At 53.6% G+C, this 41,029-nt stretch carries 37 protein-coding genes and 1 pseudogene; 20 read left to right on the forward strand and 18 right to left on the reverse strand.

The window, feature by feature from the left end; translation table 11 throughout:
• Positions 1–357: PadR family transcriptional regulator (locus tag WCE46_RS00715; protein WP_424731781.1), on the reverse strand; the 357-nt coding region annotated here is incomplete at its 3' end.
• Between the two features lie 169 nt (positions 358–526).
• On the opposite strand from WCE46_RS00715, the gene WCE46_RS00720 reads away from it, so the two are divergent.
• Both WCE46_RS00720 and WCE46_RS00725 read left to right on the forward strand, forming a co-directional pair.
• A complete protein-coding gene (locus tag WCE46_RS00720; protein ID WP_424731782.1) occupies positions 527–2,158 on the forward strand; it encodes a putative manganese-dependent inorganic diphosphatase in 1,632 nt (543 codons plus the stop codon).
• A gap of 118 nt (positions 2,159–2,276) precedes the next feature.
• Positions 2,277–3,770, forward strand: coding sequence for an MFS transporter (locus tag WCE46_RS00725; protein ID WP_424731783.1), 1,494 nt, complete (start codon positions 2,277–2,279; stop codon positions 3,768–3,770).
• A 768-nt stretch (positions 3,771–4,538) separates the two neighbouring features.
• Here WCE46_RS00725 and WCE46_RS00730 read toward each other — a convergent pair.
• Both WCE46_RS00730 and WCE46_RS00735 read right to left on the reverse strand, forming a co-directional pair.
• A complete protein-coding gene (locus WCE46_RS00730; RefSeq protein WP_424731784.1) occupies positions 4,539–5,021 on the reverse strand; it encodes a hypothetical protein in 483 nt (160 codons plus the stop codon).
• A gap of 76 nt (positions 5,022–5,097) precedes the next feature.
• Positions 5,098–5,397, reverse strand: a complete 300-nt coding sequence (locus WCE46_RS00735) for a hypothetical protein (protein WP_424731785.1) — start codon at positions 5,395–5,397, stop codon at positions 5,098–5,100.
• Positions 5,398–5,535: 138 nt separating this feature from the next.
• Between WCE46_RS00735 and WCE46_RS00740 the strand changes: the two genes are divergently transcribed.
• Positions 5,536–6,837 (forward strand): tetratricopeptide repeat protein, encoded by a 1,302-nt coding sequence (locus tag WCE46_RS00740; protein WP_424731786.1) that lies wholly within the window; start codon positions 5,536–5,538, stop codon positions 6,835–6,837.
• Between the two features lie 9 nt (positions 6,838–6,846).
• On the opposite strand, the gene WCE46_RS00745 is transcribed toward WCE46_RS00740, so the two are convergent.
• Complete coding sequence (locus tag WCE46_RS00745) at positions 6,847–7,692, reverse strand: hypothetical protein (protein ID WP_424731787.1); 846 nt, start codon at positions 7,690–7,692, stop codon at positions 6,847–6,849.
• A gap of 38 nt (positions 7,693–7,730) precedes the next feature.
• On the opposite strand from WCE46_RS00745, the gene WCE46_RS00750 reads away from it, so the two are divergent.
• Positions 7,731–8,600 carry a hypothetical protein gene (locus WCE46_RS00750; RefSeq protein WP_424731788.1) on the forward strand — a complete coding sequence of 290 codons (870 nt, stop codon included), beginning with the start codon at positions 7,731–7,733 and terminating at the stop codon, positions 8,598–8,600.
• Between the two features lie 8 nt (positions 8,601–8,608).
• On the opposite strand, the gene WCE46_RS00755 is transcribed toward WCE46_RS00750, so the two are convergent.
• Positions 8,609–8,761 carry a hypothetical protein gene (locus WCE46_RS00755; RefSeq protein WP_424731817.1) on the reverse strand — a complete coding sequence of 51 codons (153 nt, stop codon included), beginning with the start codon at positions 8,759–8,761 and terminating at the stop codon, positions 8,609–8,611.
• On the reverse strand, positions 8,746–9,354 hold the full coding sequence (locus WCE46_RS00760; RefSeq protein ID WP_424731789.1) for an ArsR/SmtB family transcription factor: 609 nt from the start codon (positions 9,352–9,354) through the stop codon (positions 8,746–8,748). The genes WCE46_RS00755 and WCE46_RS00760 overlap by 16 nt, the downstream gene beginning before the upstream one ends.
• A 751-nt stretch (positions 9,355–10,105) precedes the next feature.
• On the opposite strand from WCE46_RS00760, the gene WCE46_RS00765 reads away from it, so the two are divergent.
• On the forward strand, positions 10,106–10,756 hold the full coding sequence (locus WCE46_RS00765; RefSeq protein WP_424731790.1) for a PrsW family glutamic-type intramembrane protease: 651 nt from the start codon (positions 10,106–10,108) through the stop codon (positions 10,754–10,756).
• A gap of 48 nt (positions 10,757–10,804) precedes the next feature.
• Here the strand turns inward: WCE46_RS00765 and WCE46_RS00770 are convergent, their stop codons facing one another.
• Both WCE46_RS00770 and WCE46_RS00775 read right to left on the reverse strand, forming a co-directional pair.
• On the reverse strand, positions 10,805–11,629 hold the full coding sequence (locus WCE46_RS00770) for a hypothetical protein (RefSeq protein WP_424731791.1): 825 nt from the start codon (positions 11,627–11,629) through the stop codon (positions 10,805–10,807).
• Positions 11,630–11,710: 81 nt separating this feature from the next.
• Entirely contained in the window at positions 11,711–13,252 is a 1,542-nt protein-coding gene (locus WCE46_RS00775; RefSeq protein WP_424731792.1) for an amino acid permease, read from the reverse strand.
• 324 nt (positions 13,253–13,576) lie between these two features.
• Between WCE46_RS00775 and WCE46_RS00780 the strand changes: the two genes are divergently transcribed.
• Both WCE46_RS00780 and WCE46_RS00785 read left to right on the forward strand, forming a co-directional pair.
• Positions 13,577–14,989 (forward strand): sensor histidine kinase, encoded by a 1,413-nt coding sequence (locus WCE46_RS00780; RefSeq protein WP_424731793.1) that lies wholly within the window; start codon positions 13,577–13,579, stop codon positions 14,987–14,989.
• 5 nt (positions 14,990–14,994) lie between these two features.
• Positions 14,995–15,933: a response regulator gene (locus WCE46_RS00785; protein WP_424731794.1), complete on the forward strand. Its 939-nt coding sequence runs from the start codon at positions 14,995–14,997 to the stop codon at positions 15,931–15,933.
• A gap of 143 nt (positions 15,934–16,076) precedes the next feature.
• Here the strand turns inward: WCE46_RS00785 and WCE46_RS00790 are convergent, their stop codons facing one another.
• Positions 16,077–17,123, reverse strand: coding sequence for a 6-phosphofructokinase (locus WCE46_RS00790; RefSeq protein WP_424731795.1), 1,047 nt, complete (start codon positions 17,121–17,123; stop codon positions 16,077–16,079).
• Positions 17,124–17,343: 220 nt separating this feature from the next.
• Between WCE46_RS00790 and WCE46_RS00795 the strand changes: the two genes are divergently transcribed.
• A complete protein-coding gene (locus WCE46_RS00795) occupies positions 17,344–18,420 on the forward strand; it encodes a heparan-alpha-glucosaminide N-acetyltransferase domain-containing protein (RefSeq protein WP_424731796.1) in 1,077 nt (358 codons plus the stop codon).
• Positions 18,421–18,438: 18 nt separating this feature from the next.
• On the opposite strand, the gene WCE46_RS00800 is transcribed toward WCE46_RS00795, so the two are convergent.
• Positions 18,439–18,738, reverse strand: a complete 300-nt coding sequence (locus WCE46_RS00800) for a hypothetical protein (RefSeq protein WP_424731797.1) — start codon at positions 18,736–18,738, stop codon at positions 18,439–18,441.
• Positions 18,739–18,878: 140 nt separating this feature from the next.
• Complete coding sequence (locus WCE46_RS00805) at positions 18,879–19,889, reverse strand: hypothetical protein (protein ID WP_424731798.1); 1,011 nt, start codon at positions 19,887–19,889, stop codon at positions 18,879–18,881.
• Between the two features lie 289 nt (positions 19,890–20,178).
• Here WCE46_RS00805 and WCE46_RS00810 point away from each other — a divergent pair, with 289 nt between their 5' ends.
• Entirely contained in the window at positions 20,179–20,880 is a 702-nt protein-coding gene (locus WCE46_RS00810; RefSeq protein WP_424731799.1) for a hypothetical protein, read from the forward strand.
• 26 nt (positions 20,881–20,906) lie between these two features.
• Here WCE46_RS00810 and WCE46_RS00815 read toward each other — a convergent pair whose 3' ends face one another.
• The gene (locus tag WCE46_RS00815) at positions 20,907–21,164 is read right to left on the reverse strand and encodes a hypothetical protein (protein WP_424731800.1); all 258 of its coding nucleotides are present in this window, start codon (positions 21,162–21,164) and stop codon (positions 20,907–20,909) included.
• 59 nt (positions 21,165–21,223) lie between these two features.
• On the opposite strand from WCE46_RS00815, the gene WCE46_RS00820 reads away from it, so the two are divergent.
• On the forward strand, positions 21,224–22,171 hold the full coding sequence (locus WCE46_RS00820; protein WP_424731801.1) for a DNA adenine methylase: 948 nt from the start codon (positions 21,224–21,226) through the stop codon (positions 22,169–22,171).
• Positions 22,172–22,278: 107 nt separating this feature from the next.
• Here the strand turns inward: WCE46_RS00820 and WCE46_RS00825 are convergent, their stop codons facing one another.
• The 3 genes from WCE46_RS00825 to WCE46_RS00835 all read right to left on the reverse strand — a co-directional run bounded on the left by WCE46_RS00825 (position 22,279) and on the right by WCE46_RS00835 (position 27,697).
• The gene (locus WCE46_RS00825; RefSeq protein ID WP_424731802.1) at positions 22,279–24,483 is read right to left on the reverse strand and encodes a tetratricopeptide repeat protein; all 2,205 of its coding nucleotides are present in this window, start codon (positions 24,481–24,483) and stop codon (positions 22,279–22,281) included.
• A 353-nt stretch (positions 24,484–24,836) separates the two neighbouring features.
• Complete coding sequence (gene lon, locus WCE46_RS00830; protein ID WP_424731803.1) at positions 24,837–27,221, reverse strand: endopeptidase La; 2,385 nt, start codon at positions 27,219–27,221, stop codon at positions 24,837–24,839.
• Between the two features lie 56 nt (positions 27,222–27,277).
• Entirely contained in the window at positions 27,278–27,697 is a 420-nt protein-coding gene (locus tag WCE46_RS00835) for a MarR family winged helix-turn-helix transcriptional regulator (protein WP_424731804.1), read from the reverse strand.
• Between the two features lie 252 nt (positions 27,698–27,949).
• On the opposite strand from WCE46_RS00835, the gene WCE46_RS00840 reads away from it, so the two are divergent.
• The 6 genes from WCE46_RS00840 to WCE46_RS00865 all read left to right on the forward strand — a co-directional run bounded on the left by WCE46_RS00840 (position 27,950) and on the right by WCE46_RS00865 (position 35,397).
• A complete protein-coding gene (locus WCE46_RS00840; RefSeq protein ID WP_424731805.1) occupies positions 27,950–28,456 on the forward strand; it encodes a phosphate-starvation-inducible PsiE family protein in 507 nt (168 codons plus the stop codon).
• Positions 28,457–28,651: 195 nt separating this feature from the next.
• Positions 28,652–29,104 (forward strand): YkgJ family cysteine cluster protein, encoded by a 453-nt coding sequence (locus WCE46_RS00845; protein WP_424731806.1) that lies wholly within the window; start codon positions 28,652–28,654, stop codon positions 29,102–29,104.
• Positions 29,105–29,530: 426 nt separating this feature from the next.
• Positions 29,531–30,967, forward strand: coding sequence for a tetratricopeptide repeat protein (locus tag WCE46_RS00850; RefSeq protein ID WP_424731807.1), 1,437 nt, complete (start codon positions 29,531–29,533; stop codon positions 30,965–30,967).
• A 629-nt stretch (positions 30,968–31,596) separates the two neighbouring features.
• Positions 31,597–32,991 (forward strand): PAS domain-containing protein, encoded by a 1,395-nt coding sequence (locus WCE46_RS00855; protein ID WP_424731808.1) that lies wholly within the window; start codon positions 31,597–31,599, stop codon positions 32,989–32,991.
• Positions 32,992–33,001: 10 nt separating this feature from the next.
• Positions 33,002–34,336 (forward strand): MFS transporter, encoded by a 1,335-nt coding sequence (locus tag WCE46_RS00860; protein WP_424731809.1) that lies wholly within the window; start codon positions 33,002–33,004, stop codon positions 34,334–34,336.
• Between the two features lie 227 nt (positions 34,337–34,563).
• The gene (locus WCE46_RS00865; RefSeq protein ID WP_424731810.1) at positions 34,564–35,397 is read left to right on the forward strand and encodes a slipin family protein; all 834 of its coding nucleotides are present in this window, start codon (positions 34,564–34,566) and stop codon (positions 35,395–35,397) included.
• A 204-nt stretch (positions 35,398–35,601) separates the two neighbouring features.
• Here WCE46_RS00865 and WCE46_RS00870 read toward each other — a convergent pair whose 3' ends face one another.
• Genes WCE46_RS00870 through WCE46_RS00880 form a run of 3 tightly spaced genes read right to left on the reverse strand, consistent with a single transcriptional unit; the run spans position 35,602 to position 37,858 of the window.
• On the reverse strand, positions 35,602–36,177 hold the full coding sequence (locus WCE46_RS00870) for a hypothetical protein (RefSeq protein ID WP_424731811.1): 576 nt from the start codon (positions 36,175–36,177) through the stop codon (positions 35,602–35,604).
• A gap of 15 nt (positions 36,178–36,192) precedes the next feature.
• On the reverse strand, positions 36,193–37,563 hold the full coding sequence (locus WCE46_RS00875) for an NAD(P)H-dependent oxidoreductase (protein ID WP_424731812.1): 1,371 nt from the start codon (positions 37,561–37,563) through the stop codon (positions 36,193–36,195).
• 22 nt (positions 37,564–37,585) lie between these two features.
• Entirely contained in the window at positions 37,586–37,858 is a 273-nt protein-coding gene (locus WCE46_RS00880) for an AbrB/MazE/SpoVT family DNA-binding domain-containing protein (RefSeq protein WP_424731813.1), read from the reverse strand.
• A 137-nt stretch (positions 37,859–37,995) separates the two neighbouring features.
• Between WCE46_RS00880 and WCE46_RS00885 the strand changes: the two genes are divergently transcribed.
• The 4 genes and pseudogenes from WCE46_RS00885 to WCE46_RS00900 form a co-directional block, all read left to right on the forward strand.
• Positions 37,996–38,559 (forward strand): 5-formyltetrahydrofolate cyclo-ligase, encoded by a 564-nt coding sequence (locus WCE46_RS00885; RefSeq protein ID WP_424731814.1) that lies wholly within the window; start codon positions 37,996–37,998, stop codon positions 38,557–38,559.
• An 11-nt stretch (positions 38,560–38,570) separates the two neighbouring features.
• Positions 38,571–39,461 carry a formylmethanofuran--tetrahydromethanopterin N-formyltransferase gene (fhcD, locus tag WCE46_RS00890; protein ID WP_424731815.1) on the forward strand — a complete coding sequence of 297 codons (891 nt, stop codon included), beginning with the start codon at positions 38,571–38,573 and terminating at the stop codon, positions 39,459–39,461.
• 190 nt (positions 39,462–39,651) lie between these two features.
• The gene (locus WCE46_RS00895) at positions 39,652–40,452 is read left to right on the forward strand and encodes an EFR1 family ferrodoxin (protein ID WP_424731816.1); all 801 of its coding nucleotides are present in this window, start codon (positions 39,652–39,654) and stop codon (positions 40,450–40,452) included.
• 265 nt (positions 40,453–40,717) lie between these two features.
• Positions 40,718–41,029 (forward strand): annotated as a pseudogene (locus WCE46_RS00900) (hypothetical protein); the annotation flags it as partial.

The raw sequence follows: 41,029 nt of genomic DNA on the forward strand, positions 1-41,029 counted from the left end.
CCCGAAGATCGCGGTGATGAGATGCCGGTAATGATCCATTTTTTTGTGGTGCTCTTTGCTGTGGGCCCTGATCTTTTTGAGCGTGTCCCGCCCGGTACGGGTGAGCATAAACCCGGTACGGGCCCGGGAGCCCTCTTTTTCCGGGGCTGGGACAATGAGCCCTTCGGTTTCAAGCTGGCGGAGCAGGGGATAGAGCGTTCCTTTGCTCGGGACCCAGGCGCCGTTCGTGAGTTTTTCTATCTCCCTCATGATATCATACCCTGATTTCTCACCCTTATCAAGCGAGTGGAGCACAAAAAGTGCAAGCAGGCTGCGTGCCCTCCCGCTCTTCGTTGCAAACTGTAAGAGGCTGGTCATGGGTATAGTCCGGATCCGATATAGTTCGGTTTCGTACTATTCAGGTTGGGCAAAGCCAGATATAAATATTGGGGATCTGCCGGATGGGGTGCAGGGGCGTGCCTGTACCTTATGAACCTGTACAGGCAAATGATAAAGCAGAACCCGCCGCTCTTGTAAAGGCAGGAGGATGTTTTTGAACCAAATCTATTGCTTCGGCCACCGCCAGCCCGATACGGACAGCATCGCGAGCGCGATCGGGTACGCGGATTTCAAAAACCGGTCCGAGCCTGGACGGTACGTTCCGGCCCGGTGCGGGGATATCAATAATGAGTCCCGGTTCATGCTCGAACGGTTCGGCATCGCAGAGCCGGTCTTTGTACCGTCGGTCGAGCCCCGCCTCTCCGATATCGAGTACAAGCCGGTCTTTGCGCTGCCGCAGGATGTCCCGACCGTGGATGTCGCCGTCCTCATGGCACACGAAGGGATCAGGAACGTCGTCATCACGGACGCTGCCGGAAAACCCGTCGGGATGATCGGCGAGCATGCGCTTGCAAATGCGTATATCGGGACCCTGCACCTTGCCGAGCTCGCGGTGATACCGGTCCCGATCGGGACGCTTGCCCGTGTCCTGAGCGCGGAGATCATTGTCCCGGCTCATACTATCCTTGAAGGACGGGTCTACATTGCGATCGATGCGCTGCACGTCACGCTCGCGAAGATGACCGCAAAGGACATCGCGGTCGTTGGTGACAACGAGCCGGCCCAGCTTGCGCTCGTCTCGGCCGGGATTGCGGCCCTTATCATCGCGGAAGGGGCACCGGTCGGCGACCGGGTCATTGCCGCTGCAAAGCAGCGCGGGGTCTCCGTCCTCTCCACAAAACTGGATGCATTCGGGGTCGGGAAGATGATCAATCTCTCGCTTCCTGCGAGAGAGCTCATGGAGACCAATGTCCCGGTCCTTACGTTCTCTGACACCCTCGCCCATGCCCGGCAGGTCGTTGCCGGTTCGAAGTTCCGGGCCGCGTGCGTTGTCACGGGAGACGGGACACTCGCCGGCGTCCTTACAAGAACGACGCTGCTTGACGATGTCCGACGTTCTGTCGTCCTGCTCGATCACAACGAGGCCTCGCAGGCAGTCCCCGGGATCGAGGAAGCAGACGTGGTCGAGATCATCGACCATCACCGGCTCGGGGCGATTACGACCTTAAAGCCGATCCGGTTCTTCAACGATCCGGTGGGAGCGACCTCGACGATCATTGCCATGAAGTTCATGGAGTCCGGCCTCTCTCCCACAAAGGGGGTTGCCGGTGTCCTCCTCTGCGGCATTCTCTCTGATACGCTCTCCTTACGGATGTCGACGACAACGCACCTGGACAGGCAGGCAGTAAAGTACCTCGTCCCCATCGCCGGTGAAGACCCGGAGAAACTTGGCATCGCGCTTCTCGAACGGGGCATGGATCTCTCGGGGATATCGCTCGATGCACTCCTCGCCCGGGACACCAAGATGTTTGCCCTCTCGGAAAAAACGGTGCAGATTGCGCAGGTGATGGTGCCCTCCTTTGAATGGAACCGGGAGCGTGACGCTGCAATAAAGGCCGGGCTTGAAAAAAGCCGTGCCGGCTCCAGCGCCGATCTTTCGCTTGCGCTTTTCACCAATGTTCTTGAAAATGCAAGCGACCTCTACGGGGCCGGTGACGCAGCGCTCCTTTCTGATCTCTTTAGTGAGGATCTCCCGGCCCGGCTTTGTGGCGTGATGTCACGGAAAAAGGATTTCCTCCCGTGGCTGGGGGAGAAACTCCGCAAACAGGGCCGGGTGTAACGCACCCCCTCCCCATTCCTTTTTGCCTTTTATCGTCTCTCTCAAAAACAGTTTCGTGCACCCGCACAAAACCTGTCATTTTTATCTGTCATGGGAGGAGATGTGTAAAATATAAAAGGTGTCTTCAATCCCGATCTTTCACACGGCTCCTGACCCCGGCAGTCTGACCGGCCAGCGCATCATCGTAGCCACGGTGTCCCTCGCATCTCTGATGGGGGCACTTGACATGAGCATTGTCAATATCACCCTCCCATCGATTATCAGGGCGTGGCAGATCCCGATCGGTGAGGGGTCGCTCGTTATCATCGCCTACATGCTCACCATCACGGCCCTCATTCTTTTTATGGGAAAACTGGGCGACCGGTACGGTTTTCGTTCACTTTTCCTTATCGGCCTTGCGCTCTTTGGCCTTGGTTCGTTTTTGTGCGGTGTGGCCCCGGACATTACCAGCCTCATCGCGTTCCGGGTTCTCCAGGGAGCCGGTGCAGCGATGTTCTCTGCCATCGGGCCGGCGGTCATCACGACCTACCTCCCCTCATCGGTCCGGGGAAAGTCGCTTGGTTTTCTCATCGCCATGTCTGCCGTTGGTTATGCAGTCGGCCCCGGGCTGGGCGGTTTTATCTCTCAGTTTGCCGGCTGGCGCTGGGTATTTTTCATCAACCTGCCGATCGTCATCGCCGCGCTTTTTATGAGCTGGTACTGCCTCCCCTCTGCCACGGGGACGACCGAACAAAAACCCCTGAACTTTGTCAGCCCGGCACTCTTTGTCATCTCCCTCGTACTCCTTCTTGCCGCATTCTCGTTCTACCAGGTGGCGGGTACACCGGATATTGACCTGCTGCTGCTCCTCGTCTTCGGGCTCGTTGTCGGGGCGATCTTTGTCCTGCGGGAACACAACAACCCGGATCCCCTGATCAGCCCGGCCCTGATCCGGAACCGGGATTTCCAGTTCGGCATTATCACCTGCCTGATTATTACGACGCTCTTTTCCGGGGTCACCTACCTGATGCCCCTGTACCTGATCAATTCGCGTCACCTCGACCCGTTCCTGGCAGGGCTGATCATGACGGTGCCGGCGCTGCTTTCGATCATTGTCGCTCCCGCAGCCGGCAGCCTCGCCGACCGGCACGGAAGTCTTACCATCTCCATCATCGCCGTAGGTCTGGCGGCGGCCGGGTTTTTGATCTTCTTTACGTTCAATCCTATGACGCTCGTTGTCGTTATCGTTGCCGGGATGATTGTCACCCGGGTCTCCACGGCCGCCTTTTTCGGCCCGAACGCCCGGTTGATCATGGGCCATTGTCCGCAGGATGCTGTCGGTGACGGGTCGGGTGTCATGATGACGGTGCGGCACGTTGGGATGGTTATCGGGATTGCATTTTTCCAGAGCGTTTTTGCGATCAGGATGTACATGGCCGGCATCCCCCGGGACGGGACGCCGCTTGTGTCGAAGCTGACGCCGGCGCTCTCCGTGCTCGGGTACCAGGCGGTCTACCTGACCTCGTTTGTACTTTGCATCATTGTCATTATCCTCATCCGGAGGACCCATGACGTGCCGCGTCCTGAGGATGGTGCGGAGCCGGAAGAACTGCTGGTTGACACGCCGGGTTAGTCGCTGGAATGTGACTATACCCGATTTATTTTTTAATTCCACACGTCGCGAGCTGGAAATTCCAAAAAAGATCGATCACGCGGCTTGAGTATTTGTAAAAATGATCGGGTCACGTGCTTGAGGATTCCGGAAAAAACGACCCGGCAATTTTCAAAAAAGAGCGACCTCTCTGCCTCCCGCTTTATGTTCCGCAAAAAATAAAGCCGGACCCCTCCTGCAGGTTCTCCGTCGTAGGATATCCTCACCGAATATTTGTCCATTAGTAAATTCGGGCCAGAAATATCGTCCGATTCGCCTGCCCGAAATTTCGTGCCCTTATTTGTTTCCATTTGTCAAAATACGCCCAAATTTTGCCCCATATAATACCCATAATCGGCCATAGACGCCCCTAGAACAGCCACTGTTTTCGGGATCAACCAAAAACCCATCCGGACCCAAAAACGGCCCGTAAAATCGCAATACGTGAACTTTTTATTTCGTCCGATTGCCAAAATACGGCTGATTTGGGCTTGTTTTTAAACGGAGCCCGAAATGGGCTTCTTTTTGATCGGGAAACAGGTAATCGGAGGGCAGATTGGGCCCGGATTAGATACGGTCTTGGGGAAGGTTTCAAGGGGTTAAACCCGTACCCATGATGACTGGGATTGAGGCCACCATATCCGTAAAGTGAAAATTACTACTGTGCCCCGGGAGGATGGATCACTGCTTAGAACCGTAGTTTCATTGCAGATGGATCAGATGTGATGTTGTGAGAAAGCCGTGGAACATTCAGGACACCAGTATGGGCTCATGACCTGACCGGGCCTTTTTTCTGAGGTAGGTTCCGGGACGGCTCGCAACACAGGGCACAGTATCACCGGAAGCGTCATGCCGGAACTGGATCTTCTTTGTTCCCTGCCCGGACTGCTTGGGGGAGGACGCAGGTACACGTTTTGCCTGTGCATCGCACATCTTTGCGAATTCTGCAGGCCCAATCATTGATTCGATTAACGTGTTGTCGAAGTCCTCAAGGCGCTTCACGAGTGGAGAATCTTCATTGATGGAGTAGAGGGGCGTTCTCCCCTCTTTACGGATCTTCACCATGCCCCGGTCCGAGAACTTATTCATCGCTTTTGCTATCGACTGCCGGGTGAGCCCAATCTCTTCGACAAGTTCGGCCATCTCAAATTCGATCCCATACATCGGCAGCAGGAACTGGAGAAGCCGGGTTTCGCAGGTGTCCCCGAATAATCCCTCGAACGGTGGTTTCATCGGAATTTCCCTTGCGCAGATGTCTGCTTTCAATCTATAAATTTGTTGTTAAAAAAAATTAACAGAATTGGCACCATCAGTCCAGGTGGTGGACTCTCCCACCACCAAGGGGCGTAACGTTCAGGCCGTGATCTTTCAGGACGAAATATGTTTTGCCGAGGTTCAGGATGTAATATTTGGGATCGTCTTTTTTAATCGTCCCGATGTAGGCGTTATTTTTCAGGGACTGGATGGCTTCATCGAAATCCTGATCGTATTTCTTCAGGAGGATCTTCCTGAGTTTTTTGCTATGGTAGCCAGCGTCGGATTTGAAATTTTTGTTACGGTAGAGGATATAGAGGATCTGAACTTCCATGTCGGTCAGATCATCTGGCATGATCAATACTACGAATTGATCTATAATATAGAGGCATCATTGCACGACATGGGCGAACTGCTGCAATCACATTCACACTTCAGAGGATAGATTGATTATCCAGAATAATAATGAGTCTACATAAGTAGTGAAAATTTAATGGAAACTCCTTTCGAGAAAAAATTTAGAGCGAATGATCTCCGCAAATCCGGCAAATTTCAAGACGCGTTGGTTCTCTACAAGGAACTGCACGAGGAAAATTCGGATCAATATACTTACGCTGGATACCTGCATTGCCTCAGAAAACTGAAGCAATTTAAGGAGGCAATTCCTCTGGCTGACTCTTTAGTCGGAAAATTCCCCGGTTTTGATTGGGTAACTACGGAAATCGTTTGGACCTATATCGAGGGTATTCTGTATCCAATACCCGAAGAGGAATCTCTCTCAACGGTTATTAGTGCTGCAAATAAGATCCATCAACTTCAGCCAAATCAAATCGCAACGAATGTTGTCAATATGCGGGTATGTAAAGCCGCCAAGCATGAGAAAAACTGGAATATTCTGGATGAATGGGTTCAGAAAGTTGATCCCAATTCACTTGATTCAAAGCTAATGCAGTTGCCCAATGGAAGAGAGGGCTGGAGCCAGCAGGGACTTTGGTACTTGTACAGAGTTAATGCACTTGTTGAAACTGGCAAGAGCGATGAGGCATTTTCGTTTCTTGAATACGCTCTCGAACATTTCCCGAAACAAAAAAAATTCTTTCTCCGGTTGCGAGCTCTGGCATATTTTCAGGCTGGCAGAAAAGAGGACGCAGCAGCGGATTATAAGAATCTCTGCGCAGTTCCACATCCTGACTGGTGGATGCTGAAGGAATATGCAGATGTCCTTAACGATCTCGGGCGAAAAGATGAGGCTCTGGAAATAATGCTCTTTGCAGCGCAGGCTCGACAAGATCCGGGATTGATGGTCGTTCTCTTTGAAGCGATAGGAAATTTGTTTTATGAACGCGGTAACAAAGAGAACGCAGCCCTCCATTATCAATTAACGAAATTAATTCGTGAAGAGAAATCCTGGAAAGTCCCGGATTCATTAAATGATAAATTATCCGGATTATCAAAAGACGAAATTACAATATCTTCTCCGTTGGAAGAAGTATATCAGAAATGCCAAGCGATCTGGAGACACGGTACGGAAAACGCGATGGCTGGCCCTTCCATACAATCCCCTCAAAAAGAGGCGATAAGAAGAAAGGTCTACGGAAAAATTTCTCTCGGAAGACCAGATCGTCCATTCTGTTTTATCAATCTGGAGGATGGCGATTCAGTCTTTTGTTACAAAGACATTCTGCCTTCGGATATCAATGATGGAGATAAGGTTGTTGTTGATGCCCGACCATCATGGGATCAGAAGAAAAACAAGCAATCCTGGAAAGCAGAGAGTGTCCGATTGCAAAAATAGTGAGAAATCTCATTTTTTAGATGAACCATTTACGTTTTTAAAATGAAGTTTGGCGACAAATTGTAATATTGATCTGTCTATATCTTTCGGTTGCGCCGTTCGTAGATCGATACCGTATTTTTCATTCAGCTTATCGACTTCTGTCTCAAATTTATGTTTTGCGATGATACTTGCTGCTGCAACCGGGATTTCAGATTCTCCCTTGGATTTCTGGATGATTTCTACATTGGTCCGATCAACGTTCTCCAACCTGAATTCCGTTTTTTCGAAATCGAACTTGTCTATGACGACTTTGATTTTTTTTGCCTGTACATACTTTAACATTGCCTTGATCACTGCGGAATGAGCCCAAGCCAGCATATCGTTCAGAGACTTTCCTTCTTTTTCAAAATCCGCATACATCTGGTTGTACTTCTCTGGTGTAAGGGCAATAGTAAACCGGGCAAAATCCATTTTGAATAATTGTTCGGCGAGTTTTATGAGTTCTGCTTTCTTTATTGTTTTGCTATCTCGGACTCCAATTTTCCTTAGTTCAATGATCTGTTCTGGAGTGAGAGCTGTAGCGGTAATTACAAGAGGGCCAAACCATTCGCCTTTGCCGGTTTCATCTGAACCAAGGATATAATCAAATTGCTCGTCTCTTGTTAAAATTTCATGAAGAATTTTTAACGAGGCTTCGCTTCCATTATGAACTATTTTATTGGATTTGTAAACAATAATTGATACCTGGCCCTCTTTAATCCTCAATAATTCAAAATCATTTGAAGGCTTGACACGTTTGATATTTGTTCTTAAAATGTATGCCTTCAATTTTTCAAGTTCTTCGTTTGAAATTATTATGGATGCCGAACTCATGCAAAATTCCTATAATGTAATAATGTATATTGTATGTTATGGCGGCAATAAATATTACATGGAATATTTCTCAACGAGCAAATGATTTGATCCTCAAAGAGATTCTAACAAGTCATGGTTGTACTGAAACCCAGATTACAACACCTCACCAAAAATGGGTTTTTAAAAGGGATACGCTTACAATTCAAAATTTTGGAAAAAGTTTGTTTATTCAAGGACCTATAAGCGAACCTAACAAGCAGGTTGTTTCGGATATTGCCAAGTGCGAAGGGCTCATGCTTGAAGGTAATAATATCGAAAGATATGCTCAACTTTTCGATTTTGGACATAATGCAATTATCTGCAGGACATGTAATCACCCAGTGATGCTCATCGAGGGAAAAGAGGAGGGGCTCGATTTTGTATTTGTAAAAGAATGTGGTCATAAATCAGAATTAAAACCGCCCATTTTCATGATTACGAACCGAATATTACCGGATGTAAATGTCCTTGTGGGTGGACTCATCTCAAAAGGTCTTGGAATTGGATTTTTTTCTGGTTTTGAAATTGTCATTCCCAGTTTTGTTATTACTGTAATCGACACGCTAGGTAAACGAGAGAAAGAAATGGCAACAAGGGAATTAGATGAATTACGAAAATCAGCAGGTTCGGGAAAAATATCCATTTTTTTCTGCAAAGATGGCGAAAAGATACCTTCGACTCATGAAGAGTTTGATCTTAAAGAGGATCAAATTATACTTAATATTGCAAAACTGACGAATTCGATTCTTTTTACCACGGATAATGTTATGAAAGAACGCGCAATGCTCCAGAAAAGGCCTACAATTTACATGCACCCGCAATATAGCAAACATCTTAAAATGGTCACAGAATTGAGAAATCCATCCATAGCGGAAAAAGGAAAGTGACCTAAATTTCACTTAACTCCAATAACTCCTTTTAAATTGTTAATAACACCCTCTGCATCCTTCAGATCCTTCAACCCGGTAACGATGATTTTTCCCGTTGAAAAGATCAGAAAACTCGCACCCCGGTGTATTACGACGAAATCATCTACCGGTTTTTCCAGTACATGAGTATCTCAAAACCGGCGTACACGAGGATCGTGACGATCCCGGCAATGACAAGCGCCGGGATAAGGGTGGATGATTCCGTCCCCTGGACCGCTGTGCCCTGCTGGAGGGAGCCGGAGAGCGAACTCACCGGTACATACGATACCACAACAAACGGCTGGACCAGGATTGCGGCACAGGTTACGACAAAGAGGCCGCAGAGCGTTGCATATTTTAACAGGACTGCGCGGAGATCCGCGCCGGAGCTCATGTTCGGCGCGACAATAAACACCTGGTTTTTGAGCCGGTAGACTTTCATCTTCTTGCCTTTGACGCTGTACCGCGTATTTGAGATCTCGATGAGCCCGGCGTTCCGGAGATTTTCCACATGGTATTTTGCGGCATTGGTAGACAGGCCCATCTGGGATGCAATGTCCGAGAGTTTCATCGGGCCTGTTGTCGAGAGCAGTTGTATGAGCTCCCCGGCATTCTGGTGCGATATGGCCTTTACAATATTCTGTGCTTTTTCCTGGCCGGGTTCAAGGAGGATAACCTCTTCCTCGGCAGCGACCGGCCCCTGTGTGGTATCAGTTCCAGACTCCCCGTCCATTTTATCCCATTCCTGTTCCCGCAAAAGACCATTCGCGGGTCCGGTGCCGGTATGGATACCCACACCTGGCCCGGGGTTTAGTCTTATTATATCCCGGTAGTCGATTTCATGCTATAAACGCATGCATAACTGAAAAAATTATTTCACTAAAAATGAGGGGGCGATCATTCCCTTTCGTACGTTGTGGTGCAGGTAAAAACACCCGCCAGCCGATCTCCCGGTGCATGGGGCAGGCGATCATTGAGAGAAGAGAATGGAGCGCGTTTGTTCTTAAGCGATACGATGGTGTGCGACAGAAGTGGCCGTTTTTTTAAAGTCTGGGAGGAAATGCCGGTTATTGAAACCTGGGGAAGTATCAATCGTGATACGGGCATTTTTTCCGGGAGAGTGATCCGAACATGCATTGTCTGGACCGGCTACCTTGTTTTTTAGCGCTCCATTCTGATGGTTGGTGTGCAGAGGTTTTACTCTCAACGTGCCGGATTCTGGCACAGGGTTATAGTCTCACGCGCTTTTTATAGACCCCGTTAACTGAAATTATTTTTTAACTGTTCCCCCAACCCTTTTGAACCGTTCCCGGACCCACCTGATCGTTTTTGTTTTCTCTCCACTGGAATCGTGCGATCACTATCAAAGGAATAAACATCCCATACGCGTACGTGATCTGTAGGATTAACAGATACTCACTAATACCTGTACGTTCATGAGTACGCGAACAGGGCCAGGTACCTGATATCCGGTGGCGATACGAATGGACCTGTTCCTCTGTGCGGCATACCTTCTCCCGTTTCTCTTCCTCGTGATCTTTATCGGGAGGATCGATACGCGGTTCATCCTGTTTGTCGTGTGGGGTTTTATCGCGGCAGTCCCGGTTTATTTTCTTGAGCCTGTCATGTTCCAGGCCGCACAGCCCGAGATCCCGGCAGCGCTTGCCTTCATCACCATCTCCCCGATTGTCGAGGAATTTTTCAAGGCCCTGCCTCTTATCCTTCTTGCCATCTACGGGAGCCGGCAGCAGGACCGGGATATCTTCCTGTGCGCCCTTGCCTCGGGAATCGGGTTTTCCATCATTGAGACCGGCCTGCTGCCCACGCAGGATCTTGTTGTCATTCTCACCCACTCGTTCTCAACTGCCCTGATGCACGGGTGCACCTGCGGTATCATCGGGTACGGGATCGTCATTGCCGGACATTTCGACCGCCGGGCATTTCCCTCACTTATATTGGGTTTTTTCACGCTCGCCGTCACGATCCATGCGATCTACAATACGCTGGGCAGCTCATTCTTCGGACTTGCCGGGATCTGCATCGATCTTGTCTTCCCGGTCTTCCTCTTCTTTGTCCTGCTCCTGTGCTACCACATTGAGCTCCCGTCTCTCTTCCGCAGTCATGCAGGTGCGTGAGGGCAAAATAGCACCGGGTGTGAGCAAATCCGTTTTTCACCCGATATATCAGGCAGGCTGCGCGTTTGTTCCCTGTTGTACAAGGTAATCGAGCAGGCCAAGAGTGAGGAGTGCAATAGAGGCAATGACGATTGGGCCGACGATACTGGAAAGATCATAGAGAGAGAAGGTCTTTTCTGCGAGTGGCAGGGGGATGGTCCAGGACGGGTAGTACAGAAAGAGCGTCTCCCTAAGGCCGTAAAGCATCGAGAACACGCATTGCGCACAGATGCCGGCCCAGATCAGGGGATACCGGAAAAAACCGTGGCTGATCGTCACGACAATGAGCTGTTCAACGACAACAAACTGGACAAGCAGCATCACGGTCCGGGGCGTGATGCCATACGTATCGATCATCATCAGCGGGATTATTAAAAACAGCGCAAGCAGGAGCCACGTGTACACGGCAGGAATCGGTTCTTTTTTCCCCTCGATCTGGAACCCTGCGATAAAAAAGAGCATGAACCCCAGAAACGAGAGTTCAGCGACGGTGGTAAAGACAAACGGACGGCCAAGCAACGCCGTCAGCGGCAACAGGGAGTAGAGATACCAGAAGATCGTTGCAAGCCCGTATTCTCCGAATGCAAACGCCGCGAGCAGCAGGATCACGCGGCCGGACCAGTATCGGTACGCGTACAGGCAGATGCACATGCAGACAAAGGCGACCCCGGCTTCAAGACTGTTGCCGATGAGGCGGTACAGCGGCAGCGGGATCACCACGATAAGCGCGGCAAAAATCACGGAGAGCACGACGATTCCCAGAAGCAGGTAGCTCACCGGGCCGGGTATATGGATTTCCGGTTTGTACCGGACGGGACCGGAGTCATCGTGCATCGTTGTACCGGTTCTGTTTATGGAGTATATAGGCTGTGGTTACCTGAGTGCCGGTGTAACAACAGGGCAGGTGGCGAGGTGTTACGAGCCCTCCTGTTTTTTCAGGATTGCCGGGGGAGTATCGGTCAACAGGACGTCCGGGCCTGTTACCGGCAGGGGAAGGCCGGGTGTACCGGGCTGAACGCCGGCACCGCACGTGGCCGGTCCTTCGCGTCTGGAACCGTTGTGCATGCCGTAGAGTGCGTAGAACGCGATGCCGATGCACAGCCAGAGGACAAACATGAGATGGGCAAGAGGGTTGAGGTGGAAGATCAGAAACGCGCAGGAGCCGACGCAGAGCAGGGGCACGATCGGGACAAACGGGCATGAGAACGGCCTGACGAGATCCGGCCGCTGGACCCGGAGGAGGAGAATACCAATCGCAACGATGGCAAAGGCAACAAGCGTACCCATATTGACCAGTTCTGCAACGATTGCAAGAGGGAAAAAGCCGGCGACGCATGCCGTGAACACACCGGTGACGACGATCACTTTTGCCGGAGTCTGCGTCTTTGTACTGACTTCAGAGAAGAATGCCGGCAACAGGCCGTCCCGGGACATGGCAAAGAAGATCCGGCTCTGCCCGAAGAGCATGACGAGGATCACCGAGGTCATGCCGCAGAGCGCACCGACAGAGACGATCGCCGCCCCCCAGGATATGCCAATCCGCCCGAGGGCAAAGGCAATCGGGGCGTTGATCGCGTCCGGCCCGGCAAGCTCCGCAAACGGTACGATGCCGGTCAGGATCACGCCAAGCACGATATAGAGGACGATGCAGATGGCAAGTGATCCGATAAGCCCGAGGGGAAGGCTCTTCTTGGGATCTTTTGTCTCCTCGGCGGCCGTAACCACGGCGTCAAACCCGGTAAAGGCAAAAAATATGATGGCCGCACCCGAGAAAACCCCGAGCCACCCGGTGGGTGGCATAAAGGGCGTCCAGTTCGCCGGGTTGATGGAGAAGAGGCCGAGCACGATAAAGAGGATGATAACGCCGATCTTGATAGCGACGATGGCCGCATTGGTCTGAGCACTTTTTTTTGTCCCCCGTATCAGGAGCAGCGAGAGGCACAGCACAATCCCCATGGCCGGCAGGTTGACCATCCCCCCGTCAGTGCCCGGAGGGGCGATGAGAGCAGGCGGGAGGATGATCCCGGTGGACCTGAGGAGGGCGTTGAGATACCCGGACCAGCCGATTGCCACCGCGGAGACCGCAAGACCGTATTCGAGGATAAGGTCCCATCCGATGATCCATGCCCAGATCTCGCCGAGCGTGATGTAGCAGTACGTATAGGCGCTTCCCGCGACCGGTATCATGGCGGAAAATTCTGCATAACAGAGTGCAGCAAAAAGGCAGGCGACACCTGCGATGAGAAACGAGAGCCATAGTGCGTTACCGGCATGCAGCCCTGCAACAATACCGGACAGGACAAAGATCCCCATACCGATGATCCCTCCGATCCCGAGCATGACAAGATCAAACGTGGAGAGGGTACGTTTGAGGAAGCGGTCGTCGTTTGTATCGGACGCCCCGGCAATCGGCTTTTTTTTGAAAATGGCGTGGTCGAGGAGTGATCCCTTATTCATGTTCTGCCCCTTTGAGCGTGATTTTTTTCCTGCATGCCGGCACAAGACTGCCTGATAACGGTACTTCCGTTCCGGCTTTGTATAAAGAAACTGATGAATGAAAAAATTATTTCACTTATACTTGCCCAAATTTGAAAAATAAGGCTGGAATTGGTGCAAATGGTATTTCACTTATCGCCGCGTTTATGCGGTACCCGCACTGAACGGATCTCCTATGCAGGAATACAACAGGTGGCAGGTGCCGGGTGCGAAGGCATGCCGGTGGCCGCATACGATACACCCTGAACGGGTGCCGGTACCGGGTGCCGGCAGGATGGACACCCTATGATCGGCGGATACCCTGTCGATGCGTCAGTCGCGGTCAACCTGATCCTGAGTATCGGCATCGTCCTCGTCAGTATCTGGGGCTATCATAAGATCAAAAAACTTACACCGCTGTATTTCGGGTTTGCCTACACCCTGTTTGCCATCTCTCACTACATCCTCCTCTCCGGGGGAAACGAGATCCCCGGGCCGGTATTTTTTATCCTGCGGACCGGCGGGTATGCGTTTGTCACGATTGGCCTCTTTGCGATCTTAAACGATATCATCCACCGTCAGGAGGCTGAAAGGGAACTGCGCGAGAGCAGGAAACGGCTGTCTGCGACTTTTGACCAGGCCGCAGTCGGGATCGCCGAGATCCTCCCGGGCGGGCGCATCGCACAGGTCAACCGGCGGTTCTGCGATATCCTGGGGTACTCAGATCCCGATCTCCGGAATGTCGCGCTCCAGATCCTGATCGCTGCGGATGACCGCCGGGATACCTGCTATGCCCTCTCAAGGGTCATGCGGGGGGACATCCCCGGGTATACCGGTGAAGTGAGATGCATACGAAAAGACGGCTCTTCGGTCTGGGGCGGGATTTTTATCTCGCTTGTACGGGGTACGGCAGACACGCCGTGCTACTGCATCCTTGTCCTTGAGGATATTTCTGCGCGCAAAACAGCGGAGGCGGAGCTCACCCGGCTCACCGGCCGGCTGGAGGAACGCGTCCTTGAACGGACTGCCGCACTTGCACAGGCAAACGAGGCGCTTATTGCCGAGGTCTGCCAGCGCACCATCGCGGAGGAACGGCTCCGGTTGTCCCTGCACGAAAAAGAGGTGCTCATAAAAGAGATCCACCACCGGGTGAAAAACAATCTCCAGATCATCGTCAGTCTCCTGTACCTCCAGTCCGGCAGGACACGCGATCCCGCCTGCGGTGCCGCCCTCATGGACAGCCAGACCCGGATCAAGTCCATGGCGCTCATCCACGAGAACCTGTACCAGTCCGGCGACCTGATGTCTATCGATTTTGACCGGTACCTCCGGAACCTGGCCGGCAACCTCATGGTGGCCTACGGTGTCGACCGCTCCGGCGTCCTTGTCGTCACCGATGCGCGTGACCTTGTCGTCAATGTCACGACTGCCATTCCCCTTGGCCTGATTGCAAACGAACTGATCTCAAACGCGCTCAAGTACGCGTTTACCGGAAGGGTCGGCGGGGAGATCTCCCTGACCGGGAAGCGGGAACCTTCGCGGATAACGCTTGTCATTCAGGATAACGGACGAGGGATCCCGGAAGAGTTCGACTGGGAACATGCGGATTCCCTCGGGTTTAACCTTGTCCAGATGCTGGTGCGGCAACTCAAAGGGACGATCACGCTGGTGCGCACCAGCGGTACAGAATTTGTCATCACCATCCCGTATTCAGAGTGACTCAGATGGACGAAACAACACAAAAGATCCTGATTGTCGAGGACGAACTGATCGTTGCAGAGAACCTGCGGCTCGTACTCGCCGGCATGGGGTATGAGGTTCCCGTACCGGCCGGAAGCAGCGGGGAAGCACTGGAACGGGCCGCCGAGATCCATCCGGATCTGATCCTGATGGATATCGTGCTTGAAGGCTCCCCGATGGACGGGATAGAGACCGCAAAAAAGATCGGGCAGTGCATGGATGTTCCGGTGATTTTCGTCACCGCGTACTCTGATAAGAAGACCCTCATGCGGGTGAAGGGCACGGGCCCGTATGCATACATCCTCAAACCCTTCAACGAACGGGAACTCTCGTTTGCCATCGAACTCGCGCTCCACCGGTACCGTCTCGACCAGGAGATAAAAAAGCGCGACACCCTCCTTATGGCCATCAGTTTTGCCATCGAGTGGTTCCTGCGCAGGCACGCGACCATCCCGCCCCATGATCCCGGGTACGAGAAGAACCTGAAGACCGGGATCATGGAGATCCTCGAACACATCGGGTTTGCCGTATGTGCCGCGAGCGTCTGTATATTTCGCATGAACCCGGGACGTGAGGGAAGGGACGGCGCGACCGTGCAGTACCTGTGGGTCGATCCCGGTACTGCGGGAAACGGGAGGGTGTCGCTTGCAGACACGGAGTCGCTCACGTTTACGACCCTCCTGTGGAGTTCGCTTCTCGGGAGCGGCAACAGCATCGCCGGCGACGTAAAGAAGTTACCCGATGGCGAGCGGTGGTTCTTTGAGGACCGGGGAATCAATTCGATCGCTGTACTCCCCCTCTTCAAGAACGATTCTCTCTGGGGTTTTGTGGGTTTTTCTGATACCGTACACCGGGATTGGGCGGACAGCGAGATGGAGGCACTCCAGATCGCCGGGAACCTGATCGGCGCTGTGCTTGAGTAAGGCCGGTATAAAAAAAATCTTTATTTGGAATTTATACGAGTGGCTGCATCACCATGGCGAGGACCAAACGATCCGGTTCCTCCCGTTGTTCCCGTATTTCATCACCCGTAATGCAGTTCCCCCGGGGAGGTGATCTGATCCGTTTATGCCGACCGGCGGCTGAGCATCTCCTGCATCAGCCTGATGAAATCCGCATCAACCGGTTTTTTGCCGGCCGATACTTCTGCCAGGGGAACGGTAACGATGGAATTTTTCTGCAGCGCCACCATCGACCCGGGCTCTCCGTCAAGTACCTGCCCGACCGCAGCCACGCCAAATCTCGTTCCCAGCACCCGGTCGAAAGCCGTGGGGGTCCCTCCCCGCTGGACATACCCGGGCACGGTCACCCGGGTCTCGATACCGGTACGGCGTTCAAGTTCCTTTCCGAGCAGGTTTCCGACCCCGACAAACTTTTCGTGCCCGCATTCGTCCAGGTCGCAGGAAGCAACCGGTGTTTGCACAATGTCCTCGTGGCGCACGCCTTCGGCGACAACGACAATGGAAAATCTTTTTCCGGCATCGTACCGGTTTTTGAGGTTCCGGCAGACGGTGTCCATCGTAAACGGCACTTCGGGGATCAGGATCTCATCTGCCCCTCCTGCAATCCCGGCAAACGCAGCGATCCATCCGGTATGGCGTCCCATCACTTCAACGACCATAATCCGGTGATGGGATTCGGCGGTCGTCCGCAGCCGGTCGATCCCTTCCGTGACCGTCGAGACCGCAGTATCGAACCCGATGGCATACTCTGTACCAAAAACATCGTTATCGATGGTCTTTGGTATACCGGTCAGAGGGATACCTTCATTGTATAATTCACTGGCCGCCCTGAGAGTCCCGTCGCCACCGATAACGACAAGGCCCATCATCCCATTTTTTTCAAGAGTATCCCGGATTTTATTGAGATGATCCGGCGGGTGCACCGGGTCTGTGCGCGATGTCCCGAGCATTGTTCCCCCGCGTTCGATCATGCCGGAAACCGTATCAGGAAAAAGCGGCAGGGTATCGTTTTCCATGAGGCCCTGCCAGCCGTTCCGTATCCCGAGAACCCGTACCCCCCTGCCGGTCCCTGCCCGGGCCACTGCCCGTATTGCCGCATTCAGCCCCGGACAGTCCCCTCCACCGGTGAGGACCCCGATGGTTATTTTCATAGCCGCCTCCTATACATGACCATCTCATCACGCTCCTGATTTTCGCATCCGGATATCGGGCCTGATACATAATGATGTTTGCACCGTGGCATGTCCGGATATTTTCATGTCCAAAAATGGGGGTGTACGGTTGTCTCCCGGTAGTTCTCTTCTCCGGAAAACCGCAAAAATATTTTCACTCAACACAAGCCCTTTCCTGTCCCGGCAGTAACCCGTCTGGATGCATACCGCATACGCGCTCCCGCCGGCATCCCGGACAAAATTCCGGGATATCCCGGTCGATCTCCTCCGGGGGATCGCTATTGCCCTGATGGTCGGTGCAAACACGGTCCCGTATCTCCTCCTCCCCCCGGTGCCGTTCCCGGTCCGGGTTCTTGCCTCCCTTGCCGCCCCGCTCTTTATCCTGCTCTCTGGCATGATGGTTGCGCTGTCGCGGACAAGAAAGCAGTATGATCTCCGGTATTTCCTGATCAGGGGCGGGTTTGTTCTCCTCATTGCCGCAGGGCTCGAAGCAGTTGTCTGGGGGATCTTCCCCTTCATCGATATGGATGTCCTGTTCCTGATCGGGATCTCGCTCCCGCTTGCGTACCTCTTCCTCGCGCTTGACCGGCGGGTCCGGTGGGGGATCATCCTCGTACTCTTCTGCGCTGCCCCGGTGCTTCAGCTTGCGTTCGGGTACCCGGCCCTTCCGGTCCAGATCCCTGTTGCCGGTGCTGCTGGCGGGATTGCCGGATTGTCCTTCACTGTGACGGCCGGGCACTGGCTCGTCGGTGGATGGTTTCCGGTCTTTCCCTGGCTGGGGTTCGCGTTTCTTGGTGCAGAGCTTGGTTCAATTCGCTGGGCCGGTGCCGGGATCAGATCGTTTGCGACAGGAAGGTTTGCCGCTGTGGGACTGGGAATGCTGGCGACCGGGATCGTGCTCTGGTCGCTTTTTCCCGGTCCGCAGCTGGTACGATACGGGTATGTCGAGCTTTTCTACCCGGCGGTCCCGGGGTTCTGTCTTGTGGCCTGCGGCGCGATCCTCTGCATGTTTGTGATCGCCGATATGCTCCCGCCGGCTTCTCTCCCTGATCCGCTCCGGGCAATGGGTGAATGCTCGCTTGCGATCTATATCCTCCATTCGGTCATCATCGCGTGGTGCATTCAGCCCCTCAATCTTCTCCTCCCTCTCCCTCAGTTCCTCCTGTGCGTCATTGCGTTCATCGGAGGGATGTGTGTGTTTGCCTACCTGCTCCGGCGTCTCCGCCTGGCTGTGGCGGGACAGTCACTGGTTGTCCGGTTCCTGATGGGCGGGTGACCGGCATCCGGTGGCCAATCACATTTTTTTGAGGCTGTCTTCTTTTGCTTCTATGGTTTTTAGTTTTTCATTGATCATGTCGAGTTTCTTTCGCATGATACTGTTAGAGTACCGGTTCGAGCCAAAGATAAAAAATACAAATCCAAACGCAAATGACGGGAGACCGATCTGAAAATTAGGGGGATTTGTACTTAAGAAGAGAAAACCCGCAAGGGTACACCCGATTCCAAGAACCCACCAGATGACCATAAGGGGGTCGCTTCTTACGATCTCCCAATCCTCATGTAATCCTTTATTGACCCCGTCTCTCACTGCCATAGTTGGATAATGGGATGACCTGATATTAAATAATTCATACCGTTGGTAAAATTTTGTTCCGTGGCCCTTGTTTTTACCGTATTCCGCTTCATCCGCATTAAGCAGGTGGCTCCAGGATGCATGTCCCCTTCCCCCCTTGATCATCCTATAGCGATCGAAAGGAAGAGGAGGAAGTACAGCGAGATCGAGAGCGCCGGAATGATCCGGAGCGACCAGCGGTTGACCTGTTCCACCCGGTTTGTATTTTTATCCTCGGTAAATTTCAGGATAAGGATGCCGGAGACAAGCACCATGACAAGCGTCGTATAGGTTATGATCATAAAGAAATCAAGGAATGTCGCATAGGCAACAAGCGGGATTGCATCGGCGATACGCCAGTGGATGAGCACCGCGGCAAGGAACATCGATCCGTTCAGTCCAAGCCGGGACGAGACTTTCATCAGGAGCGATGTGAGAGATACGATAATGATAAGGGATATTGGCAGGAAGAACTTCAGGATGGTTGACGCTGCATCCCTCGCGAGCCCGCAACTGAACACTGCCCGGGAATAGGGAACCTCACCAGCTACGTAGGTCTTGTTTGTGATAATGGCGTTTGTCCCGGTCAATTCCCACCCCGGGAGGTTTGCGTCCGTGTCAAGGCCGGAATTGTTCCCGTCAATGACAAAGATCATGTCCTTCTCGGTAAAGACCTTGGGTTCGATAATGATGGGAAGCGTGTGCTTGTCGAAGGGATAGAGGCGGAGATCGGGATCTGCCGTCATTGTTGCAAAGATCCGGTAATTTTTTTCATGGGATGTATCGGTGATGGTATCGATGGATGTTATATGCCCGTTCATGATCTCGAAGTCGTCGATCGAGACATTGGAATCCGACACGAGATTTAAGTAAAAATTAGTTGTATAGGTCCCCTCTTCGACGCTGAACGCTTTGAGATCCACAACATAGACACCGATGTGCACGACTGCCGGGGTAATCTCAGGTGACGGGGCGGACGTGTTCATCCCATTATCGGCGGATGCCGGGATTGCGAGGAGGGCGAGAATGAGGCAGGAGAGGATGATCCCCCGGAGTACTCCGGGTGACCGGAGGTCATATGACCGCTTTGCAGCCCGTTCCGGTGTACATTTCATGTTCTGTGGGCAGGTCATGATCGTTCCACGTTAACCACACGTGCGGTCTTTGAATATTAATGGGTTATGAAGCCGATCCCGGTTTTCTTTCTTTGAACGTTTCATTTCATGGCAGCCGGGCTGGTGACGGCAAACACGTACGTAACCAGAGAAGATTGTGCCACGGTTCCCCCGGTTTCTGAGGTGCCCGTTTTATTTCCATCATGGCTGGGAGGGGTCGGGCTGCCGGGGCAATAACCGCAAAAATAATTTCACCCAACGCCAGGATTATGCCTCGCGAGGAGGAGAGAGGATTACCGGCATTCCCATGAAGCAAATCAAAGGGTATGAGATTGTCATTGGGGCAGTGCTGATAATCGCCCTTATGGTAGGGGGATACGGTGTGATCTGGTATTCCCCGGAAAGTGTTCTCCCCCGCGAGAAAATCTGCATCGCCCCGAACATCTACGAAAATGGGCTGGCCGGGTACTGGGATGCAGTCCTCGACACAACCGGCATCGATGCCAATACAGCCCGTCTTACCCGATTAAAAACCGGGATCCATCCTGATGGCGCTATCGAAACAATTGACCTCGAATTCCTGGCAGACCGGGATGGGACGAGCCGGTTCTACACGCTCTGGTATCGCAGGGATACCGGTTCATGCGGCTGGTCGGACGGGCTTTCGTATCCGGAACAAGCCGTGGAGATGTCCATACCCCTGCCGGTAAACCCCGGGCCGGTGCTTTCGGGAATCGGGCAGATCCGGTTTTCCGACCTGAATTTTTCAGGCCGGTACTTGGTCATTGAGACGGTAAATACCCCGGCGCTTACGTCCGCTGCTGATGCCCTGTCACCCGATGCAGTCTTCGTTTTCCGGAACGGGACCCTCGTTTCCTCTCACCAGCCGGGGCCGGATACCCTCACGCCTCGCTCCGTTTCCCTGCTCGTCTCAGAGAGGGTCTGCATCCCCCAGAAGTCCGGGGAGCTGCAGTGCAATACCACTCCTGCTGCGCAAATATTTCTCTAAAATTATCTGCTGCATCCAGCGCTCTATCACCGGGCAATTTTTTTGATGCGTGCGCTAGGATACCTGATGTTCCCTGCGTCCGGTCGGGAAGTGCTGCCCGTTTCTGTTGCGGAGTGCGGGAAAACGAGGAGCTGTTTTTCTTTTCCCCATCGTTGTTTTCGTTTCAGAATATACCCTGCACCAAGTTCGATGGCCGCGATTACGATAATGACCATCGCAAGAGACTCAGAACTGATGGAAAACCTGATCGTCCGCGGGACGGCCCCTGATGTATCGACCCTCATGGTAGTATGATAACAGAGTAATGAGATACCAGTTAGATACGGGTGTTTACTTAATCCCTATGGCACAACATTCTCACCGTGTTTCCGGGGCACGGCCCTTCCTGAAATGGGCCGGAGGAAAATCGCAGTTACTCGGCGAGTTTGGCCGGTGTCTGCCGGTTGAGGATTTAAAAAACAAGACGATCACGCACTATGTCGAGCCTTTTGTCGGAGGCGGCGCCGTATTCTTTTATCTTAAAAAGAGATTTTCTTTTGACCGGTGCACGATTGCCGATGTCAATGAAGAACTGATCCTGACCTACCAGGTCATCCGGAGATCCACCAAGAACCTGATCGGCGAACTTGAAAAACTGGAATCTGCGTACCGCTCCAGGAACGAACGGCAGCGTGAATCGTATTATTACGAGATCCGGGATACGTTCAACCGGGATCTGCTGTCAGTTGATCTCCGTCACTATAACGCCCGGTGGATCGGGCGGGCTGCACAGATCATTTTCCTCAACCATACCTGTTACAACGGCCTGTTCCGGGTCAACCGGAAAGGGGGTTTTAATGTCCCGTTCGGGAAGTACAAAAACCCGGAGATCCTCAATATGGACAACCTCGTTGCAGGGGCAGCATGCTTAAAGAATACCCGGATCCTCCGGGGAGATTTTATCCGGTGCAGGAAGTATGTGGACGACCAGACCTTTGTGTACTTCGATCCCCCTTACCGCCCGCTGAATGCGACCTCCTCATTTACGTCCTATTCCCGGAACGGATTTTACGAAAAGGACCAGGAGCGGCTTGCAAAATTTTTCCGTGAACTGGACCGGAAAGGAGCGCGGATCATGCTGAGCAATTCTGATCCGGTAAACGAGAAGCCCGGGGACTCATTCTTTGACGATCTATATGCCGGGTACACCATCGAACGTGTCCCGGCAAAACGGATGATCAACTGCAACGGTGCCCGGCGCGGAGCGGTAAGCGAGCTGGTCATTACGAATTACGGGACGACAAAACCGTAACTCCTGTCGTCTGAGTCCGATCTCATCATCACGGGGAATCCGGGTGTGACCCGTCACATTTTTCAAAGCCCGGATCGGACCGGGGCATGGGGGTACGGGATCTTTTTTTAGTTTGCTCTTGCACGCTGCAGAACGAGCTTCTTACGGTCGAGCGCCCGGGGATCTCCGGGCTGTATGGCAAGCGCACGGTCAAACGCCTCGCGGGCCTGGTCATACTGCTTCAGGTCGAGGCTGATGAGTCCGAGGTTGTACCAGCCGTTGAAGTATGCCGGGTCGATTGCGATGGCATTCCGGAACGCAGCAATAGCCGTATCTGCCTGCCCCAGTCTCCTGTGGAGGAGTCCCTTGTTATTCCAGACCGCCGTGTTGAGGGGATCGATCGCGATCGCGTGGCCATACGCTTCAAGCGCGAGCGCATATTTACCAAGCCGGGTATATGCCTGTGCGAGATAATTCCAGCTTCTGGTACTCTCCGGGTTGAGGGCGAGCACCCGGCGGAATGCGTCAACTGCCTCAGTATTCTTCTGGCTGCGGTACAGGTCTGTTGCGGTCCGGTACCAGATCAGGCACGGCTCCTCCGGAGAGCGTACTTTCCTGTCGAGCCGGCGTGCGTAGATCCGGCTCTTCTTTGAGATAAAGATCGCCCCGCCGTAACCGCGTTGCATGAGAGAGAGATTGCCGGCAAGCTGGGTCGCCCGGATAAATGCTTTCTTTCCCCTGTTCGTTATCCCGAGGTTAATGAGGACAAGGCTCTCGCAGAACCATGCGAGCACATGCCGGGGGTTCAGTGAGAGCACGAGATCAAATGCCTGAAGTGCGAGCCCGTATGACCCGTCCCGGCTGTACAGGACTGCCTTGTTGAACCATGCGGCAGCAAGCCCCGGGTCTATCTCTACGGCCCGCTCAAACGAGGCGAGTGCATCCTGGTTACGGTTCATTTTCTGGAGAACCACGCCACGATTGTACCATGCAGCGGTAAGGTTAGGATCCCGCTCGATCGCCGCATCGTAGGCTGCGAGTTCTTCCTCAAAGAGATACATCCGGGTATACGTGAGGGCCTTTGCCATCCAGACCGGGGCCGAACCAGTGTCCAGCGCTGCTGCACGATCGAATGATGCAATCGCTGCTTCGTACAGCCCGAGGTCGTTTTCTGCGAGTCCCCTGTTGAACCATGCCGCGGTCATCCCGGGATCCCTGTTGATCGCATTGGTGTAGGACGTGATCGCCTCCAGGTGCCGTCCCAGCGCATCGAGTGCCGTACCTCGGTTGTACCAGTGGAGAGCGGACGGACGGTCCTGTCCGCTTTCCTCATAGTACGCCCGTACGGCCTCCTCAAATTGCTCAGATCGCAGCAGGTCAAACGCCCGGGTTTTGTACTCCTTAACGGTGTCCGGGTTGACCGGGGACATCCTTGACACGCCCTTTATGCGGTTTTCCAGCTGGCAGGCAAAACGGAATACCGGGCCTTCTGAATACCATGCGGCAGCACAGTCAGGGTTGAGTGCAAGCGCCTGGTCAAATGCCTGCATTGCCACATCGTGCCTACCCGATTTACCAAGGACCATGCCTCTGCCGATCCAGGCATCCGGCAGGGCGGGATCGAGATCGAGGGCCTGCTTATAGAGACGGAGTGCCTCCGGGAAATGGCCAAGTTCGCACAATGCCGCTGCCTTGCCGGAGATCGCAGGAGCAAAATTTTTATCGGCTGCAAGGGCGCGGTCGAAGAAGGCAATTGCCGGATTGTATTCCTTCTGTTCAACCGATGCGGTACCGAGCATGGTGAGCGCGACAAGGTGTGAAGGCTCGATTGTAAGGATCTTCCGGCAGTACTCTGCTGCCTGTGGGTAATCTGCAAGTTCGAACGCGACCATGCCGATACCAAGCAAAGCTGCCACTGACTCCGGTTTGTGCAGGAGAGCTGTCTCGTAGGCCTCGCGTGCACCGCTGTACTGCTCCAGCGTACGCAGGGAGTCACCCTTCCCAATCCAGACGAGATAGTTCTTTCCATCGATGGCGAGTGCCCGGTTGTACGACTGGATGGCTTCTTCTTCCTGCCCGAGAAAATGGAGTGCGAGACCGCGGCTGTACCAGACAAACGGGTTCTGGTCTCCAAGGGCGAGCGCCCGGTCAAATGACTGGATTGCTTCCAGGTACTCTCCAAGCCGGGCAAGGGCCATCCCCTTCCCCACCCATGCACCCGTATTTCCCGGATCGAGCAACAGCGACTGCTCAAATGCATGGAGTGCTTCCTGATGCCGGTCCTGCTGCTGAAAGGTCATGCCCGAGAGGTACCAGTTCACCGCGTCGGCCATATGGACGCTTCTTGCTGCTGGTGTGATGAACTTTTCTCCTGCCGGGCACTGCGGGTCCCTGGAACGTGGTAAAAATGTACCGGCAGTTATTGTTCCGGTGCCGGCAGCATCGTAAAAGAAAACTCCCCGGAATACAGGATATTGGAAGATGAGTCCTGCGAGATCTGCGGTTGGATCTCCGGCCCCGACAGTGCGCAGACCGCCGCAACCGGATATATCCGGGTAAAACCGGGGGCGGGCCGGTATCCTGTGCCGGTTTGTCCCCGTTCAGGAAATATTTGCCCTGCCCCGTTTTCCCGGGTACGGGGAACACTCAGTCCCCCCTGCCTGCGACAGTGTTTTTCTTTTCGTTTTCAGATGTTCTGTACCGGTACAAAACTGTTCCCGGTATTCATCACTACGCTACGGGGCAGCTCGATCGCGAGCGCCTCCTTTAAGACCTCCTCAACAGTTCCGACCGGCACGAAGAGCAGTTCGTTACGGACATCTTCGGGCACGTCTTCGAGATCCCGTTCGTTCTCCCTTGGCAGGATCACTTTTTTGATCCCCGCCCGGTGTGCGGCAAGGACCTTCTCTTTGATCCCGCCGACCGGGAGCACGGCACCGCTTAAGGTGATCTCGCCGGTCATCGCAAGTTCCGGATCAACGGTCTTCCCGGTGATGAGAGATGCAAGCGCCGAAAAAATCGTCACGCCGGCTGATGGGCCATCCTTGGGGGTTGCACCAGATGGAACATGGATATGGATGTCGCTTGTGATGAAGTTAAACCCGTTCTGTGTGCCCGCGAGCCGGGATCGGATGAGGCTTGACGAGATCGTCGCCGATTCCTTCATCACGTCGCCGAGCTGGCCGGTCAGGGTGAGTTTTCCGGTCCCGGGCATGAACGTCCCCTCGATAAAGAGGATCTCGCCACCGACAGGCGTCCATGCAAGGCCGGTGACGACCCCGGGGACGGGTTCTTTCCGTGCCACTTCCTGTCGGATCACTTCCTTCCCGAGGATCGCCGAAAGATTTTCCGGTGTCACTACAAACGGCAGCTCGGCGGTGCCGGAGACAATCTTCTCGGAAACGTGCCGGGCGATCTTTGCCATCTGCTTCTTGAGCCAGCGCACCCCTGCTTCGCGGGTGTATTTTTCGATGATCAACTTCAGGGCATCGTCTTCGATCCGAAGTTTGTCCGCATCGAGGCCGTGCTCTGTTAAGATCTCAGGCATCAGGTGGTCTTTTGCGATGGCAAATTTCTCGTTCTTCGTGTAGCCCGAGATCTCGATGAGTTCCATCCGGTCGAGGAGCGGTGGCGGGATCGTTGCAAGGGAGTTCGCGGTCGCGATGAAGAGGACATCGGAGAGATCGTACGGTACTTCGAGGTAGTGGTCCGAGAACGTGCTGTTCTGCTCCGGGTCGAGGACTTCGAGGAGCGCGCTTGCCGGGTCACCCGCGTACGATGTGGCAAGTTTGTCGATCTCATCGAGGATGAAGACCGGGTTCTTCGTGCCTGCCTTCTGGATACCCTGGATAATCCGTCCGGGGAGGGCCCCGACGTACGTCCTCCGGTGCCCCCGAATCTCGGCCTCGTCCCGGACGCCGCCAAGGCTGACCCGGACGTACTTTCGCCCGAGGGCCTCCGCGATGCTTTTCCCAAGGCTCGTCTTCCCGGTGCCGGGCGGGCCGGCAAAGAGGAGGATCGAGCCCTGTTTTTCCTGCCTGAGTTTCATGACCGCAAGGTGCTGGACGATCCGTTCCTTGACTTTCTCCAGTCCGTTGTGGTGACTTTCGAGCACCCGGCGGGCCTGTTCGATATCGATGTTCTTTTTCTCTTCTGTTACCCAGGGGAGGTCGAGCAGGAGGTCAAGGTAATTGCGGATCACGGAACTCTCGTGGTTCTGGCTGCCACCGGTCTCGAGTTTTTTTACCTCGACAAGGGCTTTTTTGCGCACATCTTCTGGCATCTGTGATTTTTCGATGCGCTCCCGGTAGCCGTCATCGCCGGGCGTGCCTTCGCTCGCGTTGAGTTCTTCCTGGATCACCCTGAGCTGTTCCCGTAACATCGCTTCACGGTTCGATTTGCTCACCCGGTCCGAGACTTTTTCAGCCATCTCGATCCGGATATTGATGTTTTCCCGGGTTTTTACGAGCGTCTCGAGGAAGGTGATGTACCGCTGCCGGACTGAATCGATCTCAAGGAGCGCCTGCTTCTCGGCAAGATTGACCGGCAGGAAGGGCATGACAAATCCCATGATCCGGTCGACAGAGTCCATATGATCGATCGGCCGGGTGAACTGTTCTGACCCTGAGAAGCGGCTGCTGATCTCATGGATGGTGCTTTTGACGTCAGCGAGGATCCGGGCCTTCAGGTCATCGTCAAGATCATGGATGTCGGGGACAGGTTCATATTCTGCAAAGAAGTGCCCGTCCTCTTCTGACAGGGTGACTACTTTAATCCGTTTTACAACTTCCGCACAGATCAGGTAACCGCCATCGGCCGTCTGCACATGCGTGATCCGGAACAGGTTTCCGGTTTTGTACAGCGACTCCCGTGTCAATTCCGGGAACCGGGTCCCGCTTTTTACCGTGAGGCCGATCGCATGTTCTCCGCTTGCGTCGCTCATTGCAGCGAGCAGGTGCTCTCCGGTGGCCCGGTCGACCGGGAATTTTGTCCGGCTGTCCGGGTAAGCGACAACCTCAAAGAGAGGTATGACAATTTTTTTTGTGGATTCTTTGGATTCTTCCGTCTGCATGGTCACTCCATGTATTTAGTTCGATTTTACCTAACTAAAGTGCAGGACAAAAAAAATTACCTGACTTTCTGCAGAATCCCGATAAGGAGATCCAGTTCATGTTCATCCAGTGAATCAGCCATTTGTTCAATCACCTGTCGCAGGGCGTCATGTTCAGCCTTGGCAATCTTTTTTCCTTTCCCGGTCAGGCAGATATACTGGCATCTCCCGTCATCGGGACAGGGTTCCCGGTACACGCACTCCATCCGGACAAATCTGTTGATCATTTCGGTGATTGTGGGTTTTGAGTTTTTTGTGATCTCGGCAAGCCTTGAAAAGGTGATCTCACCCTGTTCATCGATAATTTTTAAGTAGGCTATCTGCCTGACCGTCATATCCGAGAGGCTGCATTCGGAGAAGATCTTACAGGAACATTCATTTTTGATCCTGAAGAGTTTTTCAAACTCCACAAGCAACTCTTCCTCCCTGTCCATCATACACCGATCCTTCGTTAGTTAGGATTTACCTAATTATAAAGGTGGTGGTTGGGGTAGTCCGGCATGCTGGTGTCCTGGGGGATAACAAGGAGAATTTTTTCGCCCGCCCCAGGCCGGGAACCCGGGAGACGGGGACAACGCGACGGAGTCCGGGGCACCGCCAGATTAATGACACGGCCCGGTTCCGGCAAAAAATCCCGGGAGACCCCCGGATAACCGTGCTTTATATCATTTGTTTGATAATATGCTCATATGGACGCCAGTGCCATCCTGAAAACGTACGAAAAAATTATTTATTATATCCTTATCATCCTCTTCTCGATCATTGTCGCATTCTCTGTCGGTGAACTCGTTTACATCGTCTACCTGAATCTTTTTGTGAACACCCCGCTTCTGCTTGAAAACCAGGAACTGCTGGGTATCTTCGGGTATTTCCTTCTCGTCCTGATCGGTGTCGAGCTCCTGTCAACGGTAGCGGCCTATATCAATGAAAAAGTGGTCCATGTTGAGGTTGTCATGCTGATTGCCATCATATCCGTTGTCCGGGGTGTAATCCTGGTTGATCCCGGGAAATTAGATGGTCTGGAACTCATCGGGGTAGCCGCGATCATTATTACGCTCTGCTTAGGGTATTATTTCTTAAAAAAAGGAGGTCTCGGGCAACAGTCGGGCCGGTATAATTCCCGTACCTGCCACCGGGGACGATCCAGTACCCTGTCCGGGTCTCTGCCGGACCGGCAGGGAATCCGGAAAAAATGAAATGACCCCGGGCCCTCCTGCCGTTTTTTTTATGCAGTCCGTCCACGTTTGTATTTCTGCCAATAACTATCCCATCTCTCATGCCTGATGAGGGACGGGAAAATAACTGCCCGGTTCGATATTCCGGCACACAGCCCCGCATCCTGGAAGAGAACATATCGGCAATTATTATCCCGATGACGGCAAAACCCGTAAATGGAAGATCCCATGGATACCAAAATGCCCGACGACGAACCCTGCGAGCAGTGCGGGCTCTGCTGCCGGATCTTCGGCCCCGGGATAGCGCCGACCACGGCAAACGTCTACGTCTGGATGGAGCAGGGAAGGACCGATATCCTGCGCTGGTTTGTTGCATTTCTGGAAAACGGCAGCACACCGGTCAATTGTGCCGATCTCAAAACTGAAGATCTCGGGAATGTTGTGGTATTCGAGATGCGCAACCCCGATAACGGTGATTATGTTACGGTCTGCCCGTTCCTCGTCCGGGTTTCAAAAGAGCGGTACCTCTGCGGGATCCACTTATTAAAACCCGAGATGTGCTGGAACTACCAGCCGTGGGTCTGGGGCGAGACCTATTTTAACAAATGCAAAGGTCTCACAAAATGCAAAAACCCCAAGGGTCTTTTTAATCCGGGCAACCGCACATAATTTCCCCTCTCTGCTCTGGTAACTGATGAAGAGCCACGAACCGGGCTTGTCCCCTGGGAATATGTTTTGTCGGGAGTCCGATCGTGACATCATCTGGGTCTTTTCACGCTATTGTCTCATCATAGTTCTATAGTATTTTTAAAAAATATAGAATAATTTGAAAAAGTATATCTGTCTGGCGTTTCACTATATTCTAATGAAAAGAAACGTACGGTCCTTGGGGATGAGTTCTTTTGAGAATTCTCAGGTGCGAACTTTGTAAAAAACCCTGTATGTTAACAACACTTGACGATGAAGAGATCAAATTCTGTCCCGTCGATCAGAAATCAGCACCGTGGAAACAGGTCAACAGGACTGAAATGCACAAAACCTGACCCCATCAAAATGCTTCACGGGGGTTCTTAATTGGGGATTATTGACAAAATCTTGAAAAATACGGAGACGGATCCAGAGTCCCTGTACCGCGAGGGAGAGGAACTCGTGCGTCAGGGGTACTATGCTGATGCGAATGTGGTTCTTGAAAAAGTGATTGCACTCAGTCCCCGCCATTCGCGTGCATCATACCTGAATGGTTTTGCCCTTTATCAGCTGGGATCCTTTGACCCGGCGCTCCAGTATTTTGATCATGCGCTCGGGATTGATCCAAACCTTCCCGATGCCCTTGTCTACAAGGGCCTGATCTGTTCAAATTTCGGGAAGCATGCGCTTGCACTTTCCCTCTACGATCGCGCACTTGTGATCCATCCCACCTTCATCCAGGCCTGGTATGCACGGGGACTCACCCTTGCTATCCAGGGACATTATGATGAATCAATCGTCTCCTATGAGAAGGTTCTCAGCCTGGATCCAAAACATACTGATGCCTTGACCGGGATCAGTGTTGCACGCAAAAAACAAAAGCGCGCCCGCCACGGGCAACCGCTTCCCTCCGGTTCCAGGACACCGGTGCCCCCTGCAGTGCCAACGGCAAACGTCAAAAAACCCGGGCTGCAACAACCGCCATCTCCCGTCCCGACATCAGTACCTCAGCAACAGCCGGTGTCCTCATCGGGTCCTGTTCGTGATGTGCCGGTAAAAACCCCCGCATCCCTTGTCCCACCACCAGCACCTCGACAACAACCAGTGTCCGTACCTGCTCCTGTTCGTGAAGCGCCGGCACAGGCACCTGCAACCCCGGTAAGTACGGTGACGATCCAGAAAACGACCCCGGCGACGCCAAAGGCTGCAGCCCGGACTCCTGCCAGCGCAGCCACTGCAGCACCTGTTGCCCCGGCCGGTTCGCTGCAGGAAATCTCAGTCAATGATCAGCCGGAACCTGCATCAGCCCTGGAACCCGTCTCGCCCCAGTGCAGTTCGTATGACGAGCTGATTATTGAACTTGAGGCTCATCCTGATGCGGTCGGGGACAAGGATCGCTGGCATGCGCTTGGGCTTCTGTATATGAAAACCGGAAGGTACCGTGAAGCGGCAGACAGCTTTGAACGGTACCTTAATTGTGAACCTGAGAACGCTGAGGTATGGCGGGCTCTTGGCGATGCACGGAAAAAGTCCGGGTGCTATGATGAGGCACTGTCGGCGTACGACCTGTCTCTTGAACTCGATCCGGAAAACCCGGCAGTATGGATGAACCGTGCAAAAAATCTCGTCATGCTGGGAAAACACAAAGACGCTATAGACTCGTGCGACCGGGCCATTGCGCTTGAAGAATCTTCGGTCGAGGCTCTGCTCTACAAGGGATTTATTCTCAGGAAAATCCGGCGGGACACAGATGCGATCATGGTATACAACCAGGTACTTGTACTGAATCCGGCAGATGATCACGGAGTACGGCAGCAGCTCAAACGCATCAAGGGCGGGGCGTGAGGCGCGGGTAAACAAAAGCGTTTCTCCCGGATTGTGTGTTTACAATACGACCGGTTCCCGGGATCCGGATTCCCCGGGATGCCGGTAACCGGCGAAGGGTAACGGCTTTGGGCCGTACCTGGTCTTCCGGAACCCGGGCGACGTACAGCCGGGCCACCGCAGATAACCGCAATTCTTTTTTCACTTACCGCCAGCCATATTATCGAAAACGCCGGATTCTGGTACATGGAAGCAGTCTGTGGAAACGACCCCTGTATACTCCCGTTCATTGCACTCGCGATCATTATCCTTGCGGTTATCGGTTATTTTGCATGGAAACATAAAGCCGGGAATAAAGCCTAATCCCGCAGTTGAGGAGAAAAACCACAATACCTGCCGGTTTATCCGGAGATTTTCGTGCCCCTCTGCCCGGCCGGCACACTTCTCGAGTATATCCGAACGATCCTGAGACAAAACCCGGCAGGATACCCAGACTTTTCCTTGTCGTCTCCTTTAAAAAATCCGGGCATTCCTGATGACCTCTTGAAGGGCTCTCCTTTGACAGATCTGGCGTCTTCTTATATTTTCCCGGATATGTTTACGTACTGTTCATTACCTGGATCGAAAAGGATCATCCGGGACCGTGGGTTATGGAATCACAAGTACCAGATGAAGTGGCACCCCAAAAGGAAAAAATTCCGGTGAGGATCCGGCTGGACCGTTTTTTTGCACTGGCCCCCTTGAAGATCTGCCTCATCTATTTTGTCTTCGGTATCCTCTGGATCATTTTTTCAGACCAGCTGTTTCTCTCGTTTGCCATGCCGCAGGAGGACCTTATCCTCATCTCCTCGATCAAGGGCATCCTGTTTATTGTCGTCACCACGGTTCTTTTGTTCCTGCTCATCCGGCACTTCACTCACAGACTGCAGGAGAAAAATGAGGAACTGTGGGCGGCCTATGAACAGCTGGCTGCCCGGAAAGAAGAACTGCGGGCACAGTACGAGGCTCTTGCCCTCAGCCATGCTGAATGGGAAGCAACCTACAATGCAATACCGGACTGGATCTCCCTGATCTCTCCGGATGGCCGGATCCTCCGGACAAACGGGGCCGTCGAATCAATGTTTGGAATTTCTCCCGACCAGGTGATCGGCAGGAACTGTTTTGATATCGTTCACGGGACAGCGTGCCCGATTGAGGGATGTCCGCGGATGCGCATGCACGCGAGCAGGAAACGGGAGAGCGTCGAGGTCCCGCTGAGAAATAAAAAGGGCTGGCTTCTTATCACGGTGGATCCTGTCGTTGATGGTGCCGGCAAAATCGTGAGTGCTGTCCATATCGTCAGGGATATCTCCGAACGCACCCAAGAACAAAAGGCCCTGGAGCAGGCAAAGAAGAAACTGAATCTCCTGAACTATGTGACGTTCAACGATATCCAGAATCTGGTATTTTCCCTCTGGGGATACCAGCAGCTGGCAAAAGGGAAGACAACAGAGATCTCCGTTATTTCAGTTATCAAAAAAGAGGAGGAGATTCTGCAGAAGATCTCTAATTCCCTGAAATTTGCGCAGGCATACCAGGATCTTGGGCTCAAACCACCGGCATGGCAGGACCTCCGCCAGATCTTCCTCCTTGCAATTTCCCACCTGGATACCCGTAAAATAAAGCACAGTATAGAGCTGGACGATCTTACCATATTTGCCGATCCCCTGCTGGAGCAGGTCCTGCAGATCCTCGCTGATAATACCCTCACACATGGAGAAACGACAACACAGATCACATTAAGGTACCTCGAAGGGCAGGAATCCATAACCGTGTTCTTCGAAGACGATGGTGTGGGGATTTCCCAGGATCTTAAGGTCCGGATCTTTTCGCCGGACTTCCAGAAGACAAAATCGGTCGGGCTTTTCCTTGCACGGGAAATTCTTGAGATCACCGGCATATCCATCCAGGAGACAGGAACGACTGGTAAGGGTGCCCGCTTCGAGATCATCGTACCAAAAGAGGCATACCGGTTTTCGGGCCGGGAAAAAGAACCCGCCCCGTGAGTAAAACCCGATGCCCGCCATAAGTGACGACCGGTACAAAGGAACCAATCCTGACGGGGATATCGATGAGATCGCCCTTGACCGGAAAGTCTGGTGGCACATCATCCCGTTTGTTGTCATCCTGCTTGTGATCTGTATCCTTGACCGGGTCAATATCGGTTACGCAGCGCTCACCATGAACGCGGATCTCGGCATCGATCCCGCGTTTTTTGGCTTTCTCTCGGGCATATTCTTTATCAGTTATGTGATCTTCGAAGTGCCAAGCAACCAGTTCCTTGTCAGGACCGGGGCCCGCATCTGGCTTTTTCGGATCATGGTAAGCTGGGGGATCATCACAATCCTCATCGCGTTTGTCCAGACCCCGGCCGAACTTGCGATCCTCCGTTTCCTTTTAGGTGCAGCGGAAGCAGGTTTCACGCCCGGAATCCTGCTGTACCTCACGTTCTGGTTCCGGAAAAACCGGATCTCGCAGGCACTCTCCGTCTTCTTTGTTGCAATCCCCTTGGCGATGGTGATCGCATCGCCGGTCTCCACATTCATTCTCTCCCATGCAGCCTGGTCCGGCCTTGCAGCGTGGCGCTGGCTTTTCGTGCTCGAAGGGGTCCCGGCGATCATCTTCGGGGCCCTGATCCTTGTGTACCTGCAGGACTCCCCGAAAGATGCGGCCTGGCTCCGGGGGCCCGAGCGTGCGTGGCTTGCTTCCCGGCTTGACGAGGCACGGGTGCAGGACGAAACCCCGCGTGCCATCCCGCTCCGGCAGATCATTACCACGCCCGGAATTCTGCTGCTCTGCACAACCAGTTTTCTTGTCGGGCTTTTCCTGACAAGCCTCCTCTTCTGGATCCCCCAGATCGCAAACTCGTCCGGCCTCTCCGGTTCACTTATGGAGACCGGCATCCTCGTGATGCTCCCGTATGCCTTTTCCGTTGTTGTGATGTATCTCTGGGCGCGCCACTCCGACCGGATCTCTGAACGCCGGTGGCACGTGGCAGTTCCCCTGGCCGTGGCAGCGATCTTTCTTGTCCTGCTCTCCGTTCCCCACACTGTCGTTACCGGGTTTATTCTCCTGTCTGGCGCGATTGCGGCATCGTATGCTGCCTATGCCCCGTTCTTTGTCCTTGTTATGGAAACATTATCGCCCGGCCTCCGTGCTTCCGGCGTGGCTCTCGTCAATGCCATCGCATCGATCGGCTCCTTTGCCGGGCCGGTGCTCATTGGCCTTGCCGGGGGGAACATCAGCAGCCCGGGGACGGTCGTGTTGTTCCTCTTCCTTGGGATTGCCATCATCTCGTGTGCAGTCCTGCTGGTCAGAAAAGAGCTGGCTGCACGGGTGAGCGGGGGATAGGGGAGTACCTTCCTCGTGACGGGACGGGGCACATTTTTGTCCGGGTTCCGTATCGGGGTCTGACCGGGTCTCCTGATGGGGTGTGGCGGGTCCGGGCACGGGTTCACAGAAGGTACATCGTTATGCCTGACGCTTCGACCCGTCTGCCGTGAACCATCACCAGACATATATACTTCGGCAGGAACCCTCTAGTATCACTCGGAAAGACGGGTTTTGGAGGAAATAATATGGATTCATTCACCCTCATGGTTGCCGGATTAATTTTAATCGTGGTTATTGTGCTTCTCTCCATGGCGATCAAGATTGCCAACCAGTGGGAGCGGGCAGTGGTCCTGTTCCTTGGGAGGTTTGTCGGGATCAAAGGGCCGGGAATTTTTCTTATTGTCCCGTTCCTGAGCCGTGTTGCGTACTGGATCGATCTCCGGGTGATCACCACAGCGTTCAACGCCGAGCAGACCCTGACAAAGGATACCGTACCGGTCAATGTTGATGCGGTATTGTTCTGGCAGGTTGTCGATGTCGAGAAAGCCGCGCTCGAAGTCAAGGATTACCGGGATTCTATCTCTCTTGCCTCGCAGACCGCGCTTCGGGATGTGATCGGCAAAACCATTCTGTCGGATATGCTCACCGGGAGGGAAGCAATCGATGAGGAACTCCAGCGGTTGATCGGGAACCGGGTTAACGGTTGGGGGATCAAGATCCTTTCCGTTGAAATCCGCGATGTAATTATTCCCGGGTCCCTGCAGGATGCAATGTCGATGCAGGCACAGGCCGAGCGCGAGCGGCAGGCCCGGGTCATCCTCGGGGATTCAGAGCGGCAGATCGCCGAGAAGTTCGAGCAGGCCGCAAAGAGTTACGAGAACAATCCCACGGCCCTGCACCTGCGGGCGATGAACATGCTGTATGAAGGGTTGAAAGGTGGACAGTCAACCATCGTTATTGTCCCGTCAAGCGCTCTTGAAACCATGTCTCTTGGGGACACGACCGGCATGGTTGCACTTGCAAAAACGGTTGCAAAAGACAAGAAAGAATACGTAAGTCACGAGCAGCCACCGCAGTAATCAGGATAGGTGAGGGGACGTCCCGACATACTGTCCTGGCATGTCCATTCCGGCCCTCACATTTTTTCCTGAACTCTCAATCCATCGTATATCCGGTATTTGCGAACTGTTCTACGGTCAACGGGAGAACCGGATATGCCCAGGTCAGGGAAGTATCCAAAAGGATACCGGGTTGAAGGATACGCATACCTCAATGACTCGTTCTTACCTGCTCCCCTGCTCTCGTGTATGAGCATATTTTTTCTGCAGATGTCCCGGGTACCAGATCGTGAAGATAATCCCGGCAATGAGGACAAGATACGTGAGCAGCGGGGTAATTCCCCCGGCAGAGTTCGGGTATGCAAACGCGAGATAGTCCAGGATGAAATTGATCACAAAGACACCGCCCCAGACCCCCGTCATCAGGACGTTTACCCGGATAAACGCCGGTTTCTCCTGAACCGTCCGGTCCACCATGTCCCGTGCATATTGCAGGGTGAATGGGATTTTTGCAAAGATTGATCCGAAGGTGACTGCGGCGAGTGCCGCATAGATCAGCATTCCCATAACGGGAATGAGACAGGTCATGCCAAGGATGCCAACCGCGATAAGCAGGGAGCAGAACAGCACAAGGTTTCCCCACGTCAGGATCATGCCTTTCCTGAGATCAGAAAAACCGATGATGACCGTGATGATCAATGCAGCACCGAGGGCGACAATCACCCTCGCGACAGAACTTCCTGCAAGTAATCCATAGACGATCAGGGGGATGAATCCCTGCAGGATGTTCACGCTCTTCATGGCATTCTCCTCTCTTCAGGCATCTTTGAGCACCGGTTTGAAGGGCTCTATCATGTGGTGTTTCATATCGGCGAACACTTTTTTCCGGAAACCGGGGATCCTTGTTAACGGGATGAAGATTGCATTTACGAGCCGGGTCTTCAGGTCAGATTGCGGGAAATCGAACAACCCGTGCTCCACATAGTACCGGTAATCTGCCTGAAACACAAACCTCATTCCCCCGTAGATGCTGTCCCGGAATATCTTGTGGCCGCCGACCGCGTAGAAGGTGTGCGGCGGGATGTAGCCGGTCTCCGCTGCCTGCACGAGACGAACTGCCAGGGTATCGAGCAGGGCGTCAAGCTCGCCGGAACCCGGAACCTCATCCGTGACAAACTGTGCATGACACCTGCCGTTGTCCGCCCATGCAGTGAGTGCCTCTTTTAAGTTTGGGATCTGCCGGAGGGGCCCTGCGATCACAAAGCCGATCTGTTTTCCTTCGAGGCCGGGGGTATGCCCTTTGAAAAAACTCCGGTCGAAGAACTGTTTCCATGTCGATGAGAGATACCGGTCGTGCACCGGGCCTACCATGATAATGATATCCGCCGGTACCAGTCTGTTCTTGTAAAAGTCAACGTACTTGTCGGTATATACACAGGTATTGTCATAGGCACACTGGCAGCACCCGAGACAGCCGCCTTTAATCTTCACATCGTGGAGATTGATCATCTCCACAGAACCGGAAAACTTCTTTTGGAGCCGGTCGGTCATTGCCGCGAGATTGGGTGAACTGCCATCGTCATCAGTGAGGATGACAACTTTTTTTGTACCGGTGCTAATGGTTTTTTGTTCTTTACCCGGGACATATGTGAGGGACGGCCAGACAAGCGGGGCGTTCTCCTGTTGGACCGGCATCTTTTCCTGTACTGCGGTAAGGAGGAGGGAGGTAAATTTTTCGAGGCGTGTTCGTTCCACTCCGGATAAGAGATCCTTCATGTCCGCGGAATAAAACCCGAGGTACTTCATGCCGAGATCGTCGCTTATGGCATGGATGTAGGCATGAGCAGTCTGGTCGAAAAAATGGATCGATGTCGAGAGCGATGCGGCATAGGTCCCGGCAAATGCATCTTCTGCCTTCCTCTCAAAGATGAGTTCGATAAAGCGCTTGTACTGGGAACAGACGACCAGGACATAGAGCGGAAATGCCCAGAGGACCATATCTGCGGACCGGATGCACTCAATGGTCTTATTCCAGACCGCGGTATCGTTTTCGATCTTTTTTATTTCATGTGCCACGTTGAGAATTTCATACGTATGTTCCGGGAATTTCTTCCGGATGTACGCAACATACTGCATCGTGACACTGATGTCGCCCTTCGGGCTGCCATTCAGTACAACAATTTTCATTACGTATCCCTCCATTCTGCACTTATTCATCCGGCCTACTTGCGCTGTCGAGAATCTGCCGGGCGAATTCCTGGATCGCATCGGCTTTTACAAGCGCTATGCCGCGTTCCGTGTCGCCGAGTACCAGCAGGATATCCCCCTGTCTGATACCGAAGATCTTCCGGGCTTCCTTGGGGATGACGATCTGCCCGCGTTCGCCGACCTTGACGCTGCCAAAGAGATGCCGGGTCTTCTCCTTTCTCGGTACGATCATCTCGTCAACCAGGTGCTCGGTCTCACAATTCTTCTTTTTCATACTTATCATATTTGTATGATTAATCGTATTTATCATTTATTGCATTAAGGGCCTGACCAACAAACCCGGTTGTCCGGGGGCACGCCGGGATCGGGGATATCTAAACTCATAAATACGTCACCGTTATACTACTGCCCATGAGTGAAGAAAAATCACGGGTGCGGGATATCCTGCGTGCCAGGAAAGACGCAATGGTCCCGGAAGACCGGCTCAAAAAAAGCCTCATGATCACCCGCCATCTCATGAATATTATCGGGAAAAACGAGACGGTCATGGCCTTTACCTCCAAGGAAAAAGAGGTCAATACAAAGCCGCTCATCTTGTCCCTGCTCGAGCGGGGAAATCCGGTGATTGTCCCGATTATTCAGAAAGAGGATGTCAGCCTCAGGCTCTCCTACCTGCGGGATTTTTCTGCCCTTGTCCCGAGCACGTTTGGCGTCCCGGAACCCATCGGGAGCGAGATTCCGGCCGACCCAAAGGATGTCGACACGATCATTCTCCCGATGCTTGGCTTTGACCGGGCCGGGGGACGGATCGGGTACGGGGCCGGGTATTACGACCGGTTCCTCGCGAAAAACCCGGACCTCAAAAAGATCGGGGTTGCCTTTGCCTGCCAGGAGTTCGATGGCCTGCCAGTCGATGAGAACGATATCCTCATGGACTACATCATCACCGAGGATGGTATTGTCTATCGGGCGTAACGGGGGACACCATGGAGATCAACGGTACCGAAATACTCGACACCTTTGCCGAAGCGTTCCCGACTTGGATCACCCGGGTCATCATCACGGCAGGAACACAGGAATGGGCGTACCGTGCCGCTGTTGAAGCAACGGGGTTTGCGACCTCAAAGATCGGCTGTCCCTGCGAGGCCGGGATTGAACGTCCCCTTTCTCCTGATGAGACCCCGGATGGCAGGGCCGGGATTTCGATCCTGATCTGTGCTGAAAAGAAGAATATGAAATCGAATGTCGCCACGAGGATCTCGCAGTGCATCCTCCCGACGCCGACCACTTCTGCATTTGACGGTTTTCCTGATGCGGACGCCCGGTTTTACACAAAAATGCACTATTTCGGGGACCAGTATGAGGAGCGGTGTGTTGTTGGCGGCAGGAAGTGCTGGAAGATCCCGGTGATGGAAGGCGAGTACGTGGGAGAGGAGCGCTTTGGGACCGTGAAGGGAATTGCCGGCGGGAACTTTCTTGTGATGGGAAACGACCAGCGGTCGGCACTAGCCGGCGCCGAGGCGGCAATGGAGAAGATAACCGGGACAAGCGGTGTCGTCACCAGTTTTGCCGGGGGGATTGTCAGGAGCGGTTCGAAGGTCGGCTGCAAAAATTACCGGTTCCCGATGCCGGCCAGCACCAGCCACCGCTGGTGCCCGACCCTGAAAGCCCGCATCAGCGATTCGCTTGTCCCTGACAGTGTGGCGTCCGTGTACGAGATTGTCTTGAACGGCGTCGACGAGGCCTCGGTCAGCGCTGCAATGAAAGCCGGGATCCTTGCGGCGACTAGAACCGGGGCCGTCACGCACATCGGGGCGTCGAATTTTGACGGGAAACTCGGGCAGTACCGGATCTCCCTCCACGATTTGTTCCGATAATCTGTTCCCAGGTGATCGTAACCCTGATTGCATCACGCCCTTTTTTCCCGGAAGGTTTTACGGCAGAGAACGCGATCATCAGGAGTTCGGGAGGGTTCCCCCTGGCCGGCTCCGGATTCCCGCTCAATCACAATGGATTTACCCATGCAAACGGCAATTATTTTCTGATAAACGAATGGGAGAGGAGATCATGAAGACGATTATCTATTATTTCACCGGCACCGGTAATTCCCTTGCTGCTGCACGGAAGGTCGCTGCAGGGCTCGGGGACTGCGAGCTCGTAGCCATTGCATCGCAGAAAGACACCCCCGGGGATATCGCACCGCAGGCTGACCGTGTCGGGATCGTCTGTCCTGTGTATGACTCGGGTCTCCCGGTTATTGTTGCGGAATTCGCCGGCCGTCTCAATCTTTCCGGCACCCGGTACATGTTTGCCATCGTGACGGCGGGCAATATCGGAGTCTCTGCCCTTCGCCAGCTCAACGGGATTTTCAAAAAGAGACAGAGCCGGAATCTCGATGCCGCTTTTATCGTGAAGATGCCCGGAAATTTCCCCCCGGTAAGCCGGCCTCCCGCAGCAAAAAAAAGAGACCAGATCCTTGCCGCTGCCGATGCACGCCTTGCGGAGATCGCCGGCCTTATCGCAGGGGGCGTGGCTGTCCCGCCCGGGTTTTCGCCCGTGTCCAGCCTGATAAAGATGGTGTTCTACAGCCCGTTTGCAAGGAACGTGCACGAAGTGGACAAAAAGTTCTCGGTCTCTGATGCCTGTACCTCATGCGGCACCTGTGCGGCGGTCTGCCCGGTAAAAAACATCGTGATCGAACAGGGCCGGCCGGTGTGGCAGCACCGGTGCGAGCTCTGCTGTGCCTGCCTCAATCTCTGCCCTGTCGAAGCGATCCAGCTTGCGATGATGCGGGGTACGGAGGGACGGGGACGGTACCGTCATCCGGTCCTTACGATCGGGGATATGAAGGCCCAGGCAGGGAAGTGAACAGAACGTTTCTGCACTTTTCCTGATCAGGGCGCACATACTGCCTTCTCATCCCGGTTGAGCAGTTTCCAGTCCACGGGTTTTTTGTCGACCGGGCAGAACTTCATCTCCTCATTGTCAAGCCTGGTCAGCATGCAGGGTTTGCTGCAGCGTTCGCACCTGAATATTCTCAGGGGAGTTTTACTTTTCACGTCTGGTGTTATCTTAATCACCCTCGACCAGTCTTTGCCCGGTTTCCTTATGTATTGGCGCGATGTGCCGGGTTGTGACACCCAACTCCTGTGATATACGACAGAACTCCCGGGTTATGCCGGCCCGGGGCCTGATTATTTCCCGGGCACCTGTTCCCCTTGTTGTCCGGGCTGATCTCATCAGGGCGGGCCACCTGCCCTCTGCAACCTGCAAAAAAGGAAACGATTTTGCTCTCCGGGACCTGACGGAGTTTCCGGCAAAGGGTGAGATTCATGTGGCCGGAAGGATGAGTACACAGGGAATGAAACTCGGCGTTCTCTGTTCCGGGGGAAAGGACTCGTGGTGTGCCTGCCATCTCGCGATGCAGAAAGAGGAGGTCGCCTGC

The organism is Methanoregula sp., from assembly GCF_049690535.1.
Taxonomy (GTDB): Archaea; Halobacteriota; Methanomicrobia; order Methanomicrobiales; family Methanospirillaceae; genus Methanoregula.

Excerpts from the sequence above, each read along its gene's own strand:
- WCE46_RS00720 (WP_424731782.1), top strand. The coding sequence starts at position 527 with ATGTTTTTGAACCAAATCTATTGCTTCGGCCACCGCCAGCCCGATACG.
- WCE46_RS00730 (WP_424731784.1), bottom strand. The coding sequence starts at position 5,021 with ATGAAACCACCGTTCGAGGGATTATTCGGGGACACCTGCGAAACCCGG.
- WCE46_RS00735 (WP_424731785.1), bottom strand. The coding sequence starts at position 5,397 with ATGCCAGATGATCTGACCGACATGGAAGTTCAGATCCTCTATATCCTC.
- WCE46_RS00740 (WP_424731786.1), top strand. The coding sequence starts at position 5,536 with ATGGAAACTCCTTTCGAGAAAAAATTTAGAGCGAATGATCTCCGCAAA.
- WCE46_RS00745 (WP_424731787.1), bottom strand. The coding sequence starts at position 7,692 with ATGAGTTCGGCATCCATAATAATTTCAAACGAAGAACTTGAAAAATTG.
- WCE46_RS00750 (WP_424731788.1), top strand. The coding sequence starts at position 7,731 with ATGGCGGCAATAAATATTACATGGAATATTTCTCAACGAGCAAATGAT.
- WCE46_RS00760 (WP_424731789.1), bottom strand. The coding sequence starts at position 9,354 with ATGGACGGGGAGTCTGGAACTGATACCACACAGGGGCCGGTCGCTGCC.
- WCE46_RS00765 (WP_424731790.1), top strand. The coding sequence starts at position 10,106 with ATGGACCTGTTCCTCTGTGCGGCATACCTTCTCCCGTTTCTCTTCCTC.
- WCE46_RS00770 (WP_424731791.1), bottom strand. The coding sequence starts at position 11,629 with ATGCACGATGACTCCGGTCCCGTCCGGTACAAACCGGAAATCCATATA.
- WCE46_RS00775 (WP_424731792.1), bottom strand. The coding sequence starts at position 13,252 with ATGAATAAGGGATCACTCCTCGACCACGCCATTTTCAAAAAAAAGCCG.
- WCE46_RS00780 (WP_424731793.1), top strand. The coding sequence starts at position 13,577 with ATGATCGGCGGATACCCTGTCGATGCGTCAGTCGCGGTCAACCTGATC.
- WCE46_RS00785 (WP_424731794.1), top strand. The coding sequence starts at position 14,995 with ATGGACGAAACAACACAAAAGATCCTGATTGTCGAGGACGAACTGATC.
- WCE46_RS00790 (WP_424731795.1), bottom strand. The coding sequence starts at position 17,123 with ATGAAAATAACCATCGGGGTCCTCACCGGTGGAGGGGACTGTCCGGGG.
- WCE46_RS00795 (WP_424731796.1), top strand. The coding sequence starts at position 17,344 with ATGCATACCGCATACGCGCTCCCGCCGGCATCCCGGACAAAATTCCGG.
- WCE46_RS00800 (WP_424731797.1), bottom strand. The coding sequence starts at position 18,738 with ATGGCAGTGAGAGACGGGGTCAATAAAGGATTACATGAGGATTGGGAG.
- WCE46_RS00805 (WP_424731798.1), bottom strand. The coding sequence starts at position 19,889 with ATGACCTGCCCACAGAACATGAAATGTACACCGGAACGGGCTGCAAAG.
- WCE46_RS00810 (WP_424731799.1), top strand. The coding sequence starts at position 20,179 with ATGAAGCAAATCAAAGGGTATGAGATTGTCATTGGGGCAGTGCTGATA.
- WCE46_RS00815 (WP_424731800.1), bottom strand. The coding sequence starts at position 21,164 with ATGAGGGTCGATACATCAGGGGCCGTCCCGCGGACGATCAGGTTTTCC.
- WCE46_RS00820 (WP_424731801.1), top strand. The coding sequence starts at position 21,224 with ATGGCACAACATTCTCACCGTGTTTCCGGGGCACGGCCCTTCCTGAAA.
- WCE46_RS00825 (WP_424731802.1), bottom strand. The coding sequence starts at position 24,483 with ATGGCCGACGCGGTGAACTGGTACCTCTCGGGCATGACCTTTCAGCAG.
- lon (WP_424731803.1), bottom strand. The coding sequence starts at position 27,221 with ATGCAGACGGAAGAATCCAAAGAATCCACAAAAAAAATTGTCATACCT.
- WCE46_RS00835 (WP_424731804.1), bottom strand. The coding sequence starts at position 27,697 with ATGATGGACAGGGAGGAAGAGTTGCTTGTGGAGTTTGAAAAACTCTTC.
- WCE46_RS00840 (WP_424731805.1), top strand. The coding sequence starts at position 27,950 with ATGGACGCCAGTGCCATCCTGAAAACGTACGAAAAAATTATTTATTAT.
- WCE46_RS00845 (WP_424731806.1), top strand. The coding sequence starts at position 28,652 with ATGGAAGATCCCATGGATACCAAAATGCCCGACGACGAACCCTGCGAG.
- WCE46_RS00855 (WP_424731808.1), top strand. The coding sequence starts at position 31,597 with ATGGAATCACAAGTACCAGATGAAGTGGCACCCCAAAAGGAAAAAATT.
- WCE46_RS00860 (WP_424731809.1), top strand. The coding sequence starts at position 33,002 with ATGCCCGCCATAAGTGACGACCGGTACAAAGGAACCAATCCTGACGGG.
- WCE46_RS00865 (WP_424731810.1), top strand. The coding sequence starts at position 34,564 with ATGGATTCATTCACCCTCATGGTTGCCGGATTAATTTTAATCGTGGTT.
- WCE46_RS00870 (WP_424731811.1), bottom strand. The coding sequence starts at position 36,177 with ATGAAGAGCGTGAACATCCTGCAGGGATTCATCCCCCTGATCGTCTAT.
- WCE46_RS00875 (WP_424731812.1), bottom strand. The coding sequence starts at position 37,563 with ATGAAAATTGTTGTACTGAATGGCAGCCCGAAGGGCGACATCAGTGTC.
- WCE46_RS00880 (WP_424731813.1), bottom strand. The coding sequence starts at position 37,858 with ATGAAAAAGAAGAATTGTGAGACCGAGCACCTGGTTGACGAGATGATC.
- WCE46_RS00885 (WP_424731814.1), top strand. The coding sequence starts at position 37,996 with ATGAGTGAAGAAAAATCACGGGTGCGGGATATCCTGCGTGCCAGGAAA.
- fhcD (WP_424731815.1), top strand. The coding sequence starts at position 38,571 with ATGGAGATCAACGGTACCGAAATACTCGACACCTTTGCCGAAGCGTTC.
- WCE46_RS00895 (WP_424731816.1), top strand. The coding sequence starts at position 39,652 with ATGAAGACGATTATCTATTATTTCACCGGCACCGGTAATTCCCTTGCT.